Here is a 54,818-nt window from a genome sequence, read left to right on the forward strand (position 1 = left end):
CAGGGGGGACCCTGTGGGAGAGTAGGACACCGCCGAACAATCATTGTGGGAAAGCCCCGCACCCTTGTGGTGCGGGGCTTTCCTGCGTTCCAGGGGCATTTTTATCGCCCCTCAATGCGAGAGCCGAGGCGGGGCCTGAATGCAGCGGCTCGTCGAGGTCACCCCGGACGCCGGCGAGGATGTCGACCTCGCTGGTGTGATCACGGCGCGTCTGTCCGTCGTATCGATCACCTGCCGGACACGGACTCCCCGAGTACCTCCGCACCGGCCTGCCGCGCCAGCCACTCCGCACGGGGCAGATCCCCGAACTTGGACAGGTGCACGAACACCGTGTGCTCATCGGCGGGAAGCTCCCCGTCAAGGTCGAGGCTGTTGAACACGACTTGGACCGCCTCGTACTTCGCGTACGCCTCGAGATCGAGCTCCGGCACGTCCGGCCAGCTGCCGTCCCAGTAGATCGAGGCGGGGCCACCGCCCAGGGCCTGAACGAAAAGATCCTCCACCTCGTCATCCACTGGGACCTCGACGTCCACCCGGAACGGCAACAACGTCACGAGCCCGTATGAATCCCTGGGCAACGTGTCCGCCCGGTACTCATGAGTCCACTGGTACGAGTCGAATTTACGGGCCAGCCCTTAGGAGGCTTGGCCCGTGGGGTGGAAGTTGATGCGTTCGCGGACGACGGGGAAGCCGGCCTTGGTGAAGTTCGCGGCCATGGGGAAGTTGGCCCGGTCCGTCGCTCCGGTGATGAACTCCGCGCCCTGCTCGGCGAGGAGGTGGGTGCACTCCGCGAGGAGGTCGTAGGCGTAGCCGTGACCGCGCTGTTCCGGGACGACGCCGATGAAGCCGATGGTCGGGCCGGAGGGGTTGTGGGCCGGGATGTGGATGCCGGCCAGGTCGCCTTCCGGCGTGTGCGCGATCTGCCACCACTCCCGTGGGGAGGGGCACCAGTGGAAGAAGTCGAGTTCCTCCTGGGCGGCCCGGTCGGGGCCGCCCTCCTCGATGGCCCTGAGCGCGTGGGCGTCCAGGGTGGCGGAGTGGATGCGGCGCAACGCGTCGAAGAACACGGCGTCGTCGGGTTCCGTACGGAAGCGCAGGCGCCCGGGCCGCTCGGGCAGGCCTCGTTCGGGGGTCCAGCGGTACAGGAAGCGTTCCACCGTGAGTTCGTAGCCCGCGGCTCGTGCGGCGGCGAAGCGTGCCTCGGCTCCGGCGCGCAGGCCGGTGTCCTCCCGCCAGCCGCTGGGCAGGTTGATCTCGAGTTCGACCTGCCAGGGAGCGGAGCGCAGGAGTTCGGCGCCGGCCTCCTCCTCGCCCTCGGCCACGTCGAACCAGTTGATGTTGACGGGCTCCGGGTCGTCGGGGCCGCCCCACCAGGCGCCGCGTGCGACGACTTCGCCGTCGCGCAGGGCGACGCGCTTCCAGTCGGGGCGGAACCGGGTGAGCCGATGGCCCTCGCGGGCGCCCAGGGGGTCGGGGAGTGCGTCGAAGAGATGGGCGTCGCTCGCGGAGAGCGCGCGGATGACCGGATCGGTCATGGAATCCTCCGGGATACAGGCTGTTCGGAGCGCTCCCGGTCAGAACTCGCGTGCCACGCCGGGACAGTGGAAGGGGGAGCGCTGGAAAAGTGTGAACCGCACGGCACTCGCCTCCTTCCGTTCGTCTCAGGGCGTGAAGCCGCACAGTACGTGATCTCCCATGGCCCCGTCCACGGATTTCGGTGCCCCTCGGACGTCCGGGCGCGCGGTGCAGGGGAGCGGTTGGTCATCGGCTCCCGCGCTTCTACTGAGCCTTTTCCAACCTCACGCTGACGTGTGATGAAGGACCAGCACGGCCTGGACGATCGCGGTGATGCGTTGGTGCTGCAGGCAAGAGGCCGTCAGTCAGGCGTATTGTGCCGGGCTGCGTACTCCTGGGCCCAGGCGACGAACTCGTCCGCAAGCGGGTAGTCGGTCTCCACCGCCTGGAGCAGGCGTTCCAGGGCTACCGGTGACACGCGGTCCACGTTGAGGAGGACGGCTGCCCAACCGGCCGGACGGTGATGTCGCAGGTGACCGGAACGCTGCCGCATCTCGGCGGCCAGGACATCACGGTCCAGGAATCGCCTCATGGCCGGAAACGTGAGCTCGCGCAGCACTTCGGCCAGCTGCTCGGCACACTCTTCCGGTTCGACGCCGGCTCCGTACGTCCACAAACCGTCCAGCGAGCTGTCCCCCGGGACATCGAAGGCCACACCCGCAGGTGGCTTCACTTCCCACCCGAGCATCCCGAAACCCGAACCGGGAAGGTGGTCCTTGGCCTGGTCCCAGTGCTGGCGCTGAGTCCAGGCACGTTCCGTCAGCGGAACGACGGACACCCGGACGAAGAAGCTCTGGAGCTTCGGATCCATCGGGTGTGCCTGCAATTCGAGCACCGCGCAGTCGCCGCGTTCCCCCAGCATCCGGAGCACGCCGCCCTCCGGGACAAGCCCGGCTTCCTTGGCGACGGGCACGACATAACGCCGGCGCCAAGCGCTCTGCGAGATCATCGCTCTCCTTCACTTCGGCCACCATGCCGCCAGTTCGAACATCTCCACGGTGACGCCCGCAGTGAGCCCCCTCCAAACTGCCTATGATGTACGGCAGTTGGACTGACAACGTGATGAAGCCCCTGGTAGATGGGCTTTCGGCCAAGAGAACCGGCTCTCCCAGAGGCTTCACGTGTTTGTCTACCCGTCGGGCGTCGACGTGTCCAGTTCGGCCCTCCGCTTCCTCACGCAGCACTTGCGGCGCCACCGCCGCGCGATCGGCTCCCGGTGGCGGCGCCTGAGCGCGGGCCGCCAGGCCCTGCTCACCCGCGCCCATCTGCGAATGGGGCACACCTATGCCCAGCTCGCGGCCGGGTTCGGCATCGGCACCACGACGGCCTACCGCTACGTCACCGAGGCCGTCGAGCTCCTGGCCGTTCTCGCCCCCAGCCTGGCCGAAGCAGTGCGGACCGCGCCGGCGAAGGCATATCTCCTCCTCGACGGCACGCTCTTGCCCCTCGACCGCATCGCCGCGGACCGGCCGTTCCACTCCGGCAGGCACAAGAAGCACGGGATGAATGTGCAGGTCCTCGCCGACCCCTTCGGCTGGCTGCTGTGGGCATCACCGGCCTTGCCCGGCGCCGTCCACGACGTCTGCGCGGCCCGCGAGCACGGCATCGTCGACGCCCTCGCCGATGCCGGCATCCGGTGCTGGGCCGATAAGGGATACCGAGGTGCCGGGGGCACGGTCCGCATCCCGTGCTGGGGACGGTGGGAGACCCTTTCTGCAGGCCAGCAAGCGGTGAACCGGGCCCACGCGAAGATCCGGGCCCTGGCCGAGAAGGCCGTCGCCACCCTCAAGCCCTGGCGGCTTCTCCGCAAACTGCGGTGCTCGACCACCCGGATCACCAGCCTCGTCCAGGCCGTCCTCGCTCTGCATCTGACCAGCTCAAGGTGAGGATGGAAAAGGCTCACTCTGCTCGCATGATCGAAGACGGACCAGTGGTGCGCGTGGGAGAACCCGGACCGCGAGCGGTCCACCTGCTCTTCTCCCAGCCGACAAAGCCGTTCGGGGACGACCTCGTGCTCGACTTCCTCGTGAAAGCCCGCGGGCAGTGGGTGAGCGTCGAGACTCTGGTGCGAACGTGGGACGGCGACGGCCTCGACGCCTTTCTCTCCTCGCTGGCCGAGGACTTCCGTGGATGGGAGGGAGCGCGCGCCTGGCGGTCTCTGGAACACGACCTGACGGTTTCGGCGGAGCACCGCCCGGGCGGGTACGTCCACCTGACGTGGGGGATCCACGACCGGCCGCCGTCCGAGGAGTGGCACTTCGAGACCACCACCGTGCACGCGGCCGGCGAGGAGATGCGAAACCTCGCCGCCGCGGTGCACGCGTTCCTCACGAGCGCGTCGGAATGACCATCGTGGGCGGCGGCTGTCCGGGCACCGGGCTGATCACGCCGCCCCGCCGGCGCGAGGGTGAGGAACCGCCCGACGGGAAGCGGGCCCGCGGCAAGAGCCGCAGGCGGGGCCGGGCCCGCGTCGAGCACGTCTTCGCCCGGCCTGCGCAGCCTCGTTCCGCACAGCCTCGCTCTGCACGGGGGCTCCCGCCGCCCCTCCCGCGCGGTCCCGGAGGAGGGTCAGGCGAGGCAGAACTCGTTGCCCTCGATGTCCTGCATCGTGATGCACGATTCGTTGACGCCGTCGGCGCGCTGCGTCAGCACGTGCTTCCCGCCGAGTGCCACCAGCCGTGCGCATTCGGCCTCGAGCGTGGCAAGGCGCTCCTCGCCCACCAGCCCGGCGCCGGCCCGCACGTCGAGGTGCACCCGGTTCTTGACGACCTTGCCTTCGGGAACCCGCTGGAAGAGCAGGCGCGAGCCCACACCCGAGGGATCGGTGCACGCGAAGTAGATCTCGTCCTCGGGCGGCAGCGTGCGGTGGTACTCCTCCCACGTGGCGAAGCCCTCCGGGACCGGCGGCACGACGTACCCCAGCACCTCGCACCAGAAGGCGGCGAGGCGCGCGGGCTCCGCGCAGTCGAAGGTCACTTGGAACTGTTTGATCGTTGGCATCGGCGCACGATAACAGGACCCCGCACATCTCCCCAGGTCGGGAGGTGTGTGCGCAGTGGCCGGCCGGCCGCTCTGGTACGGCCGAAGCCCCTTCACCGGGCGTCGCCCCTAGGGCAGTGGCAGACCGCCGAGGCCGGTTCGTCCAACGCCGCGCGGGGAGAATGTCAGCGGGCCCATCCAGCCCTGGCGGACGAGGGCGATCTGGGAGGGCAGCGGTGTCACCGGGTCGAGTGCCCTCCCGCGGGCCCAGTTCTCGAACAGCCCCTCGGTCGTCTCGACCGCGGACACCACCATGGTCACCTTCAGGCCCCCGTCGCTCCAGGTGTTCCACAGCGCCCAGCCCTCGGGCCTGGGTTCGACGCCGATCCGCGCGCACACCTCCTCGTACGTCTCCTCCACCCCCGCCGGCATGACGCCGGGCTTCAGCACCGAGGCCCCGACGAGGCGGACCAGGGGACGGTCCTCGTCCAGGCAGCCGTCACCCTCGAAGTGGTAGTGGCGCAGGGCCCGAGCGAGCGCGTTCACGCTGCGCTGGAGCCGGGTCGCCCCTTCCGGGTCCGCGTGGAGCTAGAGCCATCCCTCGGCGGACGCCTCCACGCGGACGAGGTGGGCGAGACGCTCGATCTCCCGGAGGTGGTCCAGGTCGCTGAGCTCGGGTGCGGTCATGGCCCGAAGTCTCGCACCGTACGGCCGACGCCGGCACGAGGCATCGATCCGGCACGCGGCCCCGGCCCTCCGGCGGCAGCCCCCGTGGCCCCATCATGCTCGAGGCGCGGCGGGGGCCGGTGCGACGAGATCATGAGGAGCGGGGCGTGGGAAAGCCATTGAGGAGTGTCTCCGGGGTCCGCTGGGGAGAACTGCGCGACGCGACCGGGGCCGCGGCCGACGGTATCCCCCTCTGCTGTCCCGCATCGCGTACGGGGACGGGGAGACGGCCCGTATCGCCGTCGAGGACCTGGGCGACGCCGTCTGCGCGCTGGGGTTCGTCGTCGGTGAGGCGACGGCTCCCACGGTTCCGTTCCTCCTCGAACTGGTCGGGGCACGGCATGTGGCCTGCAAGGCCGAACTGCTGGAGCTGCTGGGAAACATCTGCCGGACCGACCAGTGGCACTCCGCCGCCGCGGCGACCCGGGGCCGCGAGAACGACGCGCGCCACCGACGGCAGACCGGCTGGGAGGCGGCATCGAGGGCGGCCGTGCACGCGGGCCGGCCGGTCATCGCGGGTGTCGCCTCCTCCGTACGGCCGGAGGAGGCGACACCCGCTCGGACGTACGGCCGGAGGAAGCGGCACCCGCTCGGAAGTTGTTGCAGGTGATGGACGACACCCCGCCGTTCCCGGAGCCGTGAGGGGCTCGTGCGGGAAAGCCCCGGCAGGGGGAGCTCCTTCTCCGACGCCGGGGACGACAGCCGTGCCGCCCGGAACCGTCGGCTGACGGTCCGGGGCTGCCCCGAGGCCGGGGTGCCGTGTTCGTCGTCGGCGCGGCCTCGATCGTCGACCGGGGAGGGCCGGCTCGATGGCGCCGGAGGGGGCGTGCGCGGCGGTTGCGGGGGTCAGTCGTCGAGGGCCTGGTAGAGGGTGGTCCAGAAGTCGTGGAAGAGGTGGGCGGGGGCCGGGACGGAGGTGCCGGTCTGGGTGAGGAGGATGCCGGTGAGGCCGTTCACCGGGTCCGCGTACGTCGAGGTGCCGCTGCCGCCGTCCCAGCCGAACTGGCCGACGGGGGCGTAGTCGCCGCGGTAGGTGCGGACGGCCATGCCGAAGCCCCAGCCGCCGTGCTGGCCCTGGCCGAAGGAGACGTGGACGTTGTCGGTGGCCAGTTTGTGGCGGGCGGCCTGCTGTTCGGGGGTGAGGCGGTTGGTGGTCATCAGCTCCACGGCGGGGCGGGAGAGGATGCGCTCGGTGCCGTGCAGGCCGCCGGCGAGCAGCATGCGGAAGTAGGCGTGGTAGTCGTCGGCGGTGGAGTTCAGGCCGCCGCCACCGCCCTGGAAGGCGGGAGGCGTGCTGTGCCGGCCGCCCTCGGCCTCGTCCCAGACGTGGAACTCGCCGGTCGCCGGGTCGGGGGCGTACAGCGGGGGGAGCCGGTGGATCCGGTCGGCGGGGACGTGGAAGCCGGTGTCCTTCATGCCCAGCGGCTCGAAGAGGCGCTCGCGCAGGAAGGTCTCGAAGGACTGGCCGGAGACGCGGGCGACGAGGACGCCGAGCAGGTCGCTGCTGATGTGGTACTGCCAGCGCTCGCCCGGCTGGTGCATCAGCGGCAGCGCGCCGAGGCGGCGCATCCACTCGTCGGGCTCGGGCATCGGCACGGGCAGGTTGGGCGTGAGCCCCTGCTCGAAGATCGCGTTCATGATCGGCGTGCCCAGGGAGGTCAGGTCCATGCCGAGGCCGAACGTCGAGGTCAGCACGTCCCTGACGGTGATCGGCCGGCGGGCCGGCACGGTCTCGTCCAGGGGGCCGTCGACGCGCTTCAGCACCTGCCGGTCGGCGAGTTCGGGAAGCCAGGGGTCCACCGGGTCGTCCAGGCGGAGCCGGCACTCGTCGACGAGGATCATCGCCGCCGCCACCGTGACGGGCTTCGACGTCGACGCCATCCGGAAGATGGTGTCCCGCCCCATGGGCGTGCCGCCGTCGTGGCGCATCGTCCCGAGCGCCTCGACGTGTGTCGCGTCGCCCCGTCCGATCAGGGCGACGACTCCCGGGATCCTGCCCGATTCGACGTGGCGCGCGAGGACGTCGCGCACCCGTCGCAGCCCCGCCTCGGAAAAGCCGTCCTTGTCCGTACCCATGGTGATCTCCCCGTCCGTGGATGTCGGTGAACCGTCGAACGCCCGCGACGCTACATTGCGTTTCCGTATACGGCAACGCAATGGGATGCCAATGGTCGCGTCAGTGCTGGTCAGTGAGGGGAGATCATTGCAATGGGGTCGGCCCTGAATGCAATGCCGCTTCGCATGGCGGTCGGAGCGCGCGTCCGTGGGGTCTCACTCGGGGAGGCGTTCGGCCGGGCCCTGCCGGATCGGGCGGCCCTCGAAGACGACCGGGGCCGGATGCGCGGTGCCCTCCAGGCGGTCCGCCGACCGCGTCGGGTACGCGCCCAGGGAGTCGGCGGTGCCGGAGGTGGTGCCGATCTCGTCGAAGAAGCGGCCGACCGTGCCGTACGTGTCCCCGCGCGGGTCGCGGTCGACGGCGACCCCGTCGGCCGCGACCCCGTCGGCGGTGACCTCGTACGAGCCGAACCGCACGCAGCCGTGCGGCCGGTAGCCGTCGTCCCCTTCCCCCTCCTCTTCCTCGTCCTCCTCGCGCAGGTCCTCCGCGATCGACCGCGGGAAGCGGGTCGGCTCCACGATGTCCCGGAGGCCAAGGAGCCGGTCGTGGTGGTCGAAGCGGAGGGCCTCCGGCCCCGGGCGGGTGCCGTCGTGGCGGCGCGGCGACGCCCTCGGGTCCGGCGGGAAGGCGACGCCGGCTCCCGCTCCGCCGCGCGGACGTCCTCGTCCGGCGCGGGCGGCGCGAGCGTGGCGGAGGCGCGGGGCGCGTGGGCCAGGAGCCGGCGGTCGACGCGGTCCCGCGCGGCGTCCACCAGGTGTGCCGTCATGCGGCAGGGCGTATGCGGCGCCACGGACCTCGGTGTCGGCGCTCGGGCTCCGGCGGCCGTGGCTCTGCCGCCGGCCGACGCGAGGCGGGGCGGTGCCGACCCGTCGTCCGATAACCGGTTGACCGTGCCCGGGTGCGACCCGAGGGTGGGGCCGTGACGACGAACGACCGAACGCCGCCGATCGACGCGGCCCGCTGGCACCGGCTGTACACCGACGGCTGCCCCGCCCCCGCCGCGGCCGAACTCCCCGCGCTCGTGGGCGAACTCGCCGAGGCGCTGCGGCACCCCGACCCCGACATCCGCGACGGCGCGCCGTACGTCGTGCTGCGGACCTGGATCGAACGGGACGTCGTCGACCGGCCGTCGAGGGCCGGGCTCGGCGCGGTGATGGCCGCGCGCTTCGACGATCCCGAGATCCAGGCCCGCGCCTTCGCCCCGCTCGTCCTCGACATGATCGTCGGCCGGGGCGACTTCGACCCGGCCTGGCTCGCCGCCTTCCGCCGCTGGTACCCGGCCGAGACGGACCTGCGCGACCACGACCCCCGCCTCGGCTGGCTGCACGCCGTTGCGCACGGCGCCGACCTGCTGGGCGCCTTCGGGTCCCACCCGGACGTCGATCCGAACGGGATGCTCGGGCTCGCGGCGGAGCGGCTCCTGGCCCCCACCGGCCAGGTCTTCGCGCAGCAGGAGGACGACCGGCTCGCCCAGGGCATCGCCCGCACCCTGAACCGGCCCGAGCTGACCCGGGCCGAGGCCCTGCGCTGGCTGGAGCCGGTCGAGGCCGCGTTCGCCGCGGGACGGCCGCCCGGCGTCCCCACCACCGCCGCGCACGTCTCCAACGCCATGCGCACCCTGCGGACGCTGTACGTCCTCGCCGACGTCGGCGTACGGCCCCGGTCCGGCGCCCCCGACCCCGTACGGCCCCCGCACGCCGAGCCGCTGAAGCGGCGGCTGGCGGACGTGCTCGCCCTGGTCTTCCAGACCGCCTGAGCGCGGGCGTCGGAGCCGTGAGGCGCGTCTCATCGAGGGGTGATCGCCTTGCTATGCAACCAGTTGCATAGCAGGATCGGGGCATGGCGCTCGAACACGCGATCCTCGTGTCCCTGCTGGAGCGGCCCGGGTCCGGATACGAACTGGCCCGGCGCTTCGAGCGGTCCATCGGGTACTTCTGGACCGCCACCCACCAGCAGATCTACCGCGTGCTCAAGCGCATGGAGAACGACGGCTGGGTCGCCTCCCGGGAGGTGCCCCAGCACGGGCGGCCGGACAAGAAGGAGTACTCCGTCGCCGACCTCGGGCACGCGGCGCTCAGCTCCTGGCTGCACGAGCCGATCGAGCCCGAGAGCGTCCGGCACGACCTCGCCGTGAAGATCAGGGGAGCCGCCTTCGACGACCCCGCCGGCCTCGTCCGCGAGGTCGAACGGCACCGGCGGGCGCACGGCGACCGCCTCGCCCACTACCTCGCCGGCGAGGAGCGGGACTTCCCGCCCGCGCCCGACGGGCCCCCGGACGCCGAGCGCGAACTCCAGCACGTCGTGCTGCGCGGCGGCATCGCGTACGAACGCATGATGATCGCCTGGCTCGACGACGTCCTCGCCACCCTGCGCAGGTTCTGAGCCCCTCGCGCAGGTCCCGGATCCCTGCGCGGGGCCTGAACCTCCGCGACAAGCCCCACCCACATCCTCACCCTCACCCCCAAGGCGGTTACCCCATGGCCGACGCCCTGCTGTTCAACCCCCGCACCTACGACCCCGCGCACTTCGACCCCGAGACCCGCAGGCTGCTGCGCGCCACCGTCGACTGGTTCGAGGAGCGCGGCAAGCGGCGGATCATCGAGGACTACCGCACCCGCGCCTGGCTCGGCGACTTCCTCGCCTTCGCCGCGAAGGAAGGGCTCTTCGCCACCTTCCTCACCCCCGCGACCGAGGCCGGCGAGGGGCAGGGCGACAAGCGCTGGGACACCGCCCGCATCGCCGCCCTCAACGAGATCCTCGGCTTCTACGGGCTCGACTACTGGTACGCCTGGCAGGTCACCATCCTCGGCCTCGGCCCGGTCTGGCAGAGCGACAACGCCGCCGCCCGCGCCCGCGCCGCCGAACTCCTGGACCAGGGCGAGGTGTTCGCCTTCGGCCTCTCCGAGAAGGCGCACGGCGCCGACATCTACTCCACCGACATGCTGCTCACCCCCGACGGCGAGGGCGGCTTCCGCGCCACCGGCTCCAAGTACTACATCGGCAACGGCAACGCCGCCGGCCTGGTCTCCGTCTTCGGCCGCCGCACCGACGTCGAGGGCCCCGACGGCTACGTCTTCTTCGCCGCCGACAGCCGCCACCCGGCCTACCACCTGGTCAAGAACGTCGTCGACTCCTCGAAGTTCGTCAGCGAGTTCCGCCTGGAGGACTACCCCGTCACCGCCGCCGACGTCCTGCACACCGGCCGCGCCGCCTTCGACGCCGCCCTCAACACCGTCAACGTCGGCAAGTTCAACCTCTGCACCGCCTCCATCGGCATCTGCGAGCACGCGATGTACGAGGCCGTCACCCACGCGCAGAACCGGATCCTCTACGGCCGTCCCGTCACGGCCTTCCCGCACGTGCGCCGCGAACTCACCGACGCCTACGTCCGGCTGGCCGGCATGAAGCTCTTCAGCGACCGCGCCGTCGACTACTTCCGCACCGCCGGGCCCGACGACCGCCGCTACCTCCTCTTCAACCCCATGACGAAGATGAAGGTGACCACCGAGGGCGAGAAGGTCATCGACCTCATGTGGGACGTCATCGCCGCCAAGGGCTTCGAGAAGGACAACTACTTCGCCCAGGCGGCCGTCGAGATCCGCGGCCTGCCCAAGCTGGAGGGCACGGTCCACGTCAACCTCGCCCTGATCCTCAAGTTCCTCCGCAACCACCTCCTGGACCCGGTCGACCACCCGGCCGTCCCCACCCGCCTCGACGCCGCCGACGACGCCTTCCTCTTCCGCCAGGGCCCCGCCCGCGGCCTCGGCTCCGTCCGCTTCCACGACTGGCGCCCGGCCTTCGACGCGTACGACCGGCTGCCGAACGTCGCCCGCTTCCGCGAACAGGCCGACGCGCTCTGCGACTTCGTCCGCACCGCCGCCCCCGACGAGGCCCAGAGCCGCGACCTCGACCTGCTCCTCGCCGTCGGCCAGCTCTTCGCGCTCGTCGTCCACGCCCAGCTCGTCCTGGAGCAGGCCGCCCTCACCGGGCTCGACGAGGACGTCCTCGACGAGCTCTTCGCCGTCCTCGTCCGGGACTTCTCCGGCTACGCGGTCGAGCTCCACGGCAAGGACTCCGCCACCGGCGCGCAGCAGGACTGGGCGCTCGGCGCGGTCCGCCGCCCCGTCGTCGACGAGGCCCGCACCGCCCGGGTCTGGGCCCGCGTCGAGGCCCTCTCCGGCGCGTACGAGATGAAGGCCTGACCCCGCCGGTCCGGGCGGCCCGCCCGCCCGGACCCCGGCTGTCACCGGCGACCCCTACGATGATCGCTCATGAGCACGAATGACGACGACGGCAGACCCCTCGTCGACGGACGGTTCCGGCTGGTCTCCCGGCTCGGCAGCGGCGGCATGGGCACCGTGTGGCGGGCCCGCGACATCGCCCTCGACCGGGACGTCGCCCTCAAGGAGGTCCGCCCGCCCGACCCCGCCGTCGAGGAGGCGAACCCCGGCCTCACCGCCCAGATGCGGGAGCGGGCCGTCCGCGAGGCCCGTGCGCTCGCCCGGCTGACCCACCCGCACGTCGTGACGGTCCACCACATCGTGGAGCCCGCCGACGGTTCGGCCCCGTGGATCGTCATGGAGCTGGTCGAGGGGAGTTCGGTCGCCGACCGACTCGCCGCCGGGCCGATGCCCGTCCCCGAGGCGATCGCCCTCGGCCGGCAGGTCCTCGGCGCCCTGCGCGCCGCCCACGCGGCCGGCATCCAGCACCGCGACGTCAAGCCCGCCAACGTCCTGCTGCGCGCCGAAGGCGGCGCCGTCCTCACCGACTTCGGCATCGCCGTCTTCGACGAGGCCACCTCCCGGCTCACCGCCTCCGGCGACCTCATCGGCTCCGCCGAGTTCATCGCCCCCGAGCGGGTGCGCGGCGAGGAGGGCAACCCGGCCTCCGACCTGTGGTCCCTCGGCATGCTCCTGTACGTGGCGACCGAGGGCCACCACCCGCTGCGCCGCGCCACCAGCCTCGCCACCGTCGTCGCCGTCCTCGACGACCCGATCCCGGCGCCGGTCCGCTCCGGCGCCCTCGGGCCCGTCCTCCTCCGGCTCCTCGTCCGCGACCCGGCCCTGCGCCCGGACGGCGCGGAGCTCGACCGGCTCCTCGCCGAGGCCGAGGCGGCCGCCGCCGTCCCCGCCGACGCCGTCCCCGCCGGTTTCGGTCCGCCGACGCCGCCCCCGTACGGCTCCGTCCCGCCGTACCCCCACCCCGCCCACCAGGTGCCCGGTCCGCCGGCCGTCGCGGCGGGACGGACCCCCGACCGGCGCCGCCGGATCGCCACGGTGGCCGGCGCCCTCGTCGTCTCCGCCGGACTCCTCGCGCTCGCCCTCCAGCAGCTCCTGCCCCTCGGCGGCGACGGCGGGACCCCGGACGCGAAGGGCACCACCACCGCCCCCCGGACCCCCGGAAGCGGCACCGGGAACACCACGGGGGACACCTCCGGGGGCACCTCAGGCGCCCCTTCCCCGGCCGGACCGTCCAAGGAGTCCGCCGCCCCCGGCTCCCTCCTCGCCCCCGCCGGGATCCGCACCGCCGTCGCCGCCTTCGCGGAGGCCACCGGCACCCCCACCGTGAAGGCGATCTACGTCTACGACGACTACGCCATCGCCGAGATCCCCACGAAGGAGGGCGCCAGGACCTACGACCGCTACCAGTACCGGGACGGCGAGGTCACCCGCCAGGGCATCGGCGGCACCATCAGCTCCTCCCAGCCCGACCAGCAGCCGTTCGACCCCACCCGCATGCCCTGGGACGACCTGCCCGCCCTGGCGAAGCGCGCCGACCGCGAGCTCAAGGTCGAGGAGCCCTTCAACCGGTACATGATCGTCAACCGCTGGTCCTTCAACGAGAACCGCCCCACCCTCCTCGTCTACCGCACCAACGACTACTCGGCCACCGGCTACCTCGCCGTCGACCAGAGCGGGAAGGTGGTCCACAAACTGGTCGCCGACTGACCCCCGCCGGCCGCCCGGCCCGGGGGACAATGGCCCGCGTGAACCATGACGACCCGTACCTGTGGCTGGAAGACGTCGACGGCGAGGAGGCCCTCGCCTGGGTGGCCGAGCGGAACGCCGAGACGGAGGCCGAGCTGGCCTCCGGGCCCGGCTTCGACGCCTTCGCGGAGCGCCTGCGCGAGGTGCTCGACGCCGTCGACCGCATCCCGTACACCACCCGCCGAGGCCCGTACCTCTACAACTTCTGGCAGGACGCCGAGCACGTACGGGGCCTGTGGCGGCGCACCACCCTGGAGCAGTACCGCAAGGACGCCCCGGAGTGGGAGACGCTGCTCGACGTGGACGCGCTCGCCGAGGCCGAGGGCGAGAAGTGGGTGTGGGCCGGTGCCCGGGTCCGGCGGCCCGACCACGAGCGGGCGCTGGTGAGCCTCTCCCGCGACGGCGGCGACGCCGTCGTGGTCCGGGAGTTCGACCTGGCCTCCGGCTCCTTCGTCGCGGACGGCTTCACCGTGCCCGAGGCCAAGACCAGCATCGGCTGGGTCGACGCGGACACCGTCTTCGTCGGCACCGACCACGGCCCCGGCTCGCTCACCGACGCCGGCTACCCGCGCACGGTCCGCCGCTGGCGGCGCGGCACCCCCCTCGCCGAGGCCGTCACCGTCTTCGAGGGCGAGTCCTCCGACGTCTCCGCCTGGGCCTGGCACGACGCCACCCCCGGCTTCGAGCGCGACTTCGTCGGCCGCTCCCTCGACTTCTTCCGCAGCGAGACCCACCTCCTCACCGCCGACGACCGCCTGGTGCGGATCGAGGTCCCGGAGGACGCCGAGGTCTACGCCCACCGCGGGCACCTGGTCGTCACCCTCAAGTCGTCCTGGCTCGGCCACCCCGCGGGATCGCTCCTCGCCTTCGGCTTCGACGCCTTCCTGGCCGGCGACCGCACCGCAGAGGCCCTCTTCACCCCCGACGAGCGGACCGCGCTCGCCGGGCACTCCTGGACCCGGCACCACCTGATCCTGGAGACCATGCGGGACGTCAGCACCCGCATCGAGGTGCTGACCCCGGGCGAGGAGGGCGGCTGGTCGCGCGCCCCGCTCGCCGACGTGCCCCCGCTGTCGGCGGTCGGCGTCACCGACACCGACCCGGACGTCTCCGACGAGTACTTCCTCGACGTCTCCGGCTTCCTCCAGCCGTCCACGCTCACCCGCGGCACCATCGGCGGCGACAGCGAGATCCTGCGCCAGGCGCCCGCCCGCTTCGACGTCACCGGGCTCGCCGTCGAGCAGGCCTTCGCCACCTCCGACGACGGCACCCGCGTCCCGTACTTCGTGATCGGCCCCGACCGGTCCGGCGACCGCGCGGCGGGCCCCGGCCCCACCCTGCTCTACGGCTACGGCGGCTTCGAGGTCTCCCTCACCCCGTCGTACGCGGCGCTCACCGGCCGCGGCTGGCTGGAGGGCGGCGGCACCTACGTCATCGCCAACATCCGCGGCGGCGGCGAGTACGGGCCCGCCTGGCACCAGGCCGCGCTCGGCGCCCACCGGCACCGGGCCTTCGAGGACTTCGCCGCCGTCGCCCGCGACCTCGTCGCCCGCGGCATCACCACCCCGGACCGGCTCGGCGCCGCCGGCGGCAGCAACGGCGGCCTCCTCATGGGCGCCATGCTCACCCGCTACCCCGAGCTGTTCGGCGCCATCGTCTGCCAGGTGCCGCTGCTCGACATGGTCCGCTTCCACAAGCTGCTCGCCGGCGCCTCCTGGATCGCCGAGTACGGCGACCCCGACGACGAGGCCGACCTGCCGCACCTGCGGGAGCTCTCGCCGTACCACCGGCTCACCGCCGACGCCCCCTACCCGCCCGTGCTGCTCACCACCTCCACCCGCGACGACCGGGTCCACCCCGGGCACGCGCGCAAGGCGGCGGCGCGGCTGCGCGAGCTGGGCCACCCGGTGCTCCTCCACGAGAACACCGGCGGCGGCCACGCGGGCGCCACCGACAACGCGCAGGCCGCCCGCAACAAGGCCCTCATGTACACCTTCCTGCGCAAGCACCTGGCCGGGGAGTGACGGGCGGGCTCAGAGCCAGCCGTGCCGCTGCGCCTGGAGCGCCAGCTGGAAGCGGTTCGTCGCGCCCAGCCGGGCCATCAGGATCTGGATCCGGCGGAAGAGGGTGCGGCGGCTGACGCCGATCTCCCGGGCGATCACCTCGTCCGCCGCGCCGCCGGCCAGCAGCCACAGCAGCCGCCGGTCGGCCGGCGCGAGCCCGCCCGGGAGCGCGGTGCGGCCGTGGAAGGGCAGCGCGTCCCGCCAGGACTGCTCGAAGAGCGCCACCAGCGCCGAGAGCAGTCCGCACGGCTGCACCACCAGCATCGTGGTGAAGACGTCGGCCTCCCGGATCGACAGCGAGACCAGCGCGTACGCGTCGTCGATGATCACCAGCTTCACCGGCACGGACGGCAGCACCCGGGCCTGCTCGCCCGCCGCGATCACCGGCTCGATCGACCCCTCCAGGTGCCCCGGCTGCTCCAGCGAGGCCCGGGAGTAGATCACCCGCTGGGTCACCCCCCGGGCGAGGGTGGCCAGGGCGTCGTCGGTCGAGCCGGGAATCGGGAAGTACGGCGGCGAGTCCAGCTGCCGGATCTGCTGCCGGGCGCTCGCCCACGCCTGCCGCATGCGCGGCCCGATCGCCTCCCCGGTCACCACCTCCACCAGGTCGTCGTTGTACGCGGCCAGCCGCTGCCGCCGGAAGGACTCGAAGGCGCCGCCCACCGTGATCCGCGACTCGTCCAGCTCCGCCGCCCGGTGCCGGCCCAGGATCTCCAGGCCCGCCGCCGGCGGCACCGGCGCCACCGTGTCGCCGCCGTCGAGCACCGGGCTCGCGAGCCCCGCGTCGACCAGCTCGCCGTACGCCTCCGCCAGCGCCGGCCCGTCGAGGCCGGCCGCCGCGCCGATCGCCGGCAGCGGCGCGGGAGCCCGCTCCAGGAGCGCGTGGTAGACCCGCGCCGCCGTCTCGCCGAGACCCAGGAGGCGCAGCGCCTCGCCCAGTTTCGCGTTCGCCATGGGCCCATTCTCCGGCCCCGCGCGCCCGCCCGGTGTCCGATCCGTGCCACTGGCACTCCCCGGCCCCACGGTGTCCCGGCGCGGGCTACGGTCCGTGAGCCGCCGACGACCGGCGGTTTCCCTCAGGCACTCTCGACGAAGGAGCACGACGTGGCGAAGGGTCGCAAGAACGGCCTGTACGGCGGCATCTCCGAGGAACTGTCCGCGCTGATGCGGACCGGCTGGGCCGACACCGAGCGGCACGACCTGGAGCAGGCCGAGCAGGCGCCGTACGCCGCCGCGCGCCGCGCCGCGCTCTCCGCGCGGTTCCCCGGCGAGCGCCTGGTGATCCCCTCCGGCAACCTCAAGGTGCGGTCGAACGACGACACCTACCCCTTCCGTCCGCACTCCGCCTACGTCCACATGACCGGCGACCAGGCCCGCGACTGCGCCCTCGTCCTGGAGCCGCGCGAGGACGGCGGCCACGACGCGTACGGCTACGTCCTGCCCCGGGACGGCCGTGACGACGACACCTTCTGGATCGGCTACACCGCCGAGCTGTGGATGGGCCGCCGGCTCTCCCTCGCCGAGGCCGAGCGCGTCCTCGGACTGGCCTGCCGCGACGTCCGCGGGCTCCCCGCGCACCTGGCCGCCGGCGCCGGCGTGCCCACCCGCATCCTCCGCGGCGTCGACGCCGCCCTGGAGGCGGCCGTCACCACCGACGAGGAGCGGGACACCGAGCTGGAGGACGCCCTCAGCGAGCTGCGCCTGGTCAAGGACGCCTGGGAGATCGGCGAGCTGCGCAAGGCCGTCGACTCCACCGTCCGCGGCTTCACCGACGCCATCGGCGACCTCTCCACGGCCGTGGCCACCTCCGAGCGGTGGATCGAGGGCACCTTCTTCCGCCGCGCCCGCCTGGAGGGCAACTCGGTCGGCTACGGCTCCATCTGCGCCGCCGGCGAGCACGCCACGATCATGCACTGGACCTCCAACGACGGCCCGGTCCGCCCCGGCGAGCTGCTGCTCTTCGACGCCGGCGTGGAGACGCACTCCCTCTACACCGCCGACGTCACCCGCACCCTCCCCATCAGCGGCACCTTCACCCCCGTCCAGCGGCAGGTGTACGACGCCGTGTACGAGGCGCAGCAGGCCGGCTTCGAGGCCGTGAAGCCCGGCGCCCCCTACCGCGCCTTCCACGAGGCGGCCCAGCGGCACCTGGCCGCGAGGCTGGTGGAGTGGGGCTTCATCGAGGGGCCGGTGGACCGCGCGTACGAGCTGGGCCTCCAGCGGCGCTTCACCATGGCGGGAACCGGTCACATGCTCGGTCTCGACGTGCACGACTGCGCCTCCGCGCGCAACGAGGAGTACGTCGACGGCGTCCTGGTGCCGGGCATGGTCCTGACCGTCGAGCCGGGCCTCTACTTCCAGCCCGACGACCTGACCGTGCCCGCGGAGTGGCGCGGCATCGGCGTCCGCATCGAGGACGACCTGCTGGTCACGGAGGAGGGCCACGAGAACCTGTCGGCCGGGCTGCCGCGCACCTCCGCCGAGGTGGAGGAGTGGATGGCCCGCGTCGCGGGCTGAGGGCCGGGGGCGCGGGCCCGGGTGTGCGGCCGGGCCCGCGCCCCGCACGGGGGGCCGGCCGACGGGAGCGGCCGTCCGGCTGCATGATGTGATCATGATGCAGTCGTTCCTTCCCGTTCTCGAACGCGTCGCCGAGGAGATCGAGGGCCTGGCCGGCCGGGGCCGCCCGGCCGACTACATCCCGGCGCTCGCGGCGGCCGACCCGCGCCGGTTCGGGATGGCCGTCGCGGAGGTCGACGGCAGCGTGTACGGGGTGGGGGAGTGGCAGCAGCCCTTCTCCACCCAGTCCGTCACCAAGGTCTTCACCCTGGCGCTCGCCCTCGCGAAGGAGGGCGACGAGCTGTGGGGGCACGTGGGCCGCGAGCCGTCCGGCAACCCGTTCAACTCGCTGGTGCAGCTGGAGTACGAGCAGGGCGTCCCGCGCAACCCGTTCATCAACGCGGGCGCCCTCGTCGTCACCGACCGGCTCCACCGGCTCACCGGCGACGCCTCCGGGAGCCTGCGGGACTTCCTGCGCGCCGAGAGCGGCAACGACGACCTCGACTTCGACCGGGACGTGGCCGCCTCCGAGACCGAGCACGGCGACCGCAACGCAGCCCTCGCCCACTTCATGGCCTCGTACGGCAACATCACCACCCCCGTGCCCACCCTGCTGCGCGAGTACTTCCGGCAGTGCTCGATCGAGGCGTCCTGCGCCGACCTCGCCGTCGCCACCGGCTTCCTGGCCCGGCACGGCATCCGCGCCGACGGCACCCGGCTGCTGACCCGCAGCCAGGCCAAGCAGATCAACGCCGTCATGCTCACCTGCGGCACCTACGACGCCGCCGGCGACTTCGCCTACCGCGTCGGACTGCCCGGGAAGAGCGGCGTCGGCGGCGCGATCATCGCCGTCGTCCCCGGCCGCTGCACCCTGTGCGTGTGGAGCCCCGGCCTCGACGAGCGGGGCAACTCGGTCGCCGGCGTCGCCGCCCTCGACCGCTTCACCACCATCACCGGCCTCTCCGTCTTCTGATCCGTCTTCTGATCCGCCGCCGGTCCCGCCCCCGGCTGGCAGAGCCGGTCCGCACGGGGTACACCTCCGGTGGGGCGCCGTGAGCGCCCGGAGCGAGGGAGGTCGCCGTGGACAACCGCACCACCGGGTTCGTGCAGTCCTTCAACCGCCGCGCCGGCTACGGGTTCGTGCTGCCCGTCGGATCCGAGGAACCCGTCTTCTTCCGGGCGGAGGACGTCGAGGGCGGCGTCCGCTCGCTCTCCGAGGGACAGCAGATCACTTTCACCCTGGTCCTCGGCGAGGGCCGCTTCGAGGCGCGCGAACTGCGCACCTGACCCCCGCCGCGCCTCCCCCGTACGGACCAGCCGGCGTCCGGGAGGCGCCCGGCCGCTCCGGCCCGGCGCCCCCGGGCCCGCGGAGAGTCCACGGGACCGCGCCGTACGGCCTGCCGGGGCGCGGCGTCCGTGCCAGGGTGGGGGCATGAGCATCGACGTGCGCCCAGCCTCCGTCTACGCGGACGTCCGGGCGGTGATCGGCCCCAAGTCGCCCACCGCCACCGTGTGTTTCTGCCTGAGTCACCGGATCCCGTCGAAGCTCGACAACGAGCTGCGCGGCCCGGCCCGGGGGGAGTACGTGGCCGGCCTGTGCGACCGGGAGCCCCCGCCGGGCGTCCTCGCCTACGACGGCGACGTGCCCGCCGGCTGGGCGGCGGTGGCGCCGCGCGCGGAGACCGCCTTCGCCCGCAGCCGGAAGATCCCGCACGTCGACGACCTGCCGGTCTGGTCGCTCTGGTGCGTACGGGTCCGCCCGGGGCACCGGAAGCGGGGCGTCAGCCACGCCCTGATCGAGGGCGCCGTCGCGTTCGCCCGCGCGCACGGGGCGCCGGCGGTGGAGGCGTACCCGCTCGACAACGGCGACGCGCGCGTGGACCTGACGATGGCGTACGCGGGGCTGCGGAAGAACTTCGAACGGGCCGGATTCGTGAAGGCCGCGGACACCGCCTCGGTGCTCGCCGGCCACCCCCGGGTCCTCATGCGGCTCGACCTGCGCTGAGGCGTGACCCGGCGGTCCCTCTCCCTCTTCAACGTATAGCGCACGGGGGGCCTTGCGGCAAGGCCCCCCGGGTGCCCCACAATCGGCGGCTGAACAGCGCAAACAGATGGGGGAGCACCATGTTCGATGCCGATGTCCTCGTGATCGGCGGCGGGCCGACCGGGCTCGTGCTCGCGTCCGAGCTGAGGCTGTGGGGCCTGCGGCCACTGATCCTGGAGAAGGCCGCCGAGCCGAGCGGCCACAGCCGCGCGCTCGGGCTCCACGTCCGCAGCATCGAGGTGATGGACCAGCGCGGCCTCCTCGACCGCTTCCTCGCCCGCGGGCAGCAGTACCGCGTCGGCGGCTTCTTCGCCGGGCTCGGCACCGTCTGGCCCGAGGGCCTGGACACCGCCCACTCGTACGTCCTCGGCATCCCGCAGAACGTCACCGAGGAACTGCTGGAGGAGCACGCCCGCGAACGGGGCGTGGAGATCCGGCGCGGCCGGGAGCTCGTCGGGCTCGTCCAGGACGACGAGGGCGTGACGGCCGAGCTCGCCGACGGCACCCGGCTGCGGGCCCGCCGGCTGGTCGGCTGCGACGGCGGCCGCAGCACCGTGCGCGCCCTGACCGGGATCGGCTTTCCCGGGCTGCCCGCGCGGCACGAGACGCTGATCGCGGAGGTGCGGATCGGGGTCCCGTGGGAGGAGGTCGTCCCGGTGGTCGCCGAGGTCCGCAAGACGCAGACGCGGTACGGCGTGATGCCGCTCGGCGACGGGCTCTTCCGGGTCGTCGTGCCCGCCGCCGGGCTCTCCGGCGACCGGTCCGCGCCGACCCTCGACGAGCTGAGGGAGCGTCTGACGGCCGTCGGGGGCACCGACTTCGGGGTGCACGAGCCGCGCTGGCTGTCCCGCTTCGGCGACGGCACCCGGCAGGCCGAGCGGTACCGCGAGGGCCGGGTGCTGCTGGCGGGCGACGCCGCCCACATCCACCCGCCGACCGGCGGCCAGGGCCTCAACCTCGGCGTGCAGGACGCCTTCAACCTCGGCTGGAAGCTGGCCGGAGAGGTGCTCGGCTGGGCGCCGGACGGCCTGCTCGACACGTACCACTCCGAGCGCCACCCGGTCGCCGCCGCCGTGCTCGACAACACCCGCGCGCAGATGGAGCTGATGTCCGGGGAGCCGGGGGCGCGGGCGGTGCGCCGGCTGTTCGCGGAGCTGATGGACTTCGAGGAGGTCAACCGCTTCCTGATCGGGAAGCTCACGGCGATCGACCTCCGTTACGACTGCGGCGGGGGTCACGAACTCGTCGGCCGGCGCCTGAAGGACGTGCCGCTGAAGGAGGGCCGGCTGTACGAGGCGGCCCGCACCGGGCGCGGACTCCTCCTGGACCGCACCGGGGCGCTCGCGGTGACGGGCTGGGAGGACCGCGTGGAGCGCGTCACCGGCGCCGGTGACGAACCGGACGTGCCGGCGGCGCTGCTGCGGCCCGACGGGCACGTGGTCTGGGTCGGCGACGACCCGGCGGGGCTCCGGGAGGGCCTGGAGCGGTGGTTCGGGGCGCCGGCCGCCTCCTGACGCGGCGCGCCGGGGCGGGGCGGGGCGGGTGGTGGGAGGGTGCGGGCGCGGGGCCGACGGGAGGGCGCGTACGCCGGGGGCCCGTGCGACCGTCGCGGGGTGGTGCTCGTACGCCTGACCGGCAAACTCCTGGACGCCCCTTCACCGGATGGGGTGACTGAGGCCGAGGCGAAACGTCCCTCCCGCCCGTCCTGCGGCCAGGCTCTTCGTGACACTTGGACCCACCCTGTGGAGCGTCCGATGCAGTTGATCCCCCGTCACGACCCCCACCTCACCGTCCGGACGGCCGACGCCCTGACCGTCGCCGTCCTCCGCGGCGAACTGGACCTCGTCCTCGTCCGCCACCTGCGGCCCGAACTCGACGCCCTCGTCCGGGAGGCGGACGCCCTGGCCGTCGACATCCGCGCGCTCGGCTTCTGCGACGCCACCGGCCTCGGGCTGCTCGCGCACTGCGCCCGCAGCGCGCGCGGGCGCGGGGTGCACTTCCAGCTCGTCTGCGACCAGCGGTGGATCCTCCGCCTGATCCGGCTCACCGGCCTCGACGACCTGCTGCGCCCCGAGCCCGTCCTGCGCCCGCTGCCCTCTCCCGCGGTGCCCGCGCCCCCGCCCTCCTCCGGCCCCCGGGCCCGGGCGGAGCACCCCGTCTGAGGCCCCGCGATACGGTCGCCGCATGTCTGAAGTCCGGCTGACCACGTCCTCCTTCCTCGTCCTCGGCATCATCGACAAGCTCGGCGAGGCCAGTCCGTACGACGTCAAGGTCGAGGCCGCGCGGACGGTCGCCCCCTTCTGGTCCGTGCCGCACGCGCAGGTCTACGCCCAGTGCGACCGCCTGCTGGCGGCCGGCCTGCTCTCGGAGGCGCGCCAGGAGGGCGGCCGGAACCGGCGCCTGATGCGGCTCACCGCCGAGGGGTCGGCGGCGCTGCGCGGCTGGCTGGCCGACCCCGCCTTCGTCCCGGTCGAGGCCCGTGAGCGGGGCATCCTGAAGCTGTGGTTCGGGGCGAGCCCGGGCGTCCACGCCCCGGTCCAGGTCGCGGAGCACCGGCGCACCCTGGAGGAGTACGAGGGGCTGGCCGGGGAGGTCGGCGAGCTGCTGACCCGCGGCCAGCGCGAGGCCCTGGAGTTCGGCATCCGGTACGAGCGGATGATGGTCGACTTCTGGCGCTGGGTCGGCGGCCGCGAGCCGGGGGAGGGCGGGGCCCCCACCGCCGAACAGGAATGACCCTCGGTAACACCGCTTTGTTACCGACCGGTTGACCCCGGCCGCGGGCGGCCCTACCTTCCTCCATGGTCCAGAGTGGACTATGGCGGAGGGGGAGTCGCATGGGGCGCACGACCGGAACCGGACGCGGAAGGGTGGCCGTCCTCGCGCTGACGGCGGTCTGCCTCGCGTACGCACCGATCGCGTTCACCGAACTGTGGCCCTACGCCAGGCCCGGCGCGCCCGCCCTCGGCGAGTGGCTCCTCGGCCGCACCGTCTCGCCCGGTTTCGTCGCCGAGGCCGTCCGCGACCGCACGGGGCCGTACGGGCGCAGCCTCGTCCCGCTCGTCGTCCACTCGGTCCTCGGCGGCCTGCTGATGCTCCTGGGCCCCGTCCAGCTGCTCACCGCCGTCCGCCGCCGCGTCCGCCTCCACCGGGCCCTCGGGGTCGTGTTCGCCGCGACCGTGTACGCGTCGATGGCCGGCGCGGCCGTCTACCTGGTCCGCACGCCCCCGGAGCGGGCGTTCAGCGGGGCGGCCTTCTGGGTCGTGCTCGCCGTCATCCTCGTGGGCACCGTCGGCAGCCTCACCCTCGGCGTCCTCGCCGCGTACCGGGGCTTCCCCGACCTCCACCAGCGCTGGCTGCTGCTCTGCTACGGCTTCCTGATGACCGCCCCGCTGCTCCGGCTCGAATGGGGCTTCCTGCCCGCGCTCTATCCGGGCCTGTCCCTCCAGGACGTCAACCGGGTCGCGATCATGCACCTGGGCGCGCTGGTCTCCTTCGGCGCGCTGCTCGCCTCCCGCGCCCTCGACCGGCGCACCTCCGTGCCCGGCCTCACCGGCACCTGGGCGCCGAGGGCCGCCGGCTGCTCCTCGCCCACACGGTGCCGTACGCCGTCACGTACGCCGTCCTCGCCGCCCGGGCCGCCGGCGCGCGCCGCGCGGGCAACGGCTGGGCCCGCGAGGAGTGGCGCCTGCACCTCGCCGCGCTGCTCCTCGCCCCCGCCTTCTCGGCGGTCATGGTGCCGGTCCTGGAACGGGCCATGGGCCTGGACCGGGGGACGGCCCTCGTGGCCGCCGCCGGCATCGGCTGCGGGATGCTCGCCTACGCCGCCGTCACCGTCGTCAGCCTCCGCGTCCTCGCCGGTCGCGAACTCCTGCGCCGCCGGGCGCCGGCGCCACCGCCCGTAGCGCCGGTCCCCGCCCCCACCGGCGCCGCCACGGGGGAGGAGGGCCGATGACGGCGCGTGCCGCCGGGCGGGACGGGGCGGGCCCCGCCGCTGCCGCCACCGCTGCCGCCGTGTCCGCTCCCGGCCGCGAACTCTCCGCCGCCGTCGTCGTGCTGAGCACCGTCGTCGCCGTCGTCAGCCTCGGCGTCGGCTCGTTCCTCGCGATCGCGGGCGCCGCCGGGTACGCGGCCGGCGCCTGGGTCTCGCCGGAGCCGCTCAGCCCGGGACTCGTCGGCGCGGCCATGGTGGGCGTGGCCCCCGGGCTGTTCGCCCTGGGGCGGGCCGACAGCTGGGAGGAGGCACGGAGCCTGTACCTGCCGTTGGTGGTCGTCCTGGTGGGCCTGTCCGCCGTCACCCTCCTCAACGCCGGCACCCTCCGCGTCGCCGTGGGCGGCCCGCTCTTCCCGGTCCTCTTCAGCCTCGGCTGGGTCCCGGTCGTGGGCGCCCTCGCGCCGGCCTCCGTCGGCTGCCTCGCCGCCCAGTACCGCAGACCGGCCGCCGGACCGTCCCGCACGGGCTCCGCGCCGGTGCCGGTGCCCGCCTGGTCCAGGCCGCTGCTCGCCATCCTCGGGTCGGGATGGCTCGGCGTCGGCGCCGGGCTCCTCTTCCTGCCGGGTTTCTGGGGCGCGTTCGTGCCGTGGACGGTGAACCGCGCCGACGCCCAGGGCCTCGGCGTGTGGGCGCTGTCGCTCGGCGTCGGCGTCCTCGGCTCGCTCGCCGAGGGCGATCTTGCGCGCAGCCGCCCCGCCCTGCGGGCCGTCCCCGCGATCGCGGTCGCCTGCGGGATCGTGCTCGCCGTCCGTGCCCCGGACGTCGCCTGGGGCTCGGGCGGCGCGGTCTCCCTCCTCGCCCTGCTTGGCGGACTGCTCGTCACCGGCGTCACCGGGCGGCTCCTGCTCGCCCGGGCGAACAGGAGTTGAGCGGGGCGGCGCCGGGAGGGGAGGGGAGGGGCAGTGCCGGGCCGAGCGGAGCCGTGCCGGGCGGGAAAGACGTGGAAGGCGTGGGCAAGGGGCGGGAGGCGCGGGAAGGGGGAAGGGGCAGGGGCTGCGGGCGTTTCCCGGAAACCCCGTGGAGCGGCCGGGGCGGACGCGTGATGATGGCCGGATGATCACGCAGACGCCGCCGCCTCCTCCACCCCCTGCTCCTCCTTCGCTTCCGCCGGTGGACACGCTCCTCGTCGTCGACGTCCAGTCGGCCTTCGTCACCGGCGACGGCGCGGTGCCCGACGCCGCCCGGCTCGTCGACCGCACCGCCGGACTGATCGCCCGGGCCCGCGCCGCCGGCGCGCTCGTCGTCCACCTCCAGAACGACGGGCCGCCCGGCGGGGAGGACGAACCCCACACCCCCGGCTGGGAGTTGCACCACCCCGTCGAGCCCGGCCCCACCGAGGCCGTCGTCCGCAAACCGTACGACGACGGCTTCCGCGACACCGGCCTCGGCGACCTGCTCGCGGGCCACGGCACCCGGGCCGTCGCCGTGTGCGGGGTGATGTCGGAGATGTGCGTCCAGGCCACCGCCCGTACGGCCCTCGACCGCGGCTACCGCGTCGTCGTCCCCCACGACGCCCACGCCACCCAGGACTGCCCGGCCGTTCCCGGCGTCGCCGACGCCGTCCCGGCCGCGGTGGTCTCCCGCGTCGCCGCGTACGCCCTCGGCTCCGACGCGGAGGTCACCGTCCCGGCGGCCGCCGTCTCCTTCGCCCCGCCGCCGGCGGCCGGCGCCGTGTGAGGATCGGCCCCGTGACCGAACTCCACGTCCGCCGGGCCGGCGAGGCCGACCTCGCCACCCTCGTCCGCCTCCGCGACGACGCCGCCCGCTGGATGCTCGACCGGGGCATCACCGGCCAGTGGCGGCCCGGGGAGCTGCGCGAGGACCACTTCCGCCGGATCATGACCAGCGGCGAGGTCTGGCTCGCGGAGGGCGGCGGCCGCGTCGCCGGCGCCTGGGAGCTGTGGTGGGACGACGAGGACGCCTGGGGGCCGCGGCCGCCCGACGCCGGTTACGTCCACCGGCTCATGGTGGACCGCGCCGCCGCACCTGGGACCGGGCGGCTGCTGCTCGCCGCCGCGGAGGACCGCGTTGCCGAGGCCGGCCGGACCCGGGTGCGCCTGGACTGCCTGGCCACCAACCCGAAGCTCACCGCCTACTACCGGGACGCCGGTTACCGCGTCGTCGGCACGAAGGACGGCAAGCCGCAACCGGGCGGCCCGGCCAAGTCCTTCACCCTGCTGGAGAAGCGACTCCCGGCGCGTTCCTCGTAGCGCTCGCCGCCGAAGCCGGCGCCACGGCGTGAACGCGCGGGTCGTCACCTACCCCCGCGGCCGGCTGCCGCGGAACCGCGACCCCCGGGATCACTCCTGGTCCTGGGCGTACTGGGCCGCGTACCAGCCGGAGTCGATGGCGGGGTTGCGCAGCGCTCCCCAGAAGCGGTCGTCGGGTATCGGGGGCAGTGGCGCACGGCCCAGGTCCGCATGGAGATCCGCGCGCCAGTCGAGAGTGAAGTGGCTCCGCACGGTCGCGCTCTCGCACACGGACCTGTACGGGGACCCCCAGATCCCGAGCGCTATCCGCTCCGCGGCCCACCTGCGCGTGTGGTCCCGTCGGGCGTCGGCCTGCGCGAGCACCGCGCGGAGGCGCAGGGCGAGCGGGCCGGTCCGGTTCGGCGGGGCCGCGCCGCGCTCCCAGGCGTCCAGGGCCGCCGCGACCTCCGGGTAGTCGTTCAGCCCCGTCTCGACCGCCAGTCTGCGCACCTGCTTCCGCGCGGCCTCGGCCACCCGCTCAGGCGGCAGGGTCGCGATCAGCGCGCCGAGTTCCTCGTGCTCGTCCAGGTGGCTCACGTGGAGGAGGTCGGTGGGGCCGTAGGACAGGTCCAGCTCCGGCAACCGCTCGTCCGGCCCGGGAAGGGGCTCGCCGGCACCGTACTCCCGCCTAGCGGGCAGGGGCGTCTCCCAGAACAGCCGGCCGTTGAACGTGACGACACCGGCCTCCCGGCCGCGCTCGAGCGCGGCGGCCAGTTCGGCCAGGTGCTCACCCAGCGAGCCGGCCACCCCGAAACGGGTGCCGGTCTCGTCGAAGAACCGCCCGATGGCACCGAAGGAGTCCCGCCCCGTGCGGCAGTCCACCAGAAGGCCGTCCGACGTCGCGTCGTAGGAGCCGAACTTCACGTAGCCGTGGAGCCAGTAGTCCTCGGTCTCCCCGTCGGGACCCTGGTCGATGCCGCGCAGGAACCCGGTGTCCCCGAGGATTCCGCTCACTCCGAGCAGCCGGTCGCCCGTATCGAACCGGAAGGCCTCGGGGCCCTCCACCGCCCCGTCGTGCCGCAGGAGCGAGGCGACCAGGTCCGGAGGAAAGACGACCCCCAGTTCCTGCTGCGCCGCTGCGATCTCCTCGTCTCCCGCGGGCGGCCGGAGCGTGGCGAACGTGCGGGGCGCGTGCTCGCGCAGCCACGCGTCGATGCGGGTCCATGCCTCCTGGACCAGGTCTGTTGTCATGGGGCCGACCTTAGAGCCGGCGGCTGACAACGGCCCGGCCGTCGCGCCGGCCGGACCCTCCCGCCCGGAGGGGAGGAGGGCGGCGCCGGGCACCGCGAGGTCAGCGGGGTGCGTCCGGCCGGTCCACGGGAGCCGGCTGGATGCCGGCGAGGAGGTTGAAGGCGCCGGTGAGCAGGTTGAGGCTGACGACCCCGACCACCTCGGCGATGACCCGGTCGCTCCAGCCGTGCGCCCGCACCTCTGCCACGTCCGCGTCGCCGAGCGCGCTCGGCTCGGCGAGGACCTTGAGCGCGAGGCCGATGAGCGCCGCCTCGCGGGGATCGGTGGAAGTGCCCTGGCGGGCCAGGGAGATGTCCGGCTCGGTCAGCCCGGCCGCCCGGCCCGCCGACTCGTGCGCCTCGCGGCAGGTGCCGCAGCCGATCCACTCCTGGACGGCGAGCGACAGCTTCTCGCTGAGCGCGCGGGGGATCTTCACCCGCTTCATCGCGCGGGACAGGCTCAGGTACCCCTCGATCACGGCGGGCGAGTTGGCCATCGTGGAGACCATCTCGCCCGCCGAACCGTGCCGTTCGACGATGTCCCCGAGGAGTTCGCGGGCCCGGCCCTGGGCCTGGTCGGGGGTGAGCGCCGGCAGTCGGCGGGCGGGGGCGGTGCCGGTCGTGGCGGTGCTGGTCGTGGTCATGCGTTCCTCCTCGTTATACCCGTGGGGGGTATAACGAGGAGGCGGGGGAGATCGTTCCCGGACGCCGGCTCCCGCGCCCGGTCGGCGGATCCGCGCACCCAGGCTGAGGTGGTGCGGTCCGATCGCGAGCGTCGGCCCGACCGGACCGGCCTCCGTGACGCGGGCGTCGACGCCGTCGCCCCCCCGCCGTGACGCCCGTGCCCCGCCCCTGCCCGTTCTGCATGTCACCCCTTCCGTTCGCGTCCCGGTGGATCAGGGGGCGCTCCGGAAGATCGCCTCCATGGGGGGCGTGAGGAAGGGTGCCGGAGGTGCGCGAACAGCAGTGATTACCCTCTGTGTAGTAAATGGTTCGTTTGAGTCGCCAAGGGTGGGATCCGGCTGTCCGTGCCTCCCCGGGAGCTACGTCGCGCGGGGTCGCGAACGACGCGGCCGATTCCTGGTGCCGGCCGATGCTTTGGTGACGGCCGATACCTGGTGACGGCCGATAGCTGGTGACGGCCGATCGCCGGTGACGCCCGGTGCCCGGTGACCGCCGGCCCCCGGGGATCGTTGACCGGGCATGAACACGCACACCCCCGCCGCGCTGCTGGCCGCCCTCCTGCTGGCCGCCCCCGCCGTCACGGCCTCCCCGTCCGACGGCCCCGCCTCGCAGGGGCCCACCTCGCACGGCCCCACTTCCCACGACCCCGCCTCGCACGCCCCGACCCTCCCGACCCTCCCGGCCGTCACCGTCCCGGTCGCCCCCGTCGCCCCCGCCGGTACGACCGTCCGGCTCACCGTCACCGGCCCCGCCCCGGCCACCACCGCGCCCACGCCCGACGGGGCCACCGCGCCCGCCCCCGCCCCGCGCACCGTCACCCTCCGCTGTGACCCGGCCGGCGGCGACCACCCCCGCGCGGACGAGGCCTGCGCCGATCTGGACGCCACCCAGGGACGCATCGACCGGGAGTCCGACACCGCGTGCATCCTCCTCTACGACCCCGTCGAGGTCCGCGCCGAAGGCGTCTGGCACGGCCGCCCGGTCTCCTTCGCCCGTCAGTACGGCAACACCTGCGAGCTGAACGCCCGCACCGGCGCGGTCTTCGCCTTCTGACCCGAGCGGCCCGCCCGCGCCCCGCATCCTGAGCCCCGCCCCCCGCGTCCCCTCCGCGGCCCCCGCACACCGCCCGTTTCCACGGGGCCAAAGCCCGCCGGCCGGCGGCGCGCATCCGAACGGATGCAGCGCGGGGGCCCGCCGACGGGACCTCGGATAGGGTGATTCGATAGGGATTGCCCCCCGGGGCCAGGCCGATGCGTAGGTCGATGCGTGGACGCTCATCAGTCGTCACCGAGCAGGGTTCCGCAGCCGCCGCGAGCGGCCGTCGGGGACGCGGGCGTGCTCCGGGAACTGCTCCCGATCGCCCTCTGGCGCGAGGACGGCGAGGGCCGCATCGTCGAGTGGTCGCTCGCCGCCCAGGACCTCCTCGGCCACCGCCCCGAGCACGTCCTCGGCCTCCCCGCCTCCCCGCTGCTCGTGCCCGACGCCAACCGGGAGCTCGCCGACCGGCTCACCCGCCGGGTCCAGGCCGGCGAGACCATGGTCGGCACGCTCCCGGTCCGCCACCGGGACGGGCACATGGTCCCCATGGAGATGTGGATCGTGCCCGCCGCCGACCCCACCGGCCGGCCCGGCGCCATGCTCATCGCCGTGGAGACCTCCGAGGTCCTGCGGATGCGGGAGAACCTCGCCGCGATGGAGTCCCTCTTCACCCAGTCGCCCATAGGACTCGCGCTGCTCGGCCCGGACCTGCGCTTCCTCCGCGTCAACGACGCCCTGGCGCGGATGAACGGCGTGGCCGCCGCCGCACACGTCGGCCGCCGCCTCACCGAGGTGGTGCCCGGCGTCAACGCCGCCTCCCTGGAGTCCCTGATGCGGCAGGTCCTCGACTCCCGCACGCCCGTCATCGACGCCCGCCGGGTCGGCCGGACCGCCGCGGACCCCGGCCGCGACCACATCTGGTCCTGCTCCTACGCGCCCCTCGTCGACCGCGGCACCCGCCCCGGCCCGGGCTCCCCCGCCGGCCCCCCGCCCGGTCACCCCGACGGCGCCGCCGAGTCCGCGCGGTCCGGCCGCCCCCTCGGCATCATCGCCTCCCTCGTCGACATCACCGAGAGCCAGGAGGCCCACATCGAGGTCGAACGCGCCCGGCACCGCTTCGCGCTGCTCGCCGAGGCGGGCGCGCGCATCGGCACCACGCTCGACCTGCGGCAGACCGCGGAGGAGGTCGTCCGCTTCCTCGTGCCGCAGCTCTCCGACTCCGCCGACGTGCAGATGCTGGAAGCAGTCCTGGAGCCCGACGACCCCGCCGCCTCCTCCCGGGGCGTGCTGCGCCGCATCGCCGCCGTCTTCCCCGAACCGGTGCCGCCGAGCCCGCTGCTGGGGCCGGGCCAGACCTTCCAGCTGCCCGCCGGCTCCGCGTACGAGCGGCTCGTCCTCGACGGCAGGCCCACCTCCCTCAGCGACAAGGACATCCCGGTCCTCTTCCCGGGGAAGGCCGCCGAGCCGCTGCGCGACTACCTGTCGACCCGCTTCGGGTCCGCCCGCACCGTGCCGCTCGTCGCCCGCGGGCAGGTCCTCGGGGCCGTCACCGTCACCCGCCTCAAGACCCGCGAACCCTTCGACGACCAGGACGCGGTGCTCATCGACGAGGTCGTGGCCCGCGCCGCGCTCAACATCGACAACGCCCGCCTCTACACCACCCAGCGCGCCGCCGCCCTCGCCCTCCAGCGCAGCCTCACCAACAGCGCGCTGCCCGCCGTCACCGGTCTCGAACTGACCGGCCGCTACCTCCCGGCGAGCGCGCACGACGTCGGGGGCGACTGGTTCGACGTGATCGAACTGCCCGGCGGCCGCACCGGACTCGTCATTGGCGACGTCATGGGGCACGGCATCCACGCGGCCGCCGTCATGGGCCAACTCCGCACCGCTGTGCGGACCCTGGCCCGCCACGACATCCCGCCGACCGAGATGCTGCGCTCCCTCGACGCCGTCGTCGCCGACCTCGGCGAGGACACCATGGCGACCTGCCTGTACGCCGTGCACTCCCCGGTCACCGGCACCTGGACGATCGCCCGCGCCGGCCACCTGCCGCCGGCCGTGGTCACGCCCGAGGGCGCGGTCTCCTTCCTCCAGGGGCCGCCGGGCACCCCGCTCGGCACGGGCGCCCACGACTTCGGCACGGAGGAGCTCCCGCTGTCGCCCGGCGGACTGCTCGTGCTCTACACGGACGGGCTGATCGAGGCCAGGGACCGCGACCTCGACGAGGGGATGCGGCAGCTCGGCCGCGCCCTCGGCCGGGCCGACGGCCCGCTGGACGAGGTCTGCGACGGGGTCCTGGCCCGGCTCCTCGTGGACCCGGCCCAGGACGACGTGGCCCTCGTCCTGGCCCGGACGACGGCCGGCTGAGGGTCAGGCGTTCCGGATCCGGTACAGGTCGCGGAGGAGCGCGATCTCCGCGCCGTGGTGCAGGAGTTCCTGGTTCACCCACCAGACGACCTCCAGGAACGGCTCCTCGGCGTCGCCCCCGTGCGGATAGGTGCAGTGCCCGACCGTGTCCAGCTCCTCGTCCCCGACGGAGAGCAGCGCCCCGCGCCACTGCTCCGCGGCCGCGTCGAAGGCGGCGATCGCCGACGCCGCGTCGCCGGCCGCGCGGTAGTCGTCGCGGGTCAGCGAACGGGTGCCGTTCGTGTGGTCGGCGCGGAGCGCCAGCAGCTCGCTCAGGTGGGCGAGCCGCCAGGCGAGGGTGGTGAACGGCGGCGGCACGGGATGCGGGTACGGAGCGCTCTCCCGGCCCCACTCGCCGGCGCCGCTCAGCAGCGTGCCGCCCGCCCCGGTCCAGCCCTCCTGCCGCCGCACCGACCAGCAGCCGGGACCCGGCTCCCACAGGTACTCGGCGTCGGTCATCGGCCCCACCGGCACGTCCGTGCCGTTGCCGCTGTTCACCACCGGCCCGGCCAGACGGTCCGTCAGCCGCTGTCGTGCGAAGTCGAACTGGGCGAGAAGCGGGGCGAGTCGGTCGGGTACCGCCATGGGACGCTCCGGTGCGTGGGAGGACAGGACGCCCGTACCCTGCCACGCGTCCCCGCTTCCCGCACCCGAGTTACCTCCCGCCGGCCCGCGGCCGCGCACCCGAGCCCCCGGCGGGCCCGCGCCCGAGCTTCCGGGAGCCCCGTCCTACCGTCCTCCGCCGCGCCGCTCCCCGCCGCTCCGGCCCATCGACTCCACCAGCGGCAGCATCCGGTGGGCGACGCGTTCGCGGAGCGCGATCTCGGTGCGGGTGCGGACCACGCCCGGCAGCTGGATGAGCCGCTGGATGACGTCCTCCAGGTGGCCCGCGTCCCGGGCCACCACCCGGGTGAGCAGATCGCCCCCGCCGGTGATGGAGAAGGCCTCGACGATCTCCGGCACGGCGGCCAGCGCGTCGCCGACCTCGTCGAGATGGCCCTGCGTGACCTCCACGTGGACGAAGGCGAGCACCGGGTGGCCGAGCGCGGCGGGGGAGAGGACCGGTCCGGTGGCCGTGATCACCCCGTCCCGTTCGAGCCGGTCGATGCGGGCCTGTACGGTGCCCCGGGCGACGCCCAGGAGGCGCGCGTACTCCCGCACGCTGGTGCGCGGCTGCTCGATCAGGAGCCGCAGGATGCGGGTGTCGAGTTCGTCCACCGCCATGACGTGCCGGCCTCCCCGTGCCCGCCGGGAGGGGGCCGCCCGGCGTGATGGTCCGCCCGGCGGGGCGATCCGCCGGAACGGTCCCGACTGTACCCAGCGGGCCGCCCGCCACCCCCGAGGGGCGCGTTCCCCGCCGCCACGCGCGCGCGTGCGAGGGCCGGCCGCGCACCCGGTCTCCCCGCGCGCGTGCTCCGTCCCCCTGCGCGCGTGCCCCGCCCCCCGCTCCCCGCCCTCCTCCCCGCGCGCGTGCCCCGCCGCCGTCCCTCGCCCGCTCCCCGCGCGTACCGCACCCCGCCCGGGCCGGGGTCGTCCGATCGGCTGACCCTCCGGTCCGTCGGGCGGGGCCGCACGACCAGCCGCCGGGCCGACCGTCCGGGGCCCGCACCGCGCCCAGGATGGAGTGCGGAGCGGGACGGCGAGACGGCCTCCCGGTCTCCCGGACCCCGGCGACCGCCGGGCCCGCCGCACCCGCCGTCCACCACGAGGAGTGTCCGACCATGAAGCAGATCTCGAAGCGTGCCCGTGTCCTGACCGGTGGTGCGGCCCTGGTCGCCCTGGGCGCCGGCGCCTTCGGCGCGGTCTCGGCGAACGCCGCGACCCCGGCCGCCGCTCCCGCCGCCGTCGTCAAGGCCGACGCGAAGAACAAGAACACCACCACCAGCACCCACCTGACGATCGACGCCGCCACCAAGGCCGCGCGGGCCGCCCTGGACGCCGCCGAGAAGGAGAACCAGCGGGTCTCCGTCGCGGTCGTCGACCGCAACGGCAACACGATCGTCACCCTGCGCGGCGACGGCGCCGGCCCGCAGTCCTACGAGTCCGCCGAGAAGAAGGCGTACACCGCCGTCTCCTGGAACGCCCCCACCACCGAGCTCGCCAAGCGCCTGGAGCAGGCCCCGAACCTGAAGGACATCCCGGGCACCCTCTTCCTCGGCGGCGGCGCCCCCGTCACCGCGAAGAACGCCCCCATCGCCGGCGTCGGCGTCGCGGGCGCCCCCTCCGGCGACCTCGACCAGAAGTTCGCCCAGGCCGGCGTCGACGCCCTCGCGAAGTGACGCGACAGCGCCGCCGGGCCCCGCAAGGCCCCGACGGCGTCCGGCCACGCCCGTCCGGACGCCGTCGGCCTCCGCGGCCCTCCACCCCCAGTCCGCCGTCGGCCCCGAGGAGACCGCCGTGACCGCCGCACCCCACCACCGGCTCCTCGCCGCCGCCCGCCGGGGCGACGCCGACGGCGTCCGCGCCGCCCTCGCCGACGGGGCCGGAACCGAGACCCGTGACGAGGAGCTGCGCTCCCCGCTGCTGCTCGCCGTGCTCGGCGACCACGTCGAGACCGCCCGCGCGCTCGTCGCAGCCGGCGCCGACGTCAACGCCCAGGACGCCCGGCACGACAGCCCCTGGCTGGCCACCGGGGCCACCGGCAGCGTGGCGATGCTGCGGGTGCTGCTCGCGGCGGACCCCGCCCCCGACTTCCGGCTGACCAACCGCTTCGGCGGCACCAGCCTCATCCCCGCCGCCGAACGCGGCCACGTGCCGTACGTCCGGGCCGTCCTGCGCGACACCCCGGTCGACGTGGACCACGTCAACGACCTCGGCTGGACCGCCCTCCTGGAGGCCGTGATCCTCGGTGACGGCGGCCCCGCCCACCAGAAGGTCGTCGCGCTGCTGCTCGCCGCGGGGGCCGACCCCGGGCTCGCCGACTCGTACGGCACCACGGCCCTGGAGCACGCCGAGCGGCGCGGCCACACCGCGCTCGCCGCCCTGCTGCGCCGTACCCCCGCGACTCCGGCCACCCTGGCCTGAGGTGGTCCACCGGCTCACACATGGGCCACTTCCAGCAGTGCCTACCGGGCCAATGGCACAGCGTTCCGGACGCGATTTGAGCCAAGCGCCCGGTCGGTGTTTCCCTGGGTTCCATCAGATGTTCTCGGCGCCGCAGCGCCGGGACGGCGACGAGGCCGTCCCGGACGCCGGCGCCTTCGTCGTGTCCGTGCGCGCCCCACCACCCCCGGGGCAGGGCGCACGGCGGACGAGCGGCAAGACGAGGGGGCGGCCGACCGCCGTGAAGAGGATGTTCGTGGCTCCGGATCCGGGGCTCCTCCGGCTCAGGACCGGATTGCGCGCGGTGCTCGGCATCGCGCTCGCGGTGACCGTCGCCGAGCTGGCCGGTTTCTCGCTGACCGCGTCGATCACCGGAGGACTGGCGGCGCTGCTCGCCCTGTTCACCGTCACCGACGGCACCGTCCGCGGCCAGGCCGTCACCACCCTGCTGCTGCCGCTCGCCGGCTTCCCGGTCCTCGCGCTGGCCACGCTGCTGCACGACCACACCCTCCTGCGGGACACGGCCTTCCTGCTCGTCGTCCTCGGCGGCGTCTACGCCCGGCGCTGGGGCCCCCGGGGCCACGCCCTCGGCATCTTCGCCTTCATGAACTTCTTCAGCACCCAGTTCCTGCACGCCGTGCCCGCCCAGCTCCCCGAGCTGTACGCGGCCGTCGGCATCGCCCTCGCGGCGGCGGGCACGGTGCGCTTCGCGCTCTGGCCGATCGAGCGGCGCACCCCGCCGCCCGCCGCCCCCGCCCCGCTCCCCGGCACCGGCCTCGCCCGGATCACCACCCGGCAGGCGATCCAGGCCACCGCGGCCTGCGCGGTGGCCCTCGGCATCGGCCAGGTGCTCTCCGAGGACCGCTGGTACTGGGCCGTCGGCACCACCTGGTGGATCTTCGTGAACACCGTCTCCCGGGGCGAGACCCTGGTGCGCGGCTTCCGCCGCTTCCTCGGCACGCTGCTCGGCATCGCGGTCGGCATGGTCGTCGCCCTCCCGCTGCACGGCGCCCCGCTGCCCACCGCCCTCCTGGTCGCCGTCTGCGTCTTCGGGATCTTCTACACCGCGCCGCTCTCCTACAGCTGGATGATGCTCGCGGTCACCGTCATGGCCGGACTCCTCTACGGGCTCCTCGGCGTCCTGGACCCGGCGCTGCTCGTCCTGCGGCTGGAGGAGACCGTGGTCGGCGCCGTCTGCGCCGCCCTCGCGGTCCTGCTGATCCTGCCGGTCACCACCCACGCGATCAACGACGCCTGGATCCAGCGCTCCCTGCGCGCCGTCCACGCGGCGACCGCCGCCTCCGAGCGGCGGCTGGCCGGCGACGAGCGGGCGGACCCGAGCCCGCACGTGGCCGAGCTCGACCTGCTGCTCGGCCGGGTGCGGCTCTCGCTGGCCCCGCTCGTCCACCCGCTGAGCCCCTTCCGCGAGCGCAAGGGGCGCGCCCGTCAGGTCCTCGGCCTGCTCGACGAGTGCGCCGCCGAGGTCCGCGGTCTCGCGGCCGTAGCCGCCGATCCGGACGCCAGCCACGACGCCCGGCTCGCCGCCGCCTGCTGGCGCGTCGAGACGGCCGTGGAACGGCTCACCTCGCCCCGTGCGCCGGAGCCCGTCCCGGCCGCCGAGCCCGAGGCCGTGCCCCATCCGGCCCCCGCCGCCCTCGGACACGTCAGCGGCCTGGAGCGGCTGCTCGCCGCCCTCGACGAGCCGCTGCGCACCCCGCCCGGCTCCCTCCTCGTCCGCTCCTGACGGCGCCCGCCGCCCACTGATCGAACTTGGTCTAGACCGCCTGCTAACGTCGCCGCAGACGGCCGGTCGCAGCGACCGGCCCGGGGCAGGGAGGCGCCGTGGGCGGGACCGACGAGACACATGGGTGGGGAGCGGGGCCGGTACGGGCCTACCTCGGCTCCTTCACCTCGGCGGGGGGCCGCGGCGTGCTGGCCGCCGACGTCGATCCGGCGACCGGCGCGCTCACCGTCACCGGCGGCACCGACGCCGTGCCCGACCCCTCCTACCTCGCCCTCGCCGGCGGCGTCCTCTACGCCGTCTCCGAGACCGAGCCGGGCGCCGTGGCGGCCCTCGCCCCCGCGGGGCCCGCGCCGCGCCCGCTCGGCGCCCCCGTGCCCGTCGACGGCTCCGGCCCCACCCACCTCGCCGTTACCGGCGGCCACCTCCTCACCGCCAACTACACCTCCGGCAGCGTCACCGTCCTGCCGCTGGCCGGGGACGGCGTCCCGGGTCCCGCCACCGCCGTCCTGCACCACGAGGGCAGCGGCCCGGTCGCCGACCGGCAGGCCGCGCCCCACGCCCACCAGGTGGTTCCCGACCCGAGCGGCCGCTGGGTGCTCAGCGTCGACCTCGGCACCGACTCCGTGCGGGTCTGCGCCCTCGACCCCGCCACCGGCGCCCTCCGGCTTCACGGGGAGACCGTCCTGCGGCCCGGCTACGGCCCCCGCCACCTGGCCTTCCACCCGGACGGCCGCCACCTGTACGTCGTCGGGGAACTGGAGCCCGCCGTCACCGTCTGCCGCTGGGACGCGGAGCGCGGCGAGCCGACGCCGCTGGCGGAGATCCCGCTCGCCGACACCGACGGCACCTCTCCCGCCCACCCCTCGGCCGTCGTCGTGGCACCGGACGGGCGCTTCCTGTGGGTCGCGGTGCGCGGCACCGACACCCTCGCCGTCCTCGTCCTCTCCCCGGCGGGCGACGAGGCGATCCGCTCGGCCACCGTGCCCTGCGGCGGCTCCTGGCCCCGCGACCTGGCCCTCGACCCGTCGGGGCGGCGGCTCTACGCGGCGAACGAGCGGTCCGGGGACGTCACCTGGTTCGACGTCGACCCGGAGACCGGCACGCCGGTCCGCGCCGGCTCCGTCGAGGTCCCGGCGGTCACCTGCGTCGTCTTCGGCTGACACGGCTCCGGGGCGCGCCCGGAGCCGGAAGGCTCGGCTCCGGGCGGCCGCCGGGCACGCGGAAGGGCCCGCACCGGACGGCTGCCGGTGCGGGCCCTCACGCGGATCCGGGCGTCAGAGCGCCGGGGCCGCCCCGTGCTGCGGGAGGCCGAGCACGGCCGCGTACTGCGAGAGCACGAGCTTGCCGATGGCCGGGTAGGCGCCCAGGGCCTCGGCCGCGGGGCAGCCGGCCTCCTTCGACGCCTCGTCGAGCAGGCCCTCGGCCAGCTCGGGGCCGATCAGGTACGGCGCCAGCGCCAGCTGCACCGCGCCCGCGTCGCGCAGCTGCTCGGCCACGGAGGCGATGGAGCCCTCCTGGTCGAGGGCGGCGGCCATCACCGGCACGGCGAGCCGGGCCGCGAGCAGCATGCCGGTGATCCCGGCGGCCTGCACGGCCTCCTCGCCGCCGACCGTGGCCAGGACGATGCCGTCCGCGGCCGTGGCGACGGTGAAGAGCCGGGCGCGGTCGGCGCGGGCGAGCCCCGCCTCCGACAGGCGCACGTGCAGCGCCTCGGCGAGCAGCGGGTGCGGGCCGAGGACGTCGGTCAGCTCGGCGGTGTTGCCGCTGTCCATGACGGCCTGGCGGATCCGGCGCATGACGGCGCTGTCCGGCCCCGCGAGCAGCGGGACGACGATCGCGGCCGGGCCCTGCGGGGCCTCGACCTCGCGGCCGGCCGCCACGGCGATCCGGTACCGCTCCTCGCGCAGCTCCGCCGCGGCGGTCAGCACGCCGGCCAGCGTCGGGTACTCCTCGCCGTCGCCGTCCACGAAGCCGATCGCGGCCTCCAGGCCGGGCAGCTCGGACCGGGCGATGCTCACCAGCTCCTCGGCCAGCGAGCGTATGGCGGCCGAGGGCGCGCCGGGGACGGCGAGCACCAGGGCGGGAGCGCCCTCGGGCGCCGCCGCCGGGTCGGGGCGACGGTGCCGCCCGGACGGGCGGGGGCGCGGCATTCGTACAGGCAGGCCGTTGGCGGGCCCAGTGGGGGTGCTCATGGCGCCGCATGCTACTGGCTTTGCGGACGGGAGCGTTCGGTGAGGTACGACCCCGTGCCTTCTGCCCCTGTATGTCCGGTCGGAAGTGCGCCACGTCGTGGACCGGACGGTCGTTCGGCACCTCCGCACGTCCCGGACCAGCGGCGATGCCTCCCGGGGGCGGGGGCACCGTCAGAGGATCCGCAGCAGCGCGGGGTCCTCGGGGAACCGCCCGGCGCCCGCCGCGAGCCCCGTGGCCAGTGCCACCGCCCCGTCGAGCGGGTCCCCCGCAGGAGCGACGGCCGCGACCCCGGGCAGCCGTTCCGCGAGCGCCGCCCGCAGCGGTGCGAGGAGCGGCTCGCCGAGCCGGAACAGGCCGCCGGTCAGCGCCACCACGGCCGTCGGGTCCGGCGGGCAGGCCGCCCCGGCGGCGTCCGCGATGTGCTCGGCGGCCCGCTCCAGGATCCCGGCGGCGACCGGATCGTCCGCCGCGCAGGCGGCGACCTCCGGGGCGAACGCGGCCAGGACGGCCGGCCGGTCCGTGCGCGGGTAGAGCGCGGCGGGCAGCCCGGCCGCCGGGCCGTGCAGCTTCTCCGCCCGGGCCAGCAGCGCCGGCGAGCCGCCGCGCCGCCCGTCGTACGCCCGCATCGCGGCCTCCAGGCCGGCCCGGCCGATCCAGGCGCCGCCGCCGCAGTCGCCCAGGAGGTGGCCCCAGCCGTCGGCCCGGCGCCAGCCGCTCAGGTCGGTGCCGAGGGCGATCAGGCCGGTGCCGCCGGCGACGACCGCGCCGGGCCGGGCGCCGAGGGCCCCGGCGTAGGCGGTGACGGCGTCGGCGGCGAGCACCGTCCCGCGCACTCCCCAGGCCTCGGCGAAGGCGCCGGGGAGGACCGCCCGCAGCTCCTCGCCCAGGGTCGCCATCCCGGCGGCCCCCACGGCGGCGGCCAGTACCGGGCGTCCGTCCCCGGCCTCCGCCCGCAGCGCGTCGACGGCCGGCAGCGCCGACTCCAGGAAGTGGGCGGCGGAGATGCCTCCCGGTCCGGTTCGCACGGGGCCCGCGGCGGCCGTCCGGCCGAGCACCGTCCCGTCCGCGGCCCGGGCGAGGGCGACCCGCAGCCCGGACCCGCCCGAGTCGATCCCGACGACCAGCGCGTCCACCGGTCCGCCGCCGCGTTCGCTCTCGGAATCCACGCTGCAACCGTCCTCACCGGGTGGGGTCTGGGGCCCGCAGTCTAGGACGGAGGGCGTTGTCGGTGTAGGCCGCTAGAGTGACGGACCGTGACTGCGAGACCGTTGAACGAACTGGTGGAGCCCGGCTGGGCGAAGGCCCTGGAGCCCGTCGCGGGCCGGGTGGCCGAGATGGGCGACTTCCTGCGGAGCGAGATCGCCGCGGGCCGGACCTATCTGCCCTCCGGGCCGAACGTGCTGCGCGCCTTCCAGCAGCCGTTCGACGACGTGCGGGTCCTGATCGTCGGTCAGGACCCCTACCCCACCCCGGGGATGGCGATCGGCCTGAGCTTCGCGGTGGCCCCCGAGGTGCGGCAGCTGCCGGCCAGTCTCCTCAACATCTTCTGGGAGATGCACACCGACCTGGGCCACCCCCGCCCCTCCAACGGCGACCTCACCCCGTGGACCCGGCAGGGCGTCCTGCTGCTCAACAGGACGCTGACCACCTCCCCGCGCAACGCGGGCGCCCACCGGAACAAGGGCTGGGAGGAGGTCACCGAGCAGGCCATCCGCGCCCTCGCCGCCCGCGGCAAGCCGCTGGTCTCCATCCTCTGGGGCCGTGACGCCCGCAACGCCCGCCCGCTGCTGGGCAGTCTGCCGGCGGTCGAGTCGGCGCACCCGTCCCCCCGCTCCGCGGACCGGGGCTTCTTCGGCTCCCGTCCCTTCAGCCGGGCGAACGAGATGCTGGTCGCCCAGGGCGCCGAGCCGGTGGACTGGCTGCTGCCCTGAGCGGGGTCCCGGCGGGCGGGCGGCGGGAGGTTCAGATCACCGCCGCCCGGACGCACAGGACGTCCGGCAGGTGGGCGGCGAGGAGCCGCCAGCTGTCGCCGTCGTCGTCGCTCGCGTACACCTCGCCGTTGCGGTTGCCGAAGTAGACGCCGGCCGGGTCGGCGTCGTCGGTGCACAGGGCGTCGCGGAGCACCGTGCCGTAGTGGTCGCCCTCCGGGAGTCCCTTGTGCAGGGGCTCCCAGCCGGCGCCCGCGTCCGTGGTGCGGTAGACCCGGCAGCGGCGCCCGGCGGGGACGCGGTCGGAGTCGGCGGCGATGGGGAAGACGTAGGCGGTGCCGGGGCGGTGCGGGTGCGCGGCGACGGCGAAGCCGAAGTCGGAGGGCAGGGGTCCGCCGATGTCCGCCCAGCTGCCGCCGGCGTCGTCGCTGCGGTAGACGCCCCAGTGGTTCTGGAGGTACAGCCGGTCCGGGTCGCCCGCGTCCTGCGCGATCTTGTGGACGCACTGGCCGAACTCCGGGTCGGGGTCGGGCAGGAAGACGGCGGAGACGCCGTGGTTGGACGGGTCCCAGGAGGCGCCGCCGTCCCGGCTGCGGAAGACGCCGGCGGTGGAGACGGCCACGGTGACGGCGTCGGGGTCGTGGCGGTCGGTGACGACGGTGTGCACGGCCTCGCCGCCGCCGCCCGGCACCCACCGGGAGCGGGTCGGGTGCTCCCACAGCGGCCGGACCAGGGCGAAGGAGGCGCCGCCGTCGTCGGAGCGGAAGAGCGCGGCCGGTTCGGTGCCCGCGTAGACGACGCCGGGGGAGTGGGCGGGGGCCGGGTGGAGCTGCCAGACGCGCTCCAGGGAGGCGCCGGTGTCCTGGGGGAACTTGACGGCGGGCGCGGGCGGTTCGGTCCAGCTCCGGCCCAGGTCGTCGGAGTGGAAGACGGACGGGCCCCAGTGGGAGCTGTCGCCGCCGACCAGCAGGCGCGGGGTGTCCGGCCGGGTGTCGATGGCCACCGAGTAGACGGCCTGGGCGGGGAAGTGGGGATCGTCGAACTCCCAGCGCCCGTCGTGCCTGCGGCCGATGAAGAGTCCCTTGCGGGTGCCTACGGTGAGAAGTACGTCGGGCATGGGGCCCACCTCCAGGACGCCGTTGTCACGGATACGGGCCAGTCTGCACCCCACCACTGACAACGGGGTCCGGGACGCCCCGCGGCCGTTCGGTCCCGTGGCGTCCCCGGCGGGCGCGGGGTCAGATCGCCCAGGCGTACTGGGGCGGCGCGGAGGTGGTGGCGCCCAGTGCGCGCGCGGCCCGGCGCGGCCAGGAGGCGTCGCGCAGCAGCTCGCGGCCGAGGAGGACCGCGTCGGCCTCGCCGTTGGCGAGGATCTTCTCGGCCTGCTCGGGCTCGGTGATGAGGCCGACGGCGGCGACCGGCAGTCCGGTCTCGGCCTTGACCCGGGCGGCGAAGGGCACCTGGTAGCCGGGGCCGACCGGGATCCGGGCGGGGCCGCCGTTGCCGCCGCTGGAGACGTCGAGCAGGTCGACGCCGTGCTCGCGCAGCAGCGCGGCGAAGCGGACGGTCTCGTCCGGGGTCCAGCCGGCCTCCTCCAGCCAGTCGGTGGCGGAGATGCGGAAGAAGACGGGGAGTTCCTCGGGCCAGACGGCCCGGACCGCGTCCACGACCTCCAGGGCGAGCCGGGTCCGGTTCTCGAAGGAACCGCCGTAGGCGTCGGTGCGGTGGTTGCTGTGCGGGGAGAGGAATTCGCCGATGAGGTAGCCGTGGGCGCCGTGCACCTCGACGACCTCGAATCCGGCGGCCAGGGCGCGGCGGGCCGCGGCCGCGAAGTGGCCGACGACCTCCCGGATGCCCTCCTCGGTCAGTTCGGTCGGCACCGGGTAGCCCTCGTCGAAGGCGGCCGGGCTCGGCGCGACCGGCTGCCAGGCCTCCTCGGCCGGGGCGGGGCCGCGGCCGAGCCACGGGCGCTGGGTGGAGGCCTTGCGGCCGGCGTGGGCGATCTGGATGCCGGGGACGGTGCCGTGGGCCTTGAGGAAGCCGGCGATCCGGCGCAGGGCCTCGGTCTGGGTGTCGTTCCACAGCCCGAGGTCGGCGGGGCTGATCCGGCCCTCGGGGGTGACGGCGGTGGCCTCGACCAGGATGAGGCCGGCGCCGCCGGTGGCGCGGGAGGCGTAGTGGGCGAAGTGCCAGTCGGTGGCGACCCCGGCGTTCGGGCCGAAGACCTCCGCCGAGTACTGGCACATCGGGGCCATCCAGACGCGGTTCGGGACGGTCAGCGAGCGGAGGGTGTAGGGCTCGAAGAGGGCGGCGCTCATCGGGGGCTCCGTTTCGGGACGGCCGGGGTGCCGGACGGGTGGGGGCCCGGCGGGACGTTCGTACGATACCCATCGTAGTACGTCGACTGTCAAACTACGAGAGTCCTCGTACAATGGAGGCCGTCCCGGTCCCCCTTGCGGGGGGAACCGCCCTCCGGGGGACAATCGTCGCTCGGGAACGAACCGTCCCCCGGGAGAAAGTGGAGCCGCCGCCATGTCGACCCCCGTCAGTCCCCGCCTCCTGGAGCACCCCGCGCGGGACGAGATCCGCCTGGAGCCCGTGCTGCACGCGCTGTCGGATGCCGTACGGCTGCGGATCGTCAGCGAACTGGCGGACGCGGAGACGGAGTTGAGCTGCTCCCACTTCGTGCTCCCGGTCACCAAGTCGACCACCACCCACCACTTCCGGGTGCTCCGCGAGGCCGGCGTCATCCGCCAGGACTACCGCGGCACGGCCAAGCTCAACGGACTGCGCAGGGCCGACCTCGACGCCCTCTTCCCGGGCCTCCTCGACACGGTCCTGGCGGCGGCCGGGGCGCAGGCCGCCCGCCAGGACCCGGCCGCCGGGGACCTCACAGCGACCGCATCCGGTTGATCTCCGCCGTCTGCTGCGCGATCACGTCGTTCGCCATCTCCTCCACCAGCACGTTGTTGCCCTGGGCCAGCACCTCGGCCGCCATGGTCACGGCCCCCTCGTGGTGGGTCACCATCAGCTTCAGGAAGAGCTCGTCGAAGGCCTCGCCCTTCGCCGCGCGCAGCTCCGCGAGCTGGGCCTCGGTCGCCATGCCCGGCATCGAGTGATGGTCGTGCGCGCCCTGCTCCCGGGGCCCGCCGTTCGACTCCAGCCACCCCTCCATGGCGCCGATCTCCGGCTGCTGCGCCGCCGCGATCCGCTCGGCCACCTTCCTGACCTGCGGCGAGCCCGCGCGGGTGGGGGCCAGGGAGGTCATCGTCAGGGCCTGGCGGTGGTGCACGACCATCATCTGCACGTACCGGAAGTCCGCGCCGTTCGGCCGCTCGTCGGGGAGCAGGCTCGCCGCCTCCTCCGGTGAGACCCGCCGGGCCGGCTCGCCGGGCTTCCCCGGCACCACCACCCCGCCCGCCCCGGCCGGTGCGGTGGACTTCGGAGCGGCGGAGCCCGGCCCCGACTCGCAGGCGCCCAGGGCGAGCACGGCCAGCACGGAGAAGGCCACGGCGGCGCGGCGACGACGGATCAGCAACGGTACCTCCAGGGGGATTTACAGGTACAGGGGCCGTTCCTAGCACTTCTTGCGGGGGAGTTGCCCAGGTTCCTTCATTACATCTGTGTTGCCATCTGTTGGGATGTGCACGCCAAGGAACATACTGCCGGGGTCCAGCACCGTTCAGCGTTGAACGGAAAACACGGAGGACGGAGTGACTTCGTTGCATACCCCGCACAGCCCGCGGTCCCGGATCAGACGTCTCGGCGCGGCCACCGCCGCCGCCGGCCTGCTGGCCGCCCTGCTCGCCACCGGTACGGCCGCCGCCACCCCCGACCCGGGGGACGTGCCGGCCCCGGCGCCGGTCTCGGCGGAGCAGGCGGCCGAGGCGCGGTCGGCGATCCAGAGCGGCGAGATACCCGGCGTCGACGAGATCGTCCGAACGGACAACATCGCACACCTGGCGAACGTCCCCAAGGACGCGCTCAAGAGCCTCAACACGGACCTGGCCTTCCAGGGCAGGTACGCCTTCGCCGGCAACTACGACGGCTTCCGCATCTTCGACATCAGCGACCCGAAGAGCCCGAAGACCGTGGCCCAGGTCCTCTGCCCCGGTTCCCAGAACGACATCTCGGTCTCCGGGGACCTCCTCTTCCTCTCCACCGACTCCTCCCGCAGCGACGACTCGTGCGCCAGCACGACGCAGCCCGCCTCGGTCAAGGAGTCCTGGGAGGGCATGAAGATCTTCGACATCAGCGACATCGCGAACCCGAAGTACGTCGCCTCCGTCGAGACCGCCTGCGGCTCCCACACCCACACGATCCTGCCGCAGCGCAAGGACGTGTACGTCTACGTCTCCTCCTACTCGCCCAACGCGGCCTTCCCCGACTGCCAGCCGCCGCACGACGGCATCTCGGTCATCAAGGTGCCCCGCAAGGCGCCCGAGCAGGCCCGCATCGTCAACTTCCCCGTCCTGTTCCCCGGTGAGGGCCCGGACGGCGGCGGCAACCCCGGCGGTCCCACCAACCCGGGCGTCTCCAAGACCACCGGCTGCCACGACATCACCGTGCTGCCCGGCAAGGACCTCGCGGCCGGCGCCTGCATGGGCGACGGCATCCTCTTCGACGTCTCCGACCCCGAGCACCCCCGGGTGATCGACCAGGTCCAGGACAACGTCAACTTCGCGTTCTGGCACTCCGCGACCTTCAACCAGAAGGCCAACAAGGTCGTCTTCACCGACGAGCTCGGCGGCGGTGGCGGCGCGACCTGCAACACCGTCGTCGGCCCGAACCGCGGCGCCAACGGCATCTACGACATCGTCGGCAAGGGCGACAAGCGCAAGCTCGTCTTCCGCAGCTACTACAAGATCCCGCGCCCCCAGGCCGACACCGAGAACTGCGTCGCCCACAACGGCTCGCTGATCCCGGTCAAGGGCAAGGACCTCATGGTCCAGGCCTGGTACCAGGGCGGCGTCTCGATCTGGGACTTCACCGACTCCGCGAACCCGAAGGAGATCGGCTACTTCGACCGCGGCCCGCTGTCCGCCACCGCCCTCACCACCGGCGGCTCCTGGTCCGCCTACTACTACAACGGCCACATCTACTCGAACGAGATCGCCCGGGGCCTCGACGTCCTGAAGATCTCCGACCGGCGCACCGACCCCGCGAACCGGATCCGCATGGACGAACTCAATGTCCAGACGCAGCCGGACTACTTCGAGGACTTCGGCGACCGCGACTGACCGGGACCCCGGCTGACCGGGACCGCTCCCGGCCCGGACGCGTCAGAGCATGCCGTCGGGCGGACCGCCGTCCGGCGGCATGCCGCTGTCCCAGGCCAGGCCGTACCGGTGGAACAGCTCCGCGCGCAGCCGCGCCACCGGCATCGGCGCGCCCGGCAGCAGCACCCCCACCACCGCGCCCATCAGCAGCGCCCGCAGCAGCGGGTAGTCCCGGTCCACGTCCGGGGAGCCGTACCGCTCCACCGTGTCCCGCAGCAGGGCCGCGAGCCGCTGCTGCTCCTCGCAGCGGACGAAGCCCTCGGCCTGGAGGATGCCGGCCATGTGGGTCCGCATCAGTGTCGGCCGGGACACGGCGAGCCCCAGGATCGCGTCGATCGCCCGGGCCATCCGCTCCGCCCCGTCCTCGGTGCGCGGGGCGCGCTCCAGCGCCTCCGCGAGCGTGAGGTGCATCAGGCGGTGCACCGCCGACTGGAGCAGCTGGCGCTTGCCGGGGAAGTAGTACGAGACCAGACCGCGGGCCACTCCGGCCTCCCGGGCGATGTCGCCGAGGGTGGTCGCCTCGTAGCCGCGGACCGCGACGAGCTCGACGGTCGCCTCCAGGATCCGCTCCCGGGAGCGGCGCCGAAGCTCTTCGTTGACCGATGGGCTACGTGGCGTCATGCTGGGCTCCTGCGTTGACTGGCTCGCGGCCAATATACTCAGCGTGGCCCGTCGGCCCGCCCTCGTGGCGCGGCGGCGGGAGGGCCGCCTTTCCTGGGCGACACGGGGGATCGTCCAGGGAAGGCGGCCTCGTCATGTCCCCTTCCCCCCATGGTCGCGCTCCGGCCGGGGGAGGGGGCGGACGACGAGGCTCCGGCGGTACGCCACGATCGCGACGGCCACGCAGCACCAGCCCGCCAGCCAGCCGGCCACCACGTCCGACGGCCAGTGCACCCCGAGGTAGATCCGGGTCCAGCCGACCCCGAGGACCGAGACCACCGCGATCCCGGCCACCGTGCCCCAGCCCCGCCACGGCTCCCGGCCGACCAGTGCGAACACCCACAGCAGCAGCCCGCAGACCACCGCCGCCGTCATCGCGTGCCCCGAGGGGAAGGCCGCGAAGGAGGCCGAGTCCACCGGCTCCCGCCAGACCGGCCGCTCCCGGCCGACCAGCGCCTTCACCGCCTGCTGCACCCCGGCCGCGGCCAGCACGGTCCCGGCCACCCACAGCGCCAGGCGCCGGTGTCCGTGGCGGACGAGGGCCAGGACGACGGCGAAGGCCAGTGCCCGCAGCGTCCACGGGTCCCACACCCAGTCGCTCAGCACCCGGTGGAGCCGGGTGAGGCCGGGATGGGCCAGGGCGTGGCGGTGCAGGGCCTCGTCGACCGCCAGGTCGAAGGAGAGCAGGGGGGACCAGCCCGCCACCACGAGCACGAGCAGCAGCAGGAAGAGGGTTCCGGTGACCACGGCGGAGGTGCGCATTCCACGATCCTGCCTGACCGGCGGCCGAGGGCCGCCCCGCGCAACACCGGTGGCCGTGCGGGCCGTCGCGCTCCGTGCCGTCACCGCGTCAGCCGAGCGCGGCCAGGCCCGGGAAGAACGCGATGAGCACCGGGACGACCGGGACGAGGGCGGCGGTCGCCGTCAGGCGCAGTCGGTGGCCGGCGGTCAGCCGGGGCGCGGCGGTGAGCAGCCGGTCGACCCGGCGGGGGAGTCCGGCCTCCGGGCCGGTGCCGGGGGCGGCGGTGAACACCCCCCGCTCCTCGTTCAGTTCCACCAGCGCGAGCGCGATGGTGAGCCGGCCGAAGCGGCGCGAGGCCACGTCGTCGGCGGCCAGTTCGACCAGCCGGTGCATCTCCTCGCGGAAGGCGGTGAAGACCGGGATCCCGGGGAAGCCGGCGGCCAGGGCGCCGGAGCAGTGGAGCAGCCAGTCGTGCCGGGCGCGGGCGTGTCCCTGTTCGTGGGCGAGGAGCGCGTCGAGCTGGCGGCCCTTCAGCCGGCGCAGGGCGGCGGTGGTGACGACGAGCCGCGGGGTGGCCCCGGGAAGCCACCAGGCGTCGGGGCGCTCGCCCTCCAGGACGACCAGGCGCCCGCCGTCCGGCTCCTCCCCGGGCAGCTGCGGGGCGCGGACCAGCAGCTCGTCGCGGCGCTTGCGGCGGCGGGCGCGGGCCAGGCCGATCTCCCGGCCGAGCATGGCGCCCGTCCAGACCCCGCCGGCCGCGAGGGCCACGGCGAGCACCGCCGACCAGGGGCCGCCGCCGGTGGAGAGCTCGTAGGCGTCGATCACCGCGCGCGGCGCGGGCGCGAAGACCTGTCCCCGCACGGCCTGCCAGGCGGCCGCCGCGCTGATGGTCATCGAGAGCGCGAAGCTGACCAGGACCGTGGCCACCGCGCACTGCCACGCCCAGAGCGCCACGACCGGTTCTCGCTCCGCCCAGTCGGCCCGGGCGAGCAGCCGGGGGGCGGTGAGAGCGGTCAGGACGCCGAGCAGCAGCAGCGCGAGGGAGACCCACATGGCGCCAGCCTATGAGCGGGTGCTCCCCGGGGGTATGGCCTCGCCCGGCAAGTGACGCACGCCACGGTTTCGCGGCCCGTCGGGCCGAACGCCCTTGCGGCGCAAGGCACTCAGAGGGCGCAGAGCATCGCCAGCATGGCGAGCCCCATCGAGAGCCGGCACACCAGGGTCAGCTCCGGCCGGGTGGCCCACGCGGACCCGCCGCCCGCCGTCGCGCCGCCCGCCGTCGCGCCGGCCGCGCGCGCGTGCGGGACGACCGGGACGAGCCGGGCGCCGGAGCGGAGCACGTACACCGTGTAGTAGAGGAGCAGCCCGCCGGTGAGCAGGGGTATGCCGCCCGTGGCGGCCGCGCCCGCGCCGTGCGCCGCGTGCACCCCCTGTGCGCCGCCGGCCGCCGGGGCCATCGAGAGCGCCATGTAGACCATCGCGAGGGAGCCGACCGCGTGGTGCAGCCGGTGGCCGTCGCGGCGCGCCGCGAGCAGGTCGCCCGCGGCCACCGCGCCGAACAGCGCCGCGTACGCCGCCCAGCTCCAGGACGGCGGGCTCAGGACCGCGGCGGGCAGCGCCATCGCGGCCATGCCGAAGCCCATCACGGCCTCCGCGCGGGCGGCCCGCCGCTCCTCGCCGGCGCAGGCCCGCATCCGGAGCAGGCAGTAGGCCCCGCTGGCCGCGCAGAGCGCGACGAGCAGCCAGCCGGACAGGGCCGGTCCGTGCACGGCACACCTCCCCCTCGACTCGTTCCCCACGACAGGGCTGCCCGCCCCCGGGGCCGCCCACGCGGGCGCACGGGCGCGCACAGGCGTACGAAAGGGAGTGCGGCGGCGCGCGTTAGGCTCGGGAGGATCGCGCACGCCGATCACCGCGCCCGAGGGGAGCCCCGCACGATGGACACCGCCACGCCCGTTCCCGACACCGCCGCGAGCCAGCAGGCCGGTGCCGTCACCTACCGCCGGGCGGTGCTCGACGACGTGCCCGTCGTGGTGCCGCTCGTCGAGTCGGCCTACCGGGGCGACGCGAGCCGGGGCGGCTGGACCACCGAGGCGGACCTCCTGGACGGGCAGCGGACCGATCCGGAGGGCGTGGCCGCCGTGATCACCGCGCCCGGCAGCGTGCTGCTCCTGGTGGAGCGGGAGGGCGAGACGGTCGCCTGCTGCCAGCTGGAGCACCGCGGCGAGGCCGCCTACTTCGGCATGTTCGCGGTCCGGCCCGAGCTGCAGGGCGCCGGTCTCGGCAAGCTGATCATCGCGGAGGCCGAGCGGCGGGTGCGCGAGCAGTGGGGGGCCCGCGAGATGCACATGACGGTGATCACCGCCCGGGAGGAGCTGATCGCCTGGTACGAGCGGCGCGGCTACCGGCGGACCGGCGAGACGAGCCCCTTCCCGTACGGCGACGAGCGCTTCGGCGTGCCGCGGCGGGACGACCTCCGCTTCGAGCTCCTGGTGAAGCCCCTGGTCTGATCCTTCCGGCGGAAGCACACGTTCACCCCCCGGCCGACAGGAAAAAATGCGGTCGGGTGGGTGTCCCACGGGAGAATTTCTCTTGCTCCCCTTGCGGGGAGGAGTCGTGCCTGGTTACGGTTCCTTTACGCAAGGTTCTCCTGTGGAGGAAGAGGCATGACGGAAATTCTTGTGCAGGACGTGACCGGCGAGGGGATAGCCACCGCCGCCCGCGTGATCGACCACCCGGCCTGGCCGGAGCTCAAGAGCGCCGTGGAGGAGATCCGCGTCTGGCAGCGTGCCGACGGCTCCGTGGACTTCGAGGCCGAGGGCGCGCCCGCCCGCTCCCTCGTCGAGCTGACCGTCGACCGCCTCGTCGCCGCCGTCGAGCAGCTCTCCCCGCTCGTGCCGCACGACGCCGCGTACCACCGCGCCCTCGTCGCCGACCTGCGCAAGTGGTCCGAGGGCGGCTTCGGCGTCCCGGACTTCCTGGACTCCCTGCTGGAGTTCCACCCCGCCGCCGGCCGCGCCGACGGGCTCCAGCACCTCGTGCTCTTCCCGATGTACACGCAGAACGGCAACCCGGACCGCAACTTCGAGGCCGTCGTGCTCCGCATGGTCTGGCCCGAGTGGCTCTCCGAGCTGGAGCGCACCCGTTACGACAACCCCGGCTTCTGCGGCATCACCTTCGAGGACTTCACCGCCGGGTACGACACCAACTCGGCCGTCCTCTTCCCGGAGACCGTGGCCGTCCGCGAGGTGCCCGAGCGCTTCACCTGGGGCGGCATCTTCTGCGACCGCGAGGCCGCCCGCTTCCGCAAGGTCACCGAGGCCGCCGTCGAGACGCTGGGCGTGAAGCTCCCCGAGGACATCGCCGCCATGCTCGGCGACCAGGCCCGCTGCGAGCAGGCCTTCGCCCTCTGGGACCTGGTCCACGACCGCGCCCACAGCCGCGGCGACCTGCCCTTCGACCCCTTCATGATCAAGCAGCGCCAGCCGTTCTGGATGTACGGCCTGGAGGAGCTCCGCTGCGACCTCACCGCCTTCAAGGAGGCCGTGAAGCTGGAGGCCGAGGGCAACGAGCACGGCCGCGACGTGCAGTACGCGGTCCTCTTCGACCGGATGTTCCGCTTCCCGCTCACCGGCGACCGCAACCGCAACTACGACGGTCTGGGCGGTCAGCTCCTCTTCGCCTACCTCCACAAGAACGACGTGGTGCGCTGGACGGACAACGTCCTCACCATCGACTGGGACCGCGCCCCCGAGGTCACCAACCGCCTCTGCTCCGACATCGAGACCCTCTACCGCGACGGCATCGACCGCCCGAAGCTGGTCCACTGGTTCAAGGCGTACGAGTTCGTCTCCGGCTACCTCGCCCCGCACCCGGGCTCCAAGTGGGCCAAGGGCCCCGACGCCCTGGACCTCTCCCTCCCGCCGCGCAAGCTCGTCGACGACGTGCTTCCCGACGAGTTTCCGCTCAGCATGTTCTTCGAGGCCCTGGCCAAGAAGATGAAGGGCGTGATCGCCGGGACCAAGGGCATCACGGCCGCGGACGTGACGGGCACCGAGCGGGTCGCCGCGTGAGCGAGTCCGGTCCGGCCGTCCAGAACACGGAGGAGGCGGTACCCATGCACGCCGAGACGAACGGCGGCCCCCTCGACGGGACCGTCATCGCGGTGGCCGGCGCGGCCGGCCCCGCCGGCCGGGCGGCCCTGATCCGCCTCGCCGGAGCCGGCGCGACCGTGGTCGCCGCCGACGCCGACCCCGCCCGCCTCGCCGAGGCCGTCGAGGCCGCCCGGGAGACCCACGGCGCCAAGGTCGTCGGCGAGACCGTGGACCTCCTGGACCTCGACGCCACGCGCGCGTGGGCCGACAAGACGGAGAAGGAGTTCGGCCGCGTCGACGGCGTCGTCCACCTCGTGGGCGGCTGGCGCGGCAGCCCCTCCTTCACGGAGACCGACCTCAAGGACTGGGACTTCCTGGAGAAGCTCCTGATCCGCACGGTCCAGCACACCTCCCTCGCCTTCCACGACGCCCTGCTCCGCAGCGGCGGCCGCGGCCGCTACGCGCTGGTCAGCCAGGTAGGCGCCCACAAGCCGCAGGCCGGCAACGCCGCGTACAACGCGGGCAAGGCCGCCGCCGAGGCCTGGACCCTGGCCATGGCGGACTCCTTCCGCAAGCTGGGGGACGAGGACGGCCCGCAGGCCGCGGCTGCCATCCTGGTGATCAAGGCATTGGTGCACGACGCCATGCGCGCCGAACGCCCCAACGCGAAGTTCGCGGGCTTCACCGACGTGAAGGACCTGGCCGACGAGATCGCCGGTCTGTGGGAGCGGCCCGCCCAGGAAGTGAACGGACAGCGCCTGTGGCTGACCCCCGCACCGTGACCGCCGCCCTCGGGCACCGGACCGACGCCCGTCGTCACCACGACCCGTCGGTCCGGGGCTTCGCGAGCGACAACTACGCCGGCGTCCACCCCGAAATCCTCGCCGCGATCGCCCTCGCCAACGACGGCCACCAGGTGGCCTACGGCGAGGACGACTACACGGACCACCTCCAGCGGATCGTGCACAGCCACTTCGGCCCGCTCGCGGAGGCCTTCCCGGTCTTCAACGGCACCGGGTCGAACGTGACCGCCCTCCAGGCGCTCACCGACCGCTGGGGCGCCGTGATCTGCGCCGAGTCCGCCCACATCAACGTCGACGAGGGCGGCGCGCCGGAGCGCATGGGCGGCCTCAAGCTGCTCACCGTGCCCACCCCGGACGGCAAGCTCACCCCCGAGCTGATCGACCGGCAGGCCTGGGGCTGGGAGGACGAGCACCGGGCGATGCCCCAGGTCGTCTCGATCACCCAGAACACCGAGCTGGGCACCGTCTACACCGTGGACGAGGTCCGCGCCATCGTCGAGCATGCCCACTCCAAGGGCATGAAGGTGCACCTCGACGGCGCCCGGATAGCCAACGCGGCCGCCTCCCTCGACGTGCCGATGCGCGCCTTCACCAACGCGGTGGGCGTCGACGTCGTCTCGTACGGCGGCACCAAGAACGGCATGCTCTTCGGCGAGGCGGTGATCGTCCTCAACCCGGACGCCGTCAGCCACATGAAGCACCTGCGCAAGCTGTCCATGCAGCTCGCCTCCAAGATGCGCTTCCTGTCGGTCCAGCTGGAGGCGCTGCTCGCCAAGGACCTGTGGCTGCGCAACGCCCGGCAGGCCAACGCGATGGCCCGCCGCCTCGCGGACGGCGTGCGGGCCCTGGACGGGGTGGAGATCCTCTACCCGGTGGAGGCCAACGCGGTCTTCGCGCGCCTCCCGCACGAGGTCAGCCGCCGGCTCCAGAAGCGGTTCCGCTTCTACTTCTGGGACGAGCAGGCGGGCGACGTGCGCTGGATGTGCTCCTTCGACACCACGGAGGACGACGTCGACGCCTTCCTCCAGGCCCTGAAGGAAGAGCTGGCCCGCTAGCACAGTATGAATAGATATGCGGTCGAGTGGAAATTGATTGACTCTGCTCGGCCGCATTCCTATGCTCGCGGATCATGGAGCTGAAGCAGCAGTACGCCGACATCGCCGCTTACTTGGCCGTCGGTGAGGCCGTCGATCACGACCACCCGCTCGTCCGCGCCACCGCGGACCGCATCGCCGCCGACCACGCCGACGCATACTCATACGCCAAGGCTGCCTACGAGTTCGTCCGCGACGCCATCCCGCACTCCCCGGACTCGGGAGACCTCCGCGTCACCTGGCGCGCCTCCGACGTCCTGGAGCAGGGCACCGGCATCTGCTACGCCAAGTCGATCGCGTACGCCGCCCTCCTGCGGGCCCGGGGCATCCCCGCCGCCCTCTGCTACCAGCGCCTCGCGGACGACGACGGCTCGAACCCGGTGATCCACGGGCTCGTCGCGGTGCGGCTGCCGGGCGAGGGGCGGTGGGCCCGGCAGGACGTGCGCGGAAACGTCCCGCCCGGCGTCGACGCCCAGTTCTCCACCGGGGAGGAGCGGCTGGCGTGGACCGTACGCCCGAAGGTCAATGAAGTGGACTATCCGGTGCTCTATGCTGAACCGCATCCGGTCGTACTCCGCGCGCTCCGGGCCGCGACCGACCGGCCCCACCTGTGGCGGACCCTCCCCGCGGACCTGTGACCCCCGGCAGCAAGGAACGGCGACCATGCCCCTGACGCTCACCGTCTCCGACGAGGTGCGCGCCCTCGTCCCCGGCTTCACCCACCTCGCGGTGGAGGCCCGCGGGCTCGTCAACGGCCCCAGCGACGCGACCAGCTCGGGCCTCCTCGACGAGGCCGCCCGACGGCTGGCCGCCCGCCTCGACGGCCGCACCCCGGACCAGGACCCGCACGTCGCCGCCTGGCGCGCGGCGTACACCGCCTTCGGCGCCAAGCCCTCGCGCACCCGCAACTCCGCCGAGGCGCTCGCCCGCCGCGCCCTCGCGGACGGCGGACTGCCCCGGATCAACCGGCTCGTCGACGCCTACAACGCGATCAGCGTCGCCCACCTCGTCCCGGTCGGCGGCGAGGACCTGAACCGGATCCAGGGCGACATGCGCCTCGTCCGGGCCACCGGCGAGGAGGACTTCGTCACGGTCGCCGGCGGCGAGCAGTCCGTGGAGCACCCCGAGCCGGGCGAGATCGTCTGGTGCGACGAGCAGGGCGTCACCTGCCGCCGCTGGAACTGGCGCCAGGGGCCGCGCACCCGCATCGACGACGACACCACCGACGCCCTCTTCCTGCTGGAGTCCCTCGCCCCCATGCCCCGCGGGGAACTGCTCGCGGCCGGCGAGGAACTCGTCGAGGCGCTCCTGAAGGTCAGCCCCGGGGCGCGGATCACCGTCCGCGACCCCGGCTGACCGGAGGACTACTTCCCGGCGGCCTTCAGCTGCTCCGGGGTCGGCGCCGTGCCGCCCAGGTGCGCGGGGATCCACCAGGTGTCCTCGGCGTCCTTCGGGCGCACCGGGTAGGCGCGCTGGGCGGCCTCGAGGAGCTCCTGGACGCGCTCGCGCAGCCGCCGGGTGATCGCCCCCGCGTACTGGTCGGCGGGGGCCTCCACCGGCTCCCCGACCCGGATCGTCACCGGGATGTGGGCCCGC

The 54,818-nt window shown here is 74.2% G+C and carries 55 protein-coding genes and 1 pseudogene (1 of these 56 running past the window's edge); 34 read left to right on the forward strand and 22 right to left on the reverse strand.

Going from position 1 to position 54,818, the window contains the following annotated elements:
• Positions 1-227: 227 nt before the first annotated feature.
• From ACFW6A_RS28750 to ACFW6A_RS28760, 3 genes are all read right to left on the reverse strand, one after another.
• Positions 228-554: a hypothetical protein gene (locus tag ACFW6A_RS28750; RefSeq protein ID WP_386644072.1), complete on the reverse strand. Its 327-nt coding sequence runs from the start codon at positions 552-554 to the stop codon at positions 228-230.
• Positions 555-635: 81 nt separating this feature from the next.
• On the reverse strand, positions 636-1,535 hold the full coding sequence (locus tag ACFW6A_RS28755; RefSeq protein WP_386644075.1) for a GNAT family N-acetyltransferase: 900 nt from the start codon (positions 1,533-1,535) through the stop codon (positions 636-638).
• Positions 1,536-1,876: 341 nt separating this feature from the next.
• The gene (locus tag ACFW6A_RS28760; protein WP_351846116.1) at positions 1,877-2,524 is read right to left on the reverse strand and encodes a hypothetical protein; all 648 of its coding nucleotides are present in this window, start codon (positions 2,522-2,524) and stop codon (positions 1,877-1,879) included.
• A gap of 172 nt (positions 2,525-2,696) precedes the next feature.
• On the opposite strand from ACFW6A_RS28760, the gene ACFW6A_RS28765 reads away from it, so the two are divergent.
• From ACFW6A_RS28765 to ACFW6A_RS28775, 3 genes and pseudogenes are all read left to right on the forward strand, one after another.
• On the forward strand, positions 2,697-3,461 hold the full coding sequence (locus ACFW6A_RS28765; protein ID WP_386486704.1) for a transposase family protein: 765 nt from the start codon (positions 2,697-2,699) through the stop codon (positions 3,459-3,461).
• A gap of 26 nt (positions 3,462-3,487) precedes the next feature.
• Complete coding sequence (locus ACFW6A_RS28770; RefSeq protein WP_386644078.1) at positions 3,488-3,922, forward strand: DUF6228 family protein; 435 nt, start codon at positions 3,488-3,490, stop codon at positions 3,920-3,922.
• Positions 3,919-4,065, forward strand: a pseudogene (locus ACFW6A_RS28775) (IS5/IS1182 family transposase); the annotation flags it as partial. The gene ACFW6A_RS28770 and the pseudogene ACFW6A_RS28775, both read left to right, overlap by 4 nt.
• A 78-nt stretch (positions 4,066-4,143) precedes the next feature.
• On the opposite strand, the gene ACFW6A_RS28780 reads toward ACFW6A_RS28775, so the two are convergent.
• From ACFW6A_RS28780 to ACFW6A_RS28795, 4 genes are all read right to left on the reverse strand, one after another.
• The gene (locus tag ACFW6A_RS28780; RefSeq protein ID WP_351846109.1) at positions 4,144-4,575 is read right to left on the reverse strand and encodes a VOC family protein; all 432 of its coding nucleotides are present in this window, start codon (positions 4,573-4,575) and stop codon (positions 4,144-4,146) included.
• 108 nt (positions 4,576-4,683) lie between these two features.
• Positions 4,684-5,100, reverse strand: a complete 417-nt coding sequence (locus ACFW6A_RS28785; protein WP_386644081.1) for a hypothetical protein — start codon at positions 5,098-5,100, stop codon at positions 4,684-4,686.
• A gap of 1,026 nt (positions 5,101-6,126) precedes the next feature.
• Positions 6,127-7,356: a serine hydrolase domain-containing protein gene (locus ACFW6A_RS28790; protein WP_351846100.1), complete on the reverse strand. Its 1,230-nt coding sequence runs from the start codon at positions 7,354-7,356 to the stop codon at positions 6,127-6,129.
• Between the two features lie 195 nt (positions 7,357-7,551).
• Positions 7,552-7,914, reverse strand: a complete 363-nt coding sequence (locus ACFW6A_RS28795; protein WP_351846098.1) for a hypothetical protein — start codon at positions 7,912-7,914, stop codon at positions 7,552-7,554.
• Between the two features lie 401 nt (positions 7,915-8,315).
• Here ACFW6A_RS28795 and ACFW6A_RS28800 point away from each other — a divergent pair, with 401 nt between their 5' ends.
• The 5 genes from ACFW6A_RS28800 (at position 8,316) to ACFW6A_RS28820 (ending at position 15,407) form a co-directional block, all read left to right on the forward strand.
• Positions 8,316-9,152, forward strand: a complete 837-nt coding sequence (locus ACFW6A_RS28800) for a DUF2785 domain-containing protein (protein WP_351846096.1) — start codon at positions 8,316-8,318, stop codon at positions 9,150-9,152.
• Between the two features lie 83 nt (positions 9,153-9,235).
• Positions 9,236-9,778, forward strand: a complete 543-nt coding sequence (locus tag ACFW6A_RS28805; protein ID WP_351846094.1) for a PadR family transcriptional regulator — start codon at positions 9,236-9,238, stop codon at positions 9,776-9,778.
• 95 nt (positions 9,779-9,873) lie between these two features.
• Positions 9,874-11,598 carry an acyl-CoA dehydrogenase family protein gene (locus tag ACFW6A_RS28810; RefSeq protein WP_351846091.1) on the forward strand — a complete coding sequence of 575 codons (1,725 nt, stop codon included), beginning with the start codon at positions 9,874-9,876 and terminating at the stop codon, positions 11,596-11,598.
• A gap of 69 nt (positions 11,599-11,667) precedes the next feature.
• Positions 11,668-13,344 (forward strand): serine/threonine-protein kinase, encoded by a 1,677-nt coding sequence (locus ACFW6A_RS28815; RefSeq protein ID WP_351846089.1) that lies wholly within the window; start codon positions 11,668-11,670, stop codon positions 13,342-13,344.
• Positions 13,345-13,373: 29 nt separating this feature from the next.
• Positions 13,374-15,407, forward strand: a complete 2,034-nt coding sequence (locus ACFW6A_RS28820) for a prolyl oligopeptidase family protein (RefSeq protein ID WP_386485285.1) — start codon at positions 13,374-13,376, stop codon at positions 15,405-15,407.
• A 9-nt stretch (positions 15,408-15,416) separates the two neighbouring features.
• Here ACFW6A_RS28820 and ACFW6A_RS28825 read toward each other — a convergent pair whose 3' ends face one another.
• Positions 15,417-16,400, reverse strand: a complete 984-nt coding sequence (locus ACFW6A_RS28825) for a LuxR family transcriptional regulator (protein ID WP_386485287.1) — start codon at positions 16,398-16,400, stop codon at positions 15,417-15,419.
• 150 nt (positions 16,401-16,550) lie between these two features.
• On the opposite strand from ACFW6A_RS28825, the gene ACFW6A_RS28830 reads away from it, so the two are divergent.
• The 11 genes from ACFW6A_RS28830 to ACFW6A_RS28880 all read left to right on the forward strand — a co-directional run bounded on the left by ACFW6A_RS28830 (position 16,551) and on the right by ACFW6A_RS28880 (position 26,247).
• The gene (locus ACFW6A_RS28830) at positions 16,551-17,963 is read left to right on the forward strand and encodes an aminopeptidase P family protein (RefSeq protein ID WP_351846080.1); all 1,413 of its coding nucleotides are present in this window, start codon (positions 16,551-16,553) and stop codon (positions 17,961-17,963) included.
• A 94-nt stretch (positions 17,964-18,057) separates the two neighbouring features.
• Entirely contained in the window at positions 18,058-18,975 is a 918-nt protein-coding gene (locus tag ACFW6A_RS28835; protein WP_351846077.1) for a glutaminase, read from the forward strand.
• Between the two features lie 107 nt (positions 18,976-19,082).
• Positions 19,083-19,289: a cold shock domain-containing protein gene (locus ACFW6A_RS28840; RefSeq protein ID WP_351846074.1), complete on the forward strand. Its 207-nt coding sequence runs from the start codon at positions 19,083-19,085 to the stop codon at positions 19,287-19,289.
• Between the two features lie 145 nt (positions 19,290-19,434).
• Positions 19,435-20,007, forward strand: a complete 573-nt coding sequence (locus tag ACFW6A_RS28845) for a GNAT family N-acetyltransferase (RefSeq protein WP_351846071.1) — start codon at positions 19,435-19,437, stop codon at positions 20,005-20,007.
• Positions 20,008-20,126: 119 nt separating this feature from the next.
• The gene (rox, locus tag ACFW6A_RS28850; RefSeq protein WP_351846068.1) at positions 20,127-21,560 is read left to right on the forward strand and encodes a rifampin monooxygenase; all 1,434 of its coding nucleotides are present in this window, start codon (positions 20,127-20,129) and stop codon (positions 21,558-21,560) included.
• Between the two features lie 240 nt (positions 21,561-21,800).
• The gene (locus ACFW6A_RS28855; RefSeq protein WP_351846067.1) at positions 21,801-22,208 is read left to right on the forward strand and encodes an STAS domain-containing protein; all 408 of its coding nucleotides are present in this window, start codon (positions 21,801-21,803) and stop codon (positions 22,206-22,208) included.
• 22 nt (positions 22,209-22,230) lie between these two features.
• Positions 22,231-22,779: a helix-turn-helix transcriptional regulator gene (locus ACFW6A_RS28860; RefSeq protein WP_386644090.1), complete on the forward strand. Its 549-nt coding sequence runs from the start codon at positions 22,231-22,233 to the stop codon at positions 22,777-22,779.
• A 101-nt stretch (positions 22,780-22,880) separates the two neighbouring features.
• The gene (locus ACFW6A_RS28865; RefSeq protein ID WP_386644093.1) at positions 22,881-23,948 is read left to right on the forward strand and encodes a DUF2306 domain-containing protein; all 1,068 of its coding nucleotides are present in this window, start codon (positions 22,881-22,883) and stop codon (positions 23,946-23,948) included.
• Between the two features lie 46 nt (positions 23,949-23,994).
• On the forward strand, positions 23,995-24,906 hold the full coding sequence (locus tag ACFW6A_RS28870; RefSeq protein ID WP_351846059.1) for a hypothetical protein: 912 nt from the start codon (positions 23,995-23,997) through the stop codon (positions 24,904-24,906).
• Positions 24,907-25,090: 184 nt separating this feature from the next.
• Entirely contained in the window at positions 25,091-25,714 is a 624-nt protein-coding gene (locus ACFW6A_RS28875; protein ID WP_386644095.1) for a cysteine hydrolase family protein, read from the forward strand.
• An 11-nt stretch (positions 25,715-25,725) separates the two neighbouring features.
• Positions 25,726-26,247, forward strand: coding sequence for a GNAT family N-acetyltransferase (locus tag ACFW6A_RS28880; RefSeq protein ID WP_351846053.1), 522 nt, complete (start codon positions 25,726-25,728; stop codon positions 26,245-26,247).
• Positions 26,248-26,337: 90 nt separating this feature from the next.
• On the opposite strand, the gene ACFW6A_RS28885 is transcribed toward ACFW6A_RS28880, so the two are convergent.
• On the reverse strand, positions 26,338-27,477 hold the full coding sequence (locus tag ACFW6A_RS28885) for an SMI1/KNR4 family protein (RefSeq protein WP_351846051.1): 1,140 nt from the start codon (positions 27,475-27,477) through the stop codon (positions 26,338-26,340).
• A gap of 100 nt (positions 27,478-27,577) precedes the next feature.
• Entirely contained in the window at positions 27,578-28,159 is a 582-nt protein-coding gene (locus ACFW6A_RS28890; protein ID WP_351846048.1) for an alkylhydroperoxidase, read from the reverse strand.
• A gap of 559 nt (positions 28,160-28,718) precedes the next feature.
• Here ACFW6A_RS28890 and ACFW6A_RS28895 point away from each other — a divergent pair.
• A complete protein-coding gene (locus tag ACFW6A_RS28895) occupies positions 28,719-29,252 on the forward strand; it encodes an SSI family serine proteinase inhibitor (protein WP_386644099.1) in 534 nt (177 codons plus the stop codon).
• A gap of 213 nt (positions 29,253-29,465) precedes the next feature.
• Positions 29,466-31,604: a SpoIIE family protein phosphatase gene (locus ACFW6A_RS28900; RefSeq protein ID WP_386644102.1), complete on the forward strand. Its 2,139-nt coding sequence runs from the start codon at positions 29,466-29,468 to the stop codon at positions 31,602-31,604.
• A 3-nt stretch (positions 31,605-31,607) separates the two neighbouring features.
• On the opposite strand, the gene ACFW6A_RS28905 is transcribed toward ACFW6A_RS28900, so the two are convergent.
• Positions 31,608-32,228 carry a DinB family protein gene (locus ACFW6A_RS28905; protein ID WP_351846039.1) on the reverse strand — a complete coding sequence of 207 codons (621 nt, stop codon included), beginning with the start codon at positions 32,226-32,228 and terminating at the stop codon, positions 31,608-31,610.
• 144 nt (positions 32,229-32,372) lie between these two features.
• Positions 32,373-32,867 (reverse strand): Lrp/AsnC family transcriptional regulator, encoded by a 495-nt coding sequence (locus ACFW6A_RS28910; RefSeq protein ID WP_351846037.1) that lies wholly within the window; start codon positions 32,865-32,867, stop codon positions 32,373-32,375.
• A gap of 497 nt (positions 32,868-33,364) precedes the next feature.
• On the opposite strand from ACFW6A_RS28910, the gene ACFW6A_RS28915 reads away from it, so the two are divergent.
• The 4 genes from ACFW6A_RS28915 to ACFW6A_RS28930 all read left to right on the forward strand — a co-directional run bounded on the left by ACFW6A_RS28915 (position 33,365) and on the right by ACFW6A_RS28930 (position 37,589).
• On the forward strand, positions 33,365-33,922 hold the full coding sequence (locus tag ACFW6A_RS28915; protein WP_386644105.1) for a heme-binding protein: 558 nt from the start codon (positions 33,365-33,367) through the stop codon (positions 33,920-33,922).
• A gap of 118 nt (positions 33,923-34,040) precedes the next feature.
• The gene (locus tag ACFW6A_RS28920; protein ID WP_351846031.1) at positions 34,041-34,667 is read left to right on the forward strand and encodes an ankyrin repeat domain-containing protein; all 627 of its coding nucleotides are present in this window, start codon (positions 34,041-34,043) and stop codon (positions 34,665-34,667) included.
• A gap of 268 nt (positions 34,668-34,935) precedes the next feature.
• Positions 34,936-36,429: an FUSC family protein gene (locus tag ACFW6A_RS28925; RefSeq protein WP_386644178.1), complete on the forward strand. Its 1,494-nt coding sequence runs from the start codon at positions 34,936-34,938 to the stop codon at positions 36,427-36,429.
• A 98-nt stretch (positions 36,430-36,527) separates the two neighbouring features.
• Positions 36,528-37,589 (forward strand): lactonase family protein, encoded by a 1,062-nt coding sequence (locus tag ACFW6A_RS28930; protein ID WP_386644108.1) that lies wholly within the window; start codon positions 36,528-36,530, stop codon positions 37,587-37,589.
• A gap of 114 nt (positions 37,590-37,703) precedes the next feature.
• Here the strand turns inward: ACFW6A_RS28930 and ACFW6A_RS28935 are convergent, their stop codons facing one another.
• Complete coding sequence (locus tag ACFW6A_RS28935) at positions 37,704-38,621, reverse strand: hypothetical protein (protein WP_351846026.1); 918 nt, start codon at positions 38,619-38,621, stop codon at positions 37,704-37,706.
• A 171-nt stretch (positions 38,622-38,792) separates the two neighbouring features.
• The gene (locus ACFW6A_RS28940) at positions 38,793-39,788 is read right to left on the reverse strand and encodes a BadF/BadG/BcrA/BcrD ATPase family protein (RefSeq protein WP_351846023.1); all 996 of its coding nucleotides are present in this window, start codon (positions 39,786-39,788) and stop codon (positions 38,793-38,795) included.
• 87 nt (positions 39,789-39,875) lie between these two features.
• Between ACFW6A_RS28940 and ACFW6A_RS28945 the strand changes: the two genes are divergently transcribed.
• Positions 39,876-40,553 carry a uracil-DNA glycosylase gene (locus ACFW6A_RS28945; RefSeq protein WP_386486808.1) on the forward strand — a complete coding sequence of 226 codons (678 nt, stop codon included), beginning with the start codon at positions 39,876-39,878 and terminating at the stop codon, positions 40,551-40,553.
• 31 nt (positions 40,554-40,584) lie between these two features.
• On the opposite strand, the gene ACFW6A_RS28950 is transcribed toward ACFW6A_RS28945, so the two are convergent.
• Both ACFW6A_RS28950 and ACFW6A_RS28955 read right to left on the reverse strand, forming a co-directional pair.
• Positions 40,585-41,667 carry a WD40/YVTN/BNR-like repeat-containing protein gene (locus ACFW6A_RS28950; RefSeq protein ID WP_386644112.1) on the reverse strand — a complete coding sequence of 361 codons (1,083 nt, stop codon included), beginning with the start codon at positions 41,665-41,667 and terminating at the stop codon, positions 40,585-40,587.
• A 121-nt stretch (positions 41,668-41,788) separates the two neighbouring features.
• Complete coding sequence (locus tag ACFW6A_RS28955; protein WP_351846016.1) at positions 41,789-42,868, reverse strand: NADH:flavin oxidoreductase/NADH oxidase; 1,080 nt, start codon at positions 42,866-42,868, stop codon at positions 41,789-41,791.
• 214 nt (positions 42,869-43,082) lie between these two features.
• Between ACFW6A_RS28955 and ACFW6A_RS28960 the strand changes: the two genes are divergently transcribed.
• The gene (locus ACFW6A_RS28960; protein ID WP_351846013.1) at positions 43,083-43,463 is read left to right on the forward strand and encodes an ArsR family transcriptional regulator; all 381 of its coding nucleotides are present in this window, start codon (positions 43,083-43,085) and stop codon (positions 43,461-43,463) included.
• Here the strand turns inward: ACFW6A_RS28960 and ACFW6A_RS28965 are convergent.
• On the reverse strand, positions 43,441-44,088 hold the full coding sequence (locus ACFW6A_RS28965; protein WP_351846011.1) for a DUF305 domain-containing protein: 648 nt from the start codon (positions 44,086-44,088) through the stop codon (positions 43,441-43,443). The two genes, ACFW6A_RS28960 and ACFW6A_RS28965, sit on opposite strands and share 23 nt — an antisense overlap.
• 175 nt (positions 44,089-44,263) lie before the next feature.
• Here ACFW6A_RS28965 and ACFW6A_RS28970 point away from each other — a divergent pair, with 175 nt between their 5' ends.
• Positions 44,264-45,790: an LVIVD repeat-containing protein gene (locus ACFW6A_RS28970; protein WP_386644117.1), complete on the forward strand. Its 1,527-nt coding sequence runs from the start codon at positions 44,264-44,266 to the stop codon at positions 45,788-45,790.
• Positions 45,791-45,832: 42 nt separating this feature from the next.
• On the opposite strand, the gene ACFW6A_RS28975 is transcribed toward ACFW6A_RS28970, so the two are convergent.
• The 4 genes from ACFW6A_RS28975 to ACFW6A_RS28990 all read right to left on the reverse strand — a co-directional run bounded on the left by ACFW6A_RS28975 (position 45,833) and on the right by ACFW6A_RS28990 (position 49,000).
• Positions 45,833-46,450 (reverse strand): TetR/AcrR family transcriptional regulator, encoded by a 618-nt coding sequence (locus tag ACFW6A_RS28975; RefSeq protein ID WP_386644120.1) that lies wholly within the window; start codon positions 46,448-46,450, stop codon positions 45,833-45,835.
• A 132-nt stretch (positions 46,451-46,582) separates the two neighbouring features.
• Positions 46,583-47,251, reverse strand: coding sequence for a phosphatase PAP2 family protein (locus ACFW6A_RS28980; protein ID WP_351846006.1), 669 nt, complete (start codon positions 47,249-47,251; stop codon positions 46,583-46,585).
• A gap of 88 nt (positions 47,252-47,339) precedes the next feature.
• Complete coding sequence (locus ACFW6A_RS28985; RefSeq protein ID WP_351846003.1) at positions 47,340-48,284, reverse strand: M56 family metallopeptidase; 945 nt, start codon at positions 48,282-48,284, stop codon at positions 47,340-47,342.
• A gap of 110 nt (positions 48,285-48,394) precedes the next feature.
• Positions 48,395-49,000, reverse strand: coding sequence for a DUF5134 domain-containing protein (locus tag ACFW6A_RS28990; protein WP_386644125.1), 606 nt, complete (start codon positions 48,998-49,000; stop codon positions 48,395-48,397).
• A 168-nt stretch (positions 49,001-49,168) separates the two neighbouring features.
• Here ACFW6A_RS28990 and ACFW6A_RS28995 point away from each other — a divergent pair, with 168 nt between their 5' ends.
• From ACFW6A_RS28995 to ACFW6A_RS29020, 6 genes are all read left to right on the forward strand, one after another.
• Positions 49,169-49,741 (forward strand): GNAT family N-acetyltransferase, encoded by a 573-nt coding sequence (locus ACFW6A_RS28995; protein WP_351845998.1) that lies wholly within the window; start codon positions 49,169-49,171, stop codon positions 49,739-49,741.
• Positions 49,742-49,897: 156 nt separating this feature from the next.
• Positions 49,898-51,304 (forward strand): DUF6421 family protein, encoded by a 1,407-nt coding sequence (locus ACFW6A_RS29000; RefSeq protein WP_386480145.1) that lies wholly within the window; start codon positions 49,898-49,900, stop codon positions 51,302-51,304.
• Between the two features lie 44 nt (positions 51,305-51,348).
• On the forward strand, positions 51,349-52,107 hold the full coding sequence (locus ACFW6A_RS29005; protein ID WP_386644128.1) for an SDR family NAD(P)-dependent oxidoreductase: 759 nt from the start codon (positions 51,349-51,351) through the stop codon (positions 52,105-52,107).
• Positions 52,086-53,183: a threonine aldolase family protein gene (locus ACFW6A_RS29010; RefSeq protein WP_386480149.1), complete on the forward strand. Its 1,098-nt coding sequence runs from the start codon at positions 52,086-52,088 to the stop codon at positions 53,181-53,183. The genes ACFW6A_RS29005 and ACFW6A_RS29010 overlap by 22 nt, the downstream gene beginning before the upstream one ends.
• A gap of 74 nt (positions 53,184-53,257) precedes the next feature.
• Positions 53,258-53,860, forward strand: a complete 603-nt coding sequence (locus ACFW6A_RS29015; RefSeq protein ID WP_386644131.1) for a transglutaminase family protein — start codon at positions 53,258-53,260, stop codon at positions 53,858-53,860.
• Positions 53,861-53,885: 25 nt separating this feature from the next.
• Complete coding sequence (locus ACFW6A_RS29020; protein WP_386644134.1) at positions 53,886-54,578, forward strand: B3/4 domain-containing protein; 693 nt, start codon at positions 53,886-53,888, stop codon at positions 54,576-54,578.
• 8 nt (positions 54,579-54,586) lie between these two features.
• On the opposite strand, the gene ACFW6A_RS29025 is transcribed toward ACFW6A_RS29020, so the two are convergent.
• Positions 54,587-54,818 carry the 3' end of a lysophospholipid acyltransferase family protein gene (locus ACFW6A_RS29025; protein ID WP_351845986.1) on the reverse strand. 494 nt of this gene lie beyond the right edge of the window, so the window shows 232 of its 726 coding nt (coding positions 495-726); its start codon lies beyond the right edge, outside the window; its stop codon occupies positions 54,587-54,589.

It is taken from the genome of Streptomyces sp. NPDC058758 (genome assembly GCF_042746075.1).
In the GTDB taxonomy this organism is placed as follows: Bacteria; Actinomycetota; Actinomycetes; order Streptomycetales; family Streptomycetaceae; genus Streptomyces.

Coding starts and splice junctions, on each gene's coding strand:
- ACFW6A_RS28755 (WP_386644075.1), bottom strand. CDS start 1,535: ATGACCGATCCGGTCATCCGCGCGCTCTCCGCGAGCGACGCCCATCTC.
- ACFW6A_RS28760 (WP_351846116.1), bottom strand. CDS start 2,524: ATGATCTCGCAGAGCGCTTGGCGCCGGCGTTATGTCGTGCCCGTCGCC.
- ACFW6A_RS28770 (WP_386644078.1), top strand. CDS start 3,488: ATGATCGAAGACGGACCAGTGGTGCGCGTGGGAGAACCCGGACCGCGA.
- ACFW6A_RS28780 (WP_351846109.1), bottom strand. CDS start 4,575: ATGCCAACGATCAAACAGTTCCAAGTGACCTTCGACTGCGCGGAGCCC.
- ACFW6A_RS28790 (WP_351846100.1), bottom strand. CDS start 7,356: ATGGGTACGGACAAGGACGGCTTTTCCGAGGCGGGGCTGCGACGGGTG.
- ACFW6A_RS28805 (WP_351846094.1), top strand. CDS start 9,236: ATGGCGCTCGAACACGCGATCCTCGTGTCCCTGCTGGAGCGGCCCGGG.
- ACFW6A_RS28810 (WP_351846091.1), top strand. CDS start 9,874: ATGGCCGACGCCCTGCTGTTCAACCCCCGCACCTACGACCCCGCGCAC.
- ACFW6A_RS28815 (WP_351846089.1), top strand. CDS start 11,668: ATGAGCACGAATGACGACGACGGCAGACCCCTCGTCGACGGACGGTTC.
- ACFW6A_RS28820 (WP_386485285.1), top strand. CDS start 13,374: ATGGCCCGCGTGAACCATGACGACCCGTACCTGTGGCTGGAAGACGTC.
- ACFW6A_RS28825 (WP_386485287.1), bottom strand. CDS start 16,400: ATGGCGAACGCGAAACTGGGCGAGGCGCTGCGCCTCCTGGGTCTCGGC.
- ACFW6A_RS28835 (WP_351846077.1), top strand. CDS start 18,058: ATGATGCAGTCGTTCCTTCCCGTTCTCGAACGCGTCGCCGAGGAGATC.
- ACFW6A_RS28845 (WP_351846071.1), top strand. CDS start 19,435: ATGAGCATCGACGTGCGCCCAGCCTCCGTCTACGCGGACGTCCGGGCG.
- rox (WP_351846068.1), top strand. CDS start 20,127: ATGTTCGATGCCGATGTCCTCGTGATCGGCGGCGGGCCGACCGGGCTC.
- ACFW6A_RS28855 (WP_351846067.1), top strand. CDS start 21,801: ATGCAGTTGATCCCCCGTCACGACCCCCACCTCACCGTCCGGACGGCC.
- ACFW6A_RS28860 (WP_386644090.1), top strand. CDS start 22,231: ATGTCTGAAGTCCGGCTGACCACGTCCTCCTTCCTCGTCCTCGGCATC.
- ACFW6A_RS28865 (WP_386644093.1), top strand. CDS start 22,881: ATGGGGCGCACGACCGGAACCGGACGCGGAAGGGTGGCCGTCCTCGCG.
- ACFW6A_RS28870 (WP_351846059.1), top strand. CDS start 23,995: ATGACGGCGCGTGCCGCCGGGCGGGACGGGGCGGGCCCCGCCGCTGCC.
- ACFW6A_RS28875 (WP_386644095.1), top strand. CDS start 25,091: ATGATCACGCAGACGCCGCCGCCTCCTCCACCCCCTGCTCCTCCTTCG.
- ACFW6A_RS28885 (WP_351846051.1), bottom strand. CDS start 27,477: ATGACAACAGACCTGGTCCAGGAGGCATGGACCCGCATCGACGCGTGG.
- ACFW6A_RS28890 (WP_351846048.1), bottom strand. CDS start 28,159: ATGACCACGACCAGCACCGCCACGACCGGCACCGCCCCCGCCCGCCGA.
- ACFW6A_RS28895 (WP_386644099.1), top strand. CDS start 28,719: ATGAACACGCACACCCCCGCCGCGCTGCTGGCCGCCCTCCTGCTGGCC.
- ACFW6A_RS28905 (WP_351846039.1), bottom strand. CDS start 32,228: ATGGCGGTACCCGACCGACTCGCCCCGCTTCTCGCCCAGTTCGACTTC.
- ACFW6A_RS28910 (WP_351846037.1), bottom strand. CDS start 32,867: ATGGCGGTGGACGAACTCGACACCCGCATCCTGCGGCTCCTGATCGAG.
- ACFW6A_RS28915 (WP_386644105.1), top strand. CDS start 33,365: ATGAAGCAGATCTCGAAGCGTGCCCGTGTCCTGACCGGTGGTGCGGCC.
- ACFW6A_RS28925 (WP_386644178.1), top strand. CDS start 34,936: ATGTTCGTGGCTCCGGATCCGGGGCTCCTCCGGCTCAGGACCGGATTG.
- ACFW6A_RS28935 (WP_351846026.1), bottom strand. CDS start 38,621: ATGAGCACCCCCACTGGGCCCGCCAACGGCCTGCCTGTACGAATGCCG.
- ACFW6A_RS28950 (WP_386644112.1), bottom strand. CDS start 41,667: ATGCCCGACGTACTTCTCACCGTAGGCACCCGCAAGGGACTCTTCATC.
- ACFW6A_RS28955 (WP_351846016.1), bottom strand. CDS start 42,868: ATGAGCGCCGCCCTCTTCGAGCCCTACACCCTCCGCTCGCTGACCGTC.
- ACFW6A_RS28960 (WP_351846013.1), top strand. CDS start 43,083: ATGTCGACCCCCGTCAGTCCCCGCCTCCTGGAGCACCCCGCGCGGGAC.
- ACFW6A_RS28975 (WP_386644120.1), bottom strand. CDS start 46,450: ATGACGCCACGTAGCCCATCGGTCAACGAAGAGCTTCGGCGCCGCTCC.
- ACFW6A_RS28980 (WP_351846006.1), bottom strand. CDS start 47,251: ATGCGCACCTCCGCCGTGGTCACCGGAACCCTCTTCCTGCTGCTGCTC.
- ACFW6A_RS28985 (WP_351846003.1), bottom strand. CDS start 48,284: ATGTGGGTCTCCCTCGCGCTGCTGCTGCTCGGCGTCCTGACCGCTCTC.
- ACFW6A_RS28995 (WP_351845998.1), top strand. CDS start 49,169: ATGGACACCGCCACGCCCGTTCCCGACACCGCCGCGAGCCAGCAGGCC.
- ACFW6A_RS29000 (WP_386480145.1), top strand. CDS start 49,898: ATGACGGAAATTCTTGTGCAGGACGTGACCGGCGAGGGGATAGCCACC.
- ACFW6A_RS29005 (WP_386644128.1), top strand. CDS start 51,349: ATGCACGCCGAGACGAACGGCGGCCCCCTCGACGGGACCGTCATCGCG.
- ACFW6A_RS29015 (WP_386644131.1), top strand. CDS start 53,258: ATGGAGCTGAAGCAGCAGTACGCCGACATCGCCGCTTACTTGGCCGTC.
- ACFW6A_RS29020 (WP_386644134.1), top strand. CDS start 53,886: ATGCCCCTGACGCTCACCGTCTCCGACGAGGTGCGCGCCCTCGTCCCC.